Source organism: Nocardia sp. NPDC003183 (assembly GCF_053590715.1).
Genome location: NZ_JBSFTG010000024.1, coordinates 1 through 57,362, shown reverse-complemented (window position 1 = coordinate 57,362; position 57,362 = coordinate 1). Strand labels below are relative to the sequence as shown.

Here is a 57,362-nt window from a genome sequence, read left to right as displayed (position 1 = left end):
GAGAGTCGGTTTCAGCGTGGTAGCCCGCCGCCGGGCTGCCACAACACGTCACCGGAAGGATTGGTCGCGCGGCTGAGGATGAACAGCAGGTCCGAGAGTCGATTCAGATATTTCGCGGGCAGCACACTGGTGTCGGCAGGGTGCGTTTCGACAGCGGACCACGCGGATCGCTCGGCGCGCCGCACCACAGTGCGGGCTGTGTGCAACAACGCAGCCAACGGCGTGCCGCCGGGCAGAATGAACGAATTCAGCGGTGCCAGACCGTCGTTGAACTCGTCGCACCACTTCTCGAGCCGGTCGATATAGGGCTGGGTGATGCGCAGCGGCGGATACTTCGGTTCGGCGACAACCGGGGTGGACAGATCGGCGCCCGCGTCGAACAGATCGTTCTGGATCTGGCGCAGCACCGTCAGCACAGCGGGTTCGGGCGCACCGAGAGCGACGGCGACACCGAGTGCGGCATTGGCCTCGTCGCAGTCGGCGTAGGCGATCAGCCGGGGATCGTTCTTGGCGACACGGGAGAAATCGCTGAGACCGGTCGTCCCGTCATCGCCCGTGCGGGTATAGATCCGGGTCAAATGCACGCTCACGACGGGCCTCCACGAGTGCGGCGGGCGCGATCGGACGGTCGCGACTCCACCCAGGACAGAAAAGCCGCCATCGAACCGCGGTCGAGCGCGAGCTCGAATTTGCTGTGCGGATCGGTGACGGCTACCACCACGATGTCATCGCTCATGATGTCGAATTCGTCGCCCTGCGGCGCTCGGCGCTCGACGATCTCGAGGCCCTGCCGATGCACCGTGGAGTCGGGTCCGAATTTCAGGCTGGTCAATTTGAAGAAGACGAGGCGATCCTCGTCGTAGCGAATGAGCCCGTGCCGCCAGCCTTGGCCGCCGCGCGCGGGCAGTGAACGTAGGAGCGCGGCCGTACCCCCGCGGCGCAACATCACCAGGCGATAGGTCGACGCACCGGCTACGAACACGAGCGTCAGCACCAGAATGATCAGGAGAACCATCCCGGTTTGCAATGCCGTACGCCCTTTCGCTCTAGCCGGTGTCAAAGACACCCCCGCCCAGACATTCAATCACGCCCACTACGCGGTGCTCCGGCCGGATCGTCTATCCCCACGAAAAGGCGGCGCAAACAACTCTGCCGGCGAGGAACCGAAGTTCCTCGCCGGCAGAGAGTCGTACTACTGCGATCAGTCGGTCACGGTCGCTTCGACCGCACGCACCTGGCCCTGGGCCGCGCGCAGCTCCACCTCGGTGGCGCTCGCATCGGCCAGCACCTTGCGTGCCGCGTCGACGTCGACCTCGCCCGCGAGATCCGCGGACTCGGCCAGCACCCGCACGGTGTCGGCGGTGACCGAGAAGAAGCCGCCGTGCACCGCCGCGACGATCCGCTCGCCGTCGGTCGACACGATGGAAACTGTGCCGCCCTCGACGAGCTGACCGAGCAGCGGCTCGTGGCCTGCCATGATGCCGATCTGACCCTCGGTGGTCTGCGCGCTGACGAACGAAGCCTGGCCGGACCAGATCTTGCGCTCGACAGCTACGAGATCAACTGTCATCTCCGCCATAGTGGACTACTTCCCGAGGATCTTCTTCGCGGCTGCCTCGACGTCGTCGAGACCACCGCAGGAGTTGAACGCCTGCTCCGGGTAGTGGTCGAACTCGCCCTTGCAGACACGGTCGAAGTCGTCGATGGTCTGCTCCAGCGGAACGACCGAGCCGACCTGGCCGGTGAACTTCTCGGCGACGATGAAGTTCTGACCGAGGAACTTCTCCAGGCGACGGGCGCGACCGACGAGGACCTTGTCCTCTTCGGAGAGCTCGTCCATGCCGAGGATGGCGATGATGTCCTGCAGTTCCTTGTACTTCTGCAGGATCCGCTTGACCTCGTTGGCGACCCGGAAGTGGCGCTCGCCGACGATCGAAGCCTCGAGGATACGAGAGGTCGAGGTCAGCGGGTCGACGGCCGGGTAGATGCCCTTCTGCGAGATCGGGCGCGAAAGCTCGGTCGTCGCATCCAGGTGGGCGAAGGTGGTCGCCGGCGCCGGGTCGGTGTAGTCGTCGGCGGGGACGTAGATCGCCTGCAGCGAGGTGATCGAGCGACCCTTGGTCGAGGTGATGCGCTCCTGGAGCTGACCCATCTCGTCCGCCAGCGTCGGCTGGTAACCCACGGCCGAAGGCATGCGACCCAGCAGCGTCGAGACCTCGGAACCGGCCTGGGTGAAACGGAAGATGTTGTCGATGAAGAGCAGCACGTCCTGGTGCTGGACATCGCGGAAGTACTCCGCCATGGTCAGCGCCGACAGGGCGACGCGCATACGCGTGCCCGGCGGCTCGTCCATCTGGCCGAAGACGAGGGCGGTGTCCGGAAGGACGCCCATCTCTTCCATTTCCAGACGGAGGTCGGTGCCCTCACGAGTACGCTCACCGACGCCCGCGAACACCGAGGTGCCCGAGAACTCGCGAGCGATACGGGTGATCATCTCCTGGATCAGCACGGTCTTGCCGACACCGGCACCACCGAACAGACCGATCTTGCCGCCCTTGACGTACGGGGTCAGCAGGTCGATGACCTTGACGCCGGTCTCGAGGATCTCGGTCTTGCCCTCGAGCTGGTCGAAGCTCGGCGGCTGACGGTGGATGCCCCACTGCTCGCCGTCCCGGCCGAGGCCGGGGGTGTCGAGGCAGTCACCGAGGGCGTTGAACACGTGGCCCTTGACGATGTCGCCGACGGGCACCGAGATCGGCTTGCCGGTGTCGGTGACGGTCGCGCCACGGACCAGGCCGTCGGTCGGCTGCATCGAGATGGTGCGCACGATGTTGTCGCCGAGGTGCTGAGCGACCTCGAGGGTGAGGGTCTTGGCCACCGACGGGAGCTCGATGTCGGAGTTCAGAGCGTTGAACAGCTCGGGGATGGCGCCACGCGGGAACTCGACGTCCACGACGGGGCCGATGACACGGACGACGCGACCAGCGGTTTCGCCCGCCTTCTTCGCGTTGTCCTGAGTGACAGCTGCGGTCATTAGATTGGTTCTCTTCCTGCGCTTCTTAGTCGCGGTCCGAGCTCGACGCCAGCGCATTGACGCCGCCGACGATTTCGCTGATTTCCTGCGTGATCTGGGCCTGACGCACCGAGTTCGCCTCGCGCTGGAGCACATTGGCCAGCTCGTTGGCGTTATCGGTCGCCGCCTTCATTGCGGTGCGCCGAGCCGCGGACTCGGATGCCGCTGCCTCGAGCAACGATGCGTAGATACGCGTGTTGATGTACTTGGGCAGCAGAGCCCCGAGCAGCACATCGGCGTCCGGCTCGAACTCGTACTGCGCCGTGGCCACCGCGTTCGGCGAATCCGACATGATGTCGTCACCGAGCTCGTAGTTCTCGTCGACGTAGCTGACCTGGATCGGCGCCAGGCGGCGCACCTCCGGGTTCTGGGTCAGCATCGAGACGAACTTGGTGTACACGATGTGCAGCTCGTCGACACCCTCGATGGTTCCGGTGCCGTCGAGCGAGGGGACCTCGCTGTCGGAGCCGGCCATGAAGGCCTCGACCAGGTGCTGGCACGCGGCCGAGGCATCGGTGTACTTGGGCTGCTGGGAGAAGCCGAACCACGACGCCTGGAACGGACGGTTGCGGAACTTGTAGTACGTGATGCCCTTGCTGCCCATCACGTACAGAACGGGTTCCTTGCCGTCGCCACGCAGCGTGGTCATGAGCTCTTCGGCACGCTTGAGCACGTTCGAGTTGTAGCCACCGCACATACCGCTGTCACTGGTGATCACCAGGACAGCGGCCCGACGAGCGTTGGGACGCTCGGTCAGCAGCGGGTGCGACAGGTTCTTCGAAGCGCTCGCCAGTTCGCCGAGGACCTTGGTGATCTCCTCGGCGTACGGCTTGGCAGCCGCAACCCTGGCCTGGGCCTTGGAAATTCGCGAGGTCGCGATCAGTTCCTGAGCCTTGGTGATCTTCTTGATCGAATTCACACCACGAATGCGGGAGCGCAATTCGCGCAAACTTGCCACTAGCGGTTCACACTCCCTTCATTCGCCAGATCGGAAATTGCCGACATCATGACCCGGCTTACTTGTCGACGTGCTTGCGGGTGACCGACAGCGACTCGACCTCTTCGTGGTCCAGCTCGCCCGCGGCAGCCTCGTTCACGATGCGATTGCCGTTCGAATCGAGGAAGCCCTGCTTGAACTTGTCGGTCTCGGCCTTGATCGCGTCGGCGGCGTCGCCGGCGAGCGGCTTCTTGCCACCCTCGAGCGCGTCGAACGAGCTCTGGGTCGCGCCGTGCAGGTACTCGAGCAGCTCGGCGGTGAAGCGACGCACGTCTTCGACGGGCACCGACTCGTAGTAACCGGCGTCGACCAGGAAGATCGAGACGACCTGATCCTCGACCGAGACCGGGGAGTACTGGTCCTGCTTGAGCAGCTCGACCCAGCGGGCACCACGCTCGAGCTGCGCCAGCGACGCGGCGTCGAGGTCGGAGGCGAAGGCGGAGAACGCCTCCAGCTCGCGGTACTGCGCCATTTCCAGACGCAGCGAACCGGCGACCTTCTTCATGGCCTTGGTCTGGGCGGCGCCACCGACACGGGAGACCGAGGTACCGACGTTGATCGCCGGGCGGACGCCCTTGTTGAACAGGTCGGACTCGAGGAAGACCTGGCCGTCGGTGATGGAGATGACGTTGGTCGGGATGAACGCCGAGACGTCGTTGGCCTTGGTCTCGATGATCGGCAGACCGGTCATCGAGCCGGCGCCCATCTCGTCGGACAGCTTCGCGCAACGCTCCAGCAGACGGGAGTGCAGGTAGAAGACGTCACCGGGGTACGCCTCGCGGCCCGGCGGACGACGCAGCAGCAGCGAGATGGCGCGGTACGCCTCGGCCTGCTTGGTCAGGTCGTCGAACACGATGAGGACGTGCTTGCCCTGGTACATCCAGTGCTGGCCGATGGCCGAACCGGTGTACGGAGCCAGCCACTTGAAGCCGGCGGAATCGGAGGCCGGGGCCGCGACGATGGTGGTGTACTCCATCGCGCCGTGCTCCTCGAGCGCGGTCTTGACGCCCGCGATGGTGGAGCCCTTCTGGCCGATCGCGACGTAGATGCAGCGAACCTGCTTGTCGGCGTCGCCGGTCTCCCAGTTCGCCTTCTGGTTCAGGATCGCGTCGATCGCGACGGCGGTCTTGCCCGTCTTGCGGTCGCCGATGATCAGCTGACGCTGGCCGCGACCGATGGCGGTCAGCGCGTCGATCGCGGTGATGCCGGTGGCCAGCGGCTCCTCGACCGGCTGACGTTCCAGCACAGACGCGGCCTGCAGCTCCAGCACGCGGCGCTCGTCGGCCTCGATCTCGCCCAGGCCGTCGATCGGCTGGCCGAGCGGGTTGACGACGCGACCGAGGAACTTGTCACCCACGGGGACGGAGAGCACGTCGCCGGTGCGACGGACCTGCTGGCCCTCCTCGAGCGAGGCGTACTCGCCGAGGATGACGGCACCGATGTTGGTGTCCTCGAGGTTCAGCGCGACGCCGAGAACCCCGCCGGGGAACTCGAGCAGCTCGTTGGCCATCGCCGAAGGCAGGCCGCTGACGTGCGCGATACCGTCGCCGGTATCGGTCACGATGCCGACTTCTTCGATGGAGGTTTCCGGGGTGTAGCTCTGGGTGTAGCTCTCGATCGCGCTACGGATCTCGTCGGAGGAGATCGTCAGCTCCGCCATGTTGTTCCTGCTCTCGCTGTGGTCTCGAATGTCGGGGATGGGGGAAGTGGAGTCTGGGCCTTGTCGATTACGACAGAGCCCGACGCAGCTTCTCCAGTCGGCCGGTGGCGCTGCCGTCGATCACGTCGTCTCCGACGCGGACGACGACGCCGCTCAGCAGCGTCGGGTCGACCTGCACGTGCACGGTGACCGCCTTGCCGTAGATCCGCCGCAGGGAAGCCGACAGCTTCTCCTTCTGCTGATCGTTCAGCTCGACCGCCGAGTTCACGTGGGCGACGATCTGGTCACGACGGGCCGCCGCCAGATCGGACAGGGCGTCGAAGGCGACGCCGATGTTGTTGGTCCGCAGGCGGGTCACCGCCTGCTCGGCCAGCGCCAGGGTGACCGGCTCGACCTTGCCGTTGAGCAGCCGCTCGACCAGTTCGCGCCGCGCCGAGGCGGGCTTTCCCTGATCGGACAGTGCCTGCTCCAGCTTCGGGTTGTCGGCGATGATGCGTCCGAGCCGGAACAGCTCGTCCTCCACCGCGTCCTGTCGGCCACCGACGGCGGCAGACTCCAGCAGAGCCTCCTGCCCGAGCAGCACCAGGGTGTCGACCAGGTCGCGGGTGCGTGACCAGTCCTGCGCCACCGCGGTGGTCAGCACTGCCTGCGTGGCAATGCTGACCTTGCCGCCGAAGACCCGCTCACTGAGTTCAGCGCGCGCCGAACCCGGCACCGAGGCGTCCGCGAGCGCCACACGCAGCGAACGCTGGTCGTCCAGCACGGCGACAACGGCGAACAGTTCCGACCCCGTTGTGGCCGCAACAGTTTCGCTTCCGGTCAGAGCGACCCGAAGCGCCTCGCGAGACCGGGTACTGGCCTCGCGGCTCGCTGCGTACATGCTTCTCACTTTCGCGTCGCTACCTTCCGACCCCGATGGCGTCGGTGTCGTCGAGTTCACTGAGGAACTTGTCGATCGACGCCGCCTGCTTGGCTTCGTCCGAAACCGACTGACCGATGATCTTCTCGGCCAGGTCGACGGCCGTACGGCCGACCTCGGAACGCAGCTCCGTCAGGATCTGCTGGCGCTGGGCTTCCAGCTGGGAGTGACCGGCGGCGACGATACGGTCGCTTTCGGCCTGGGCATCCGTGCGCATCTGCGCGAGGATCTGCTGACCCTGGGTGCGTGCTTCCTCGCGGATGCGCGCGGCCTCGAGCCGGGCGTCGGCAAGCTGCTGCTGGTACTGCTCCAGCGTGTGCTGTGCCTCGGCCTGGGCTGCTTCGGCCCTGGCGATACCGCCTTCGATCTTGTCTGTGCGCTCTTCGAGTGTCTTGGTCACACGCGGGATCACGTATTTCCAGAAGAGCACGCCGATGATGACGACGCAGACGATCGACCAGACGATGTCGTACGTTTCGGGAACGAGAGGATTCACATCCTCTCCACCCTCAGCTGCGAGCGTGATGAGTTCGCGCATCGGAATCAGAAGATGAAGCCGGCGACGAGGCCGATCAGCGCCAGGGCCTCGGTGAACGCGATGCCGAGGAACATGGTGGTGCGGATCTGGCCGGACAGCTCGGGCTGACGAGCGATGCCCTCGATGGCCTTACCGACGACGATACCCACGCCGATGCCGGGGCCGATCGCGGCCAGACCGTAGCCGATGGCGCCGAAGCCCTTGAAGGTGCTCTCGGTGGTCGCGGCTTCCTGGGCCAGGTAAGCGAGGCTCATGAATCTTTCCCTTTCTGTTGCTCACCCGCCGGTCGGCGTGTGTAGCAGGTTTCCGGTCGTTGGTCAGTCAGGTCAGTGGTCGGCAGCGTGCTGCGACTGGCCGATGTACACGGCGGCCAGCAGCGCGAAAACGTAGGCCTGCAGGAAGATCACCAGCAGCTCGAAGAGCGTGAAGCCGATGCCGGCCAGCAGCGAGAACGGCGAGAAGACCTTCATCCACGCGGCGGCGTCGAACAGGAAGAACCAGGTCGCGCTGAAGAACAGCACCAGCATGATGTGGCCGGCCAGCATGTTGGCCATGAGACGCACGGTGAGCGTGAACGGGCGCAGGATGAAGGTCGAGATGAACTCGATCGGGATCAGCAGCACGTGCAGCGCGACCGGCACGTCGGGGACGACGATGCTGTGGCGGATGTAGGAGAAGAACCCGTACTTCCGGATACCGACGTAGTTGTACGCGATATAGACGATCGCGGCCAGCACCAGCGGCATGCCGATGCGCGCATTCGACGAGATGTTCAATCCGGGAATCACACCGGAGAAGTTCAGGAACAGAACCGTGAAGAAGATCGTCGCGATGAGCGGGAGGAACTTCTTGCCGGTTTCCTTACCGAGAACCTCGTCGGCGATCTGCTCCTTGACGAAAACCACACCGGCTTCCATCACGTTCTGCAGGCCGCGTGGCACGATCTTCGGCGAGCGGAATGCCAGCACGAAGACGGCCACCAATACGGCGGTCATCAGCAGCCGGACCAGCATCAGGCGATCGAGTTCGAACGGCGTCCCCGCGAACAGCACTGCTGGAGGGTAGAAGTCGGACAGCGATGGCGCGTGAAACTCGCCCGCCGCCAAAGTGATGACGCTCAGCGTTCTCTCCCGTGTTCGGGCCGCAGGTACGACTGTCATTCCCGCGGTTCGATCGGACATTGACGATCAATGGGGTCGACTCTGGTCGGCTCGAAATTCGACAGCGGCTCGTACGGTATAACCCGTATCGGCTTCTGTTCGGGCGTCGGCGACATCGTCGACATGCTTCAACCGGGCACATTCCACCCGGATCGGCAGTAAGCATAGCGGCACCGGGTGGGATCCCGATGATCCCCCCTGGTAACTCGAGGCATAGCCCCGAGTTTGTCGGGCCGGGCCTCTAGCTTGGGTGCTTGCTTACCAACACTTTACCAAGCTATCTACGACAGTGTGTAGCTGGGTGGGATTATTCCTGCTCGGAAGCCGTTTCGCTGTCTCCCGCGCGTGTCGTGACGTACGGAACCTTCTGGCTCACAACGCCGTACGTCTCCGCACCGAGGACGATCAGCAGGGCTCCTACCACCGTAAAGAACAGCGCGGGCCCGCTGTAGAAGTCGAACTGCTTGAGCACCACGATCACCAGCAGCGCCACCAGCAACTTGCCGACCCAGCTGACCAGCATCACCGCACCTGCCATGGTCGGCGGCAGCTTCGCGCCGAGCAGCACCGCGACGACCGTGGTGAGGATGAACCCACCACCGATCGCGGCACCGAGCAGTGCCCCCCACAGACCGGGCATCCCGGCCACCGCGGAGGCGATCGCCACCGAGACGACGACGAGCACGCCGAGGCCGATCAGGCCGTAGCGCAGCGCGGCGCGCAGAGGGGCGTCAGGGCCTGGCACGGTTTCGGGTGTAAAGCTCACGGCCCGAACTTTACCTTGCGGGCCGAACTCAGTGCTGCGTCGACTCCGACCTGCGCACGGACGGGATCGCGGTCACTACCAGCGCGAACACCAATCCGCCTGCCACCAGCAGGACAACAAGGCGTCTATCCATCAGCGAAGTTCCCACCGCGCCGAACGCGAGAACACCGACCCATAAATAGATCAGCAAGACCACGCGACGGTGCGAATGCCCGATCTGGAGCAATCGGTGGTGCAGATGCATTTTGTCCGGTGTGGAGAAACTCACGCCGGCGCGCACCCGGCGCACGATCGCCAGCAACAGGTCGAGCACCGGAATGAACATCACCGCCCCGACCAGCAAGATCGGCGACAGCAAACCGACAATGTCGCGCGGTCCGTAACCCTGGAGTGGAATTCGCCCGGAGGCGCCGGTGGATACCGCGGCCAGGATCAAACCGATCATCATCGAGCCGGTATCGCCCATGAATATTCGGGCGGGCGAGAAATTGTGCGGCAGAAATCCGAGGCAGGCACCGGCCAGCGCGGCGGCCAGCAACGCGGGCGGATAGGTGTCGACCGAACCGCCCTGGTCGTAGAGCAAACCGATGGAGAACACGAAAACCGCGCTCGCGCAGATCAAACCGAGACCGGCGGCGAGGCCGTCCAAACCGTCGACGAAGTTCATCGCGTTCACCAGGGTGACGGTGATGCCGACGGTGACCAGGCCGCCCTGCAACGCGTCGAGCACAACGGTGGTGTCGTTGAAGGGGTTGTAGATCACGTACCAGCTCAGGCCCATCACGGCCATCACGCCCGCGGCGGTGATCTGACCGACGAATTTGGTGAGCGCGTCCAATCCCCACCGGTCGTCGACGATGCCGACCAGCACGATGATCGTCGCGGCGACCAGCACCGCCGGGATATCCGGGGCGTAGTCGAAACCTCTTCGCAGCGCGGGCAATTGATGCGCGAACAACACCGCGGCGACGACGCCGACATACATGCCGACGCCACCCATCCGCGGGACCGGCTTCACGTGCACATCACGCTCACGTGGCACCGCCACGGCGCCGAACGCGATGGCGAGCACCCGCACGCCTCCGGTGGCCAGGAAAGTCACCGTGGCGGAGACGAGCAGCACGAGCAATAGCTCGCGCAGGGGAACGACTGAGCTCATCAGCGGCGTGCGATCACCGCTGCGCGGAGCTGATCAGGGCTTCCGGCACCATCCCGAGCACCTCCGCGATATCGGCCACCGACACAGCACCCTCCCGCAACACCCGCGGCTGATCCGCGGTGAGATCGACGATCGTCGAGGCCACGGCGTGTTCGGCCGGGCCGCCGTCGAGATACACGCTCGCCAGCGACCCCAACTGCTCGCGCGCCTGCGCGGCGGTGGTCGCGGGCGGCTGCCCCGACACATTGGCACTCGACACCGCCAGCGGCCCGACCTCACGCAACAATTCGAGCGCCACGGGATGCAGCGGCATCCGCAACATCACCGTGCCACGGGTATCACCGAGATCCCACGCGAGCGAAGGCGCGGCCTGCACGACAAGACTCAGCGCACCGGGCCAGAACGCGCGAATCAAGTCCCGCGCCTGCGGCCGCACCGAGAACACCAGGCCGTCGATGGTGTGCCACGACCCGACGAGCACCGGCACCGGCATATCGCGTCCACGGCGCTTGGCGGCCAGCAGATCGCTCACCGCGGCGGAATCGAACGCGTCGGCGGCGATGCCGTAGAGCGTGTCGGTGGGCATCACGACCAACCGACCGGACTTCAGAGCGCTGGTCGCGGCGGTGATGCCCGCCGCACGCGAATCAGCTTCGGCACAGTCATAGACGGTACTCACAGCGTCTGTCGCCTCTCCGCGAATTTTTTCCGGTCGTTGGTGCGCGCAAGAGTCTAACTCCCAGGCTGAGGCCGCAGTGCCGGGGGACTTTTGGGCATGACCGGGCGCCTGATGCTCAGAGTGTGCTGGTTGACCGCTCGCCGACCGAGTCGCGGCGTCAGCCCGGCAATTGGGCAATCGTCCAGAGTTTGCCGGCCGTCGGCGGGGCTACGCTGAACCGGGTCTCACGCGCGCAGATGCGAACTCGTGCCGGGCCACCGAGGCCACTCACACCATCATCGGAATCGACGGCGATCGAGGCCGACCCAGGCCACGCCGGATTCGCCTGCGCTCAGGGACGGTCAGGGCGCCGGGCGACCACGAAGCGGGGCTTGTCGGCCAGGTCGACGTGTTCGACGACGTCGGTGAAATCGGCTGCCGCCAGTAGCGCCGCCACTCCCCCGCCATTGGTGTCGTCGTGTTCGATGCCGGTGGCGCCGCCGGAGTTCAGGAGGCGGGCGATGGTGGGGATCATCGCCCGGATGACGTCGAGGCCGTCCGGGCCCCCGAAGAGGGCGCGGTGGGGGTCGTGGTCGGCGACCTCGGGGTCGAGGATCGCGGCGTCGGGGATGTAGGGCGGGTTGGCGACGACCAGGTCGACGCGGCCCGTCAACGGGGTGAGCAGGGCCGGGTCGGTGACGTCGTCGGCGTGCAGGGTGATCGGGGTGTCGCCCCCGGCGATACGGGTGTCGGCGTTGCGACGGGCCCAGGCGAGGGCGGCGGGGTCGAGTTCGACGGCGTGGACCTCGGCGTCCGGGCGGGCGTGCGCGATGGCCAGCGCCAGTGCGCCCGAGCCGGTGCACAGGTCGACGACGATCGGCGTGTGGTCGTGCGGAAGGGTCTCCAGGTAGGCCAGCGCCCACGCGAACAGCAGTTCGGTCTCCGGGCGCGGGACGAACACCCCGGGGCCCACCGCGAGGTCGATCTCACCCATCGCGGCCGTTCCGGTCAAGTGCTGCAAGGGAATTCGAGAGGCCCGCCGCTCGATCACCGCGCGGTACCGATCGGCGACCTCGGGCTCGACCAACGGGATCATCGCCAGCCGCATGCGCTCGGTACCGAGCACATGGGCCGCCAGGTTCTCCGCGTCGGGCATCGGCGAACCGACGCCGGCCTCGGCCAGCCGGGCGGCGGCTTCGACGATCAGCGGCCGCAACCGCACCCGCTCGGTCATCGATCCGTCCGGTCCATCATGGCGCGCTCGCAGGTCGGCCGCTGCTCGCGTCGATCGTTCATCCGAGCGACCTCGGCGTGGCCGTGGCGGGCGTGATGAGGCCTGCGACCGCCCCGGCCGAGCCGTCCACGTCGGTGTCCCGTGGGGCCGCCGGTGCGGGGAGTCGAATGCTCATGCCGGTTACTCGGCAGCCATTCGCGCGTCGCGGTCGGCCTTGCCGAGCGCGTCGAGCAGCGGGTCCAGATCGCCATCGAGGACGGCGTCGAGATTGTGCGATTTGAACCCGATGCGGTGATCGGCGATCCGGTTCTCCGGGAAGTTGTAGGTGCGGATCCGCTCGGAGCGGTCGACCGTGCGGATCTGGCTGGCGCGACCGGCCGCGGCTTCCTGGTCGGCCTGCTCCTCGGCCAGCGCCTGCAGCCGGGCGGCGAGCACCTGCATGGCGCGCGCCTTGTTCTGCAGCTGGGAGCGTTCGTTCTGGCAGGTCACCACGATACCCGAGGGCAGGTGGGTGATGCGCACCGCGGAGTCGGTGGTGTTGACGCCCTGGCCGCCCTTGCCGGAGGACCGGTAGACGTCGATGCGCAGGTCGGTCTCGTCGATCTGCACCTGCTCGACCTCGTCGGGCTCGGGGTAGATCAGCACGCCCGCGGCCGAGGTGTGAATGCGGCCCTGCGATTCGGTCACCGGCACGCGCTGTACCCGGTGCACCCCGCCCTCGAACTTGAATCGCGACCACACCCCGTCGCGCGCGGCGTCCTTGCTCTTGATCGACAGCGTCGCGTCCTTGTATCCGCCCAGGTCGGAATAGGTGACATCGAGCGTCTCCACCTTCCAGCCGTGCCGCTCGGCGTACCGGATGTACATGCGCGCCAGATCGGCGGCGAACAGTGCCGATTCCTCGCCGCCCTCGCCGGACTTCACCTCGAGCACCACGTCGTCCCCGTCGTGCGGGTCGCGCGGGGCGAGCAAGTCGGCGAGAGCCTGTTCCAGCTCCACCAGCTGTGTCTCCAGCCCCGGCACCTCCGCGGCGAACGAGGCGTCGTCGGAGGCCAGCTCACGGGCGGCTTCCAGATCGTCGCGCACGGTCTCGAGCTTGCGATAGGTGCTCATCACCGGTGCCAGCTCGGCGAACCGCTTACCCACCCGTCGCGCCGCACCCGCGTCGTTGTGCAACGACGGATCGGCGAGCTGCATCTCCAGGCCGGCGTACTCGGCCAGGATGTCGTCGATAGCGGACGGCTGCGTCACAGAGAGTTCCTTATGTGTGGGAAAGCGATGACCTCGGGCAGAGAAACCACCGACGCCCGGCCTGCTGATGCAGTACCGGGCGTCGGGAGAGGTAACTAGGAGGCGTCTTCGGCCTTCTTGGCACCTGCGCGCTTGCCGTAGCGAGCCTCGAAGCGAGCCACGCGGCCGCCGGTGTCGAGGATCTTCTGCTTGCCCGTGTAGAACGGGTGGCACTGCGAGCAGACCTCGACCGAGATCTGGCCGGACTCCTTGGTGGAGCGAGTCTGGAAGGTGTTGCCGCAGCCACACACAACGGTGGTCTCGACATACGTGGGGTGGATTCCTGCCTTCATGGGCGTCCTCTCGATAATGGTCGCCGGGTCGTAGCCCCATGGAGTGGAGTACGTGAACCGGAACCGACTAGGCGGGATGTCTGCGAACTCGCAGACACACAGTTGTCCAGTATGCCAGAGCAGACCGCACCCTCCCAGAACACCCCCCACCTCCGCTTTGTTCCCTGTGATATTGCGGCCGGCGCCGCGCGTTCTCGGCCGAGAACGAGCAAGGGCCCCGCCGAAGCGAGGCCCTTGCCGGTGGTTCTAGACGATCACTCGTCGAGAGCGCTCGGTGCGGTCTTGGAGACCGTCATCAAGAACTCGAGGTTGTTCTTGGACTTGCGCAGACGATCCATCAGCAGATCGATCGCCTGGTGCGAGTCCAGACCCGACAGCACGCGCCGCAGCTTGTGCACCACAGCCATCTCGTCGGGCGAGAGCAGCAGCTCGTCGTGGCGGGTGCTCGACGGGTTGATGTCCACCGCGGGGAACACGCGCCGCTCGGCGATCTTGCGGTCGAGCTTGAGCTCGGCGTTGCCGGTGCCCTTGAACTCTTCGAAGATCACCGTGTCGCCGGTGGAACCGGTCTCCACCATCGCCGTGGCGATGATGGTGAGCGAGCCACCGTTCTCGATGTTGCGGGCCGCGCCGAGAAAACGCTTCGGCGGGTACAGCGCGGTCGAGTCGACACCACCGGAGAGGATGCGGCCCGAGGCAGGCGAGGAGTTGTTGTACGCACGGCCCAATCGAGTGATCGAATCGAGCAGCACCACAACGTCTTTGCCCATTTCCACCAGACGCTTGGCACGCTCGATGGCGAGCTCGGCGACGGAGGTGTGGTCACCCGGCGGGCGGTCGAAGGTGGAGGCGATGACCTCACCCTTCACCGAACGCTGCATATCGGTGACCTCTTCGGGACGTTCGTCGACCAGGACAACCATGAGGTAGCACTCGGGGTTGTTGATCGCGATCGCGTTCGCGATGTCCTGCATGATCGTGGTCTTACCCGCCTTGGGCGGAGACACGATCAGCGCACGCTGGCCCTTACCGATCGGCATGATCAGGTCGATCACGCGCGTGGTGAGCTTGTTCTGCGCGGTTTCCAGGCGCAGCCGCTCGTTCGGGTACAGCGGGGTGAGCTTCTGGAAGTCCGGCCGACGACGCGCCGCTTCGAGCTCGCCACCGTTCACGGTGTCCAGGCGAACCAGCGGGTCGAACTTCTGCCGCTGGTTGTTCTGCTCGCCGTCGCGCGGGGCGCGCACCGCACCGGTGATCGCGTCACCGCGGCGCAGGCCGTTCTTGCGCACCAGGTTCATCGACACATACACGTCGTTGGGGCCGGCGAGGTAGCCGGAGGTCCGCACGAACGCGTAGTTGTCGAGGACATCGAGGATGCCCGCGACCGGCTGGAGCACATCGTCTTCGCGAATGTCGTAGTCGCGCGCCTCGGACTGGCCGCCACCGGCGGGACCACCATCGCGGTCACGACCACGACGACGCTCGCGGAATCGACGACCCCGGCGACCGCGGCCGCCTTCCTCGTCGTCACCACCGCGGTCGTCGCGGGGTCCGCGATTGCCGCCGCTGTTGCCGTTCTGGCTCTGGTTCTGGTTGCGCTCGTTCTGATTACGGTCGCCACCGGTGCGCTCGCCACGGTCGTTGCCGTTGCGGTCGCCACCGGTGCGCTCGCCACGCTCGGCGCCGTTGCGGTCGCCACGCTCGCGGCGACGCTCGCCCTGATCGCCACCTTCGGCCTTGTCGGCCTGCTTGGTCTCCTCGGCGCGGTTCTCGGCCGGGGCGCGGTTCTCGGCGGGAGCATTGTCGCCACCACCGGAACGGGCCTGGTCACGTCCACGACGCTGCCGACCGCGGCCACGCTGGCCGCCATCGCGACCGGAATCCTCGCCTGCGTCGGCGGGGGCGTCGGTCTTGACCTGCTCGGCCGCGGCCTGCTCGGCCGGAACCTCGACGGTCTTGGCCTCGGGGGCCTTGACCTCGACGGGAGCCTGCTTCTCGACAGGAGCCTGCTTCTCGACGGGCGCGGCCTGCTTGTCGGCCTTGGCGGACTTCTCCACCTTCGCGGGCGCTTCGTTCTTGGCAGGCGCTTCGTTCTTCGCGGGCGCGTCGTTCGCGACGGGCGCGGCGGCGGGCTTGTCCCCCTTGGCGGGCGCTCCGGATTGATTTTCCTTGATAGCGGCGATGAGATCGCCCTTACGCATTCCGGAGGTACCTCGGATACCGAGCTCCCCCGCCAGTGCGCGCAACTGCGGCAACAGCATTCCAGTCAGCCCCGATCGTGCGACGTCGGTTTGTTCGCTCATTTTCGAAATCTGTCCGGATTCACTTTCGCGGCTGCCCGAGTTCGTAGGGTTGGAATCCACCCCGGGTGTCGCGAGCAGGTCCGTTTCTGTCACGGAAGTCCTTTCCTTCCCTCGAATGCCGTGTGCTGATTCGAGGGTTCCGTTCCGTAGACCCGGCAATATATGCCGAGCTCGGATTATGCGTCCATGTTCGACGCCTGTGCCGTACTACCCGCCGCGGGAGGACCGGAGGCCTTCGCCACCAGAAGACAGTGGTGAGGGGAGCGATTGCCCTGATGAAGCACCGGCGTCTGATGCGCACGATGTACGGACTTGCTCAGAATAGCTGCCTATTGCGAACAACGGCAAGGCAGGCACGCCGTCAGTCGATCGATACCCCGTCGGCAATGCCGGGTTCGACCACGCGCAGACCGTCCGATTCGGCCTGTTTGCGCAGGTCATCGGGGAATTCTTCGGTGGTCAGGGCAAGCACGGTCGGGCCGGCGCCCGAGACGGTCGCCGCGATACCCGCGGCGCGCAACAGCTCGATCCACTTCGTGGTGAGCGGTAGCGCGGGGGCACGCTGGGTCTGGTGCAACCGGTCGGCGGTGGCCGACATCAGCAGATCGGGACGTTCGGTCAGCGCGACGACGGCCAGCGCCGCCCGGCTGACGTTGAACGCCGCGTCACCGTGGGGCACCTGCTCGGGCAGCAGCCCGCGGGTGTGCGCCGTGGACGAGCGTTCCTGCGGGATCAGCACCACCGGACGAAGGGCCGATGCCGGGGTGAGCCGCACGGCCCGGTAGGCGCGGGTCTGCGCGGCATCGGTTTCGGTCCACGACACCACGATTGCCCCGAGCACGCTGGCAGCGGCATTGTCGGGGTGGCCTTCGAACTCGGAGGCGAGCTGCACCAGCCGGTCGTCGTCCATGCGCAGCGCGGGGTCGAACTTCGCGGCCAGCCCGGCGCCCGCGGCCAGCCCGCCGACCACGGCCGACGCGCTGGAACCCAGCCCACGCGAGTGCGGAATCACGTTGCGGCACACCACGTCGAGACCGTCGGCCCACACACCCAGCGATTCCAGTCCACGCTCGATCGCGCGGACCACCAGATGTGTTGGGCCCCAAGGCACGTCGTCGGCGCCTTCACCCTCGACGCGGATGCCGAGTCCCGACTCGGTAGTGCGCACCACGATTTCGTCGTAGATGCCCAATGCCATTCCGAGACAATCGAATCCGGGACCGAGATTGGCCGTCGAGGCGGGAACACGCACGGTCACTTCGAGACCGGCGGGCAGCGTCGCTGTCATCAGCGTTGGCTCGGGTGCGGTCAACTCAGGCCAGCTCGAGTTCGCGGGCGATAGCGACCGGGTCGACCGCGATCGGCTTGACCTCGGGCATTCCGGCCAGCGCGTTGTCGGGGTCCTTGAGACCGTTGCCGGTCACGGTGCACACGACGGTCAGGCCCGAATCCAGCCAGCCTTCCTTGCGCGCGGCCAGCAGACCGGCCACGCTCGCGGCCGACGCGGGCTCCACGAAGACGCCCTCTTTCGCGGCGACGAGGCGGTAGGCGGCCAGGATCTCGTCGTCGGTGGCCGCGCGGAACGCGCCACCGGACTGCTCCTTGGCTTCCATCGCACCGTTCCACGACGCCGGGGCGCCGATCCGGATGGCGGTCGCGATGGTCTCCGGGTCCTTGACCGGCGCACCGTTGACCAGCGGCGCGGCACCGGCGGCCTGGACACCGAGCATGCGCGGCAGCACCGAGGTGATGCCGTCGGCGTAGTACTCGCGGTACCCACGCCAGTAGGCGGTGATGTTGCCCGCGTTGCCGACCGGCAGCACGTGCACATCGGGCGCCTTGCCGAGTACATCGCAGATCTCGAACGAGGCGGTCTTCTGGCCTTCGATACGCGCCGGGTTCACCGAGTTCACGAGGCCGACCTGCGGGAACTCCGCGGTCACCTTGCGCGCGAGCTCGAGGCAGTCGTCGAAGTTGCCCTCGACCTGGATGATCTTGGCGCCGAGCATCACGGCCTGGGCCAGCTTGCCCATCGCGATCTTGCCCTGCGGGATCAGCACGGCGCATTCCATGCCCGCGCGGGTAGCGTACGCCGCGGCCGAGGCCGAGGTGTTGCCGGTCGACGCGCACAGCACGGCCTTCTGGCCGCGGTACTTGGCGTCGGTCATCGCCATGGTCATGCCGCGGTCCTTGAACGAACCGGTCGGGTTGGCACCTTCGACCTTGAGATACACCTCGCACCCGGTGAGCGCGGACAGGTGCGGCGCGGGGACCAGCGGGGTACCGCCCTCGAACAGGGTCACCGGCTCCCAGTCGGCCGCGCCGGCCAAGCGGTCGCGGTAGGCAGCGATCAGACCGGGCCAGCGCGAGTGCACGCCGGTCTGGGGGGCGATGCCGTTCGTCATTCTTCGGTGCCTTCCAATCTGAGAACGCTGGTCACAGCGGTGACGGATTCCATGTCCGCCAATACGGCGACAGTATCTGCCAGCGACGACTCCACCGCATGGTGGGTGACGACCACGAGCCGGGCGCCGTCGCCGTGGCCCTGCTGACGCACGGTCGAGATGCTCACCCCGTGCTGGGCGAAGGTGTCGGCGACCGCGGCGAGCACGCCGGGACGGTCCTCCACCTGCAGGTTCACGTGGTAGCGGGTGGGGGTGTCGCCGATCGGCGCGATCGGCAGCTCAGCATAGACCGATTCGCCGGGCGCACGACCACCGTAGAACTTGTTACGCGCGGCCATCACCAGGTCACCGAGCACGGCCGACGCGGTGGGGGCGCCACCGGCGCCCTGCCCGTAGAACATCAGGCGACCGGCGTTGTCGGCTTCCACGACGACGGCGTTGAACGCGCCGTTCACCGAGGCCAGCGGGTGCTTGCGCGGGATGAGCGCCGGGTAGACGCGCACCGAGACGCGATCCTTGCCGCCCTCTTCCAGCGTCGGCTCGCCCGGACCGGCCGAGACGCGCTCGCAGATGGCGAGCAGCTTGACCGTGCAGCCGACGGCCGACGCGGTCTCGAGGTCTTCGGCGGTGATCTTGGAGATGCCCTCGCGATAGACATCGGCCGCGGTCACCCGGGTGTGGAACGCCAGCGAGGCCAGGATCGCGGCCTTGGCGGCAGCGTCGTAGCCCTCGACGTCGGCGGTGGGGTCGGCCTCGGCGTAGCCGAGCGCGGTGGCCTCGGCGAGCACGTCGTCGTAGGCGGCGCCGGTCTCGTCCATCGCGGAGAGGATGAAGTTGGTGGTGCCGTTGACGATGCCGACGACCTTGTTCACCCGGTCACCCGACAGCGACTGGATCAGCGGCCGGACCACCGGGATCGCACCGGCGACGGCGGCCTCGAAGTACAGGTCGGCGCGGCTGCCCTCGGCGGCGGCGGCGAGTTCGCCGGTGTAGTCGGCCAGCAGCGCCTTGTTGGCGGTGACGACGGACTTGCCCGCGTTGAGCGCGTCGCCGATCAGCTTGCGGGCGGGGTCGATGCCGCCCATGACCTCGACGACCAGGTCGACATCGTCGCGAGCGACGAGCGCGGAGGCGTCGGTGGTGAGCAGCTCGGCGGGCAGACCGCGGTCCTTGCTGATGTCGCGCACCGCGACACCGCGCAGCACGAGCGGTGCTCCGACGCGCGAACGCAGGTCATCGGCGTGATCGCGCAGCACGCGAACCACCTCGGTGCCGACAGTGCCCATCCCGAGCACGGCTACGCCGAGCGGACGTCCCGCGTCATTGGTGCCGTTCATTCTTCCACCTCCAGGCTGAGCAGGTCCGCCACCGTTTCCCGGCGCAGAATCAGTCGCGCCGCACCGTCACGCACCGCGACCACGGCGGGCCGGGTGAGCAGGTTGTAGCGGCTCGACATCGAGTAGCAGTACGCACCGGTCGCCGCCACGGCCACCAGGTCACCGGGGGCCGCATCAGCAGGCATCCACGTGTCACGAATGACGATATCGCCACTCTCGCAATGCTTTCCGACCACGCGCGCGACGACCGCATGGGCGTCCGAGGAGCGCGAGACCAGACGGCAATCGTAGTCGGCCTGGTACAGCGCGGGGCGGATATTGTCGCTCATCCCGCCGTCCACACTGACGTAGCGACGGCGCGCGCCACCGTCGAGTTCGACATCCTTGATGGTGCCGACCTCGTACAGGGTGACGGTGCCGGGACCCGCGATCGCGCGACCCGGTTCCACGGCGATGGTCGGCTCGGGCAACCCGGCACGGGCGGCCTCGGCCGCGACCAGAGCGCGCAGGTTGGTGGCGAATTCACCCAGCGGCGGCGGGTTGTCGCTCGGCAGGTACGAAATGCCGAGACCACCGCCGAGATCCAGGGTCGAGATCTGGGCGGTGCGGTCGATGCCGAACTTGTCGATGGCCTCGCGCAGCAGGCCGAGCATGCGGCGCGCGGCGATCTCGAAACCGTCGAGTTCGAAGATCTGCGAGCCGATGTGGCTGTGCAGACCGACCAGACGCAGGTTGTCGGCCTCGAAGACGCGCGCGAGGGCTTCCATGGCGTCGCCGCCCGCGATCGAGAAGCCGAACTTCTGGTCCTCGTGCGCGGTGGAGATGTACTCGTGGGTGTGTGCCTCGACGCCGACGGTCACGCGGACCAGCACGTCCTGCACCACGCCCGCCGCACCGGCGACCGCTTCGAGCCGCTCGATCTCATAGAGCGAGTCGACGACCACGTGCCCCACACCGGCCGTGACGGCCGCTTCGAGCTCGGGCACCGACTTGTTGTTGCCGTGCAGCGCGATGCGCTCGGCCGGGAAACCGGCGTTCAGCGCCACCGCGAGCTCGCCGCCGGAGCACACGTCGAGGGAAAGGCCCTCGTCACGGATCCAGCGCGCGATCTCGCCACACAGGAACGCCTTGGACGCGTAGTGCACGCGGGCGTTCGGCCCGAACGCGGCGACCATGTCGCGGCAGCGCGAGCGGAAGTCGTCCTCGTCGATCACGAACAGCGGCGTGCCGTACTGCTCGGCGAGCTGGGTGACGGGCACGCCCGCCAGCGCGACCACACCGTCGTCACCGCGCGAGGCATTGCGCGGCCAGACGTTGTCGGGGAGGTCGATCATCTCCCTCGGGTCGGTCGGGCGCTCGGCCAGACTCGGCGCGTGCGGGATCTCTGCGTGCCGGGGACCGGCCGGGTGTGCACTCATCGCAGTGCGTCCTTCCTGAAAAACTTGCCGGTGTTCACATGCGCTCCGGTGCGCTCACGCCGAGCAGGGCAAGGCCGTTGGCCAGCACCTGACGGGTCGCCTTGACCAGTTCGAGGCGAGCCGCGTTGAGCGGGGTGACGGCGTCGTCGCCCTTGGGCAGCACGCGCATGTCGTCGTCGGACTGGAACGGGTGGTACACACCGGCCAGTTCTTCGAGGTAGCGGGCGATGCGATGCGGTTCGCGGGTATCGGCGGCGGTCGCGACCACGCGCGGGAAGTCGCCGAGGGTGCGGATCAGATCGCCTTCGCGACCGGAGGTCATCAGCGCGAAATCCGGTTCGACAGAAGCGAATTCGGGGTACTTCGCGGCATTGCCGATGATGCTGTTGGTCCGCGAGTGCGCGTACTGGACGTAGTAGACCGGGTTCTCGCTGCTCGCCTTGGTCCACAGGTCCAGGTCGATGTCGATGCTCGAGTTCACCGAGGAACGCACCAGCGAGTAGCGCGAGGCGTCGACGCCGATCTGTTCGACCAGGTCGTTGAGAGTCACCACGGTGCCCGCACGCTTGCTCATCTTCACGGCGACGCCGTCGCGCACCAGGTTCACCATCTGCCCGATCAGCACCTCGACGGTGTCGGGGTTGTCGCCGAACGCGGCGGCGGCGGCCTTCAACCGGCCGATGTAGCCGTGGTGGTCGGCGCCGAGCATGTAGATGGCCAGGTCGAAGCCGCGGCCACGCTTGTTCTGGAAGTAGGCGATGTCACCGGCGATGTAGGCGGCGTTGCCGTCGCTCTTGAGGACCACGCGGTCCTTGTCGTCGCCGTATTCGGTGCTGGCGATCCACCAGGCGCCGTCCTTCTCGTACAGGTTGCCCGAGTTCTTCAGCTGCTCGACGGCCTGTTCGACGGCGCCGGAGGCGAACAGTTCGCTCTCGTTGAAGTACACGTCGAAATCGGTGCCGAACTCGTGCAGGTCCGCGCGGATCTGGGCGAACATCTGCTGCACGCCCTCGCTGCGGAACACCTCGTGCCGCTCGTCGGCGGGCAGGGTGAGCACATCGGGATGCGCGGCGACGATGCCCGCGCTGATCTCGGCGATGTACTCGCCCGCGTACCCGTCCTCCGGAGTCGGTTCGCCCAGTGCGGAGGCGACCAGCGACTTCGCGAAGCGGTCGATCTGCGCGCCGTGGTCGTTGAAGTAGTACTCCCGCGTCACGTCGGCGCCCTGAGCGGCCAGGATGCGACCCAGCGCGTCACCGACGGCGGCCCAGCGGGTACCGCCGAGGTGCACCGGACCGGTCGGGTTCGCGGAGACGAACTCGAGGTTGATCTTGGTGCCTGCCAGCGCGGACCCGGTGCCGTAGATCTGCCCCGCGGCCAGGATCTGGCTGACGATGACGCCCTGCGCCGAAGCGGCGAGACGGATGTTCAGGAAGCCGGGCCCGGCGATCTCGGCCACATCGATCCCCTCGGTGGCCGACAGCGCCTCGGCGAGCCAGCCTGCCAGCTCGCGGGGGTTGGTTCCGACCCGCTTGGCCACCTGCATCGCTACATTCGTGGCATAGTCGCCGTGTTCGGGGTTGCGCGGACGCTCCACTGTGACCTGCTCGGGCAGGACCGACGAGTCCAGTCCGCGTTCGACAAGCACCTTCGCCGCGGTGGTACGAAGGAGATCTGCAAGGTCAGCTGGAGTCACGAGTCTCTATCCTATTGGCTGGGCCCCTTGCAACCACGACCGCCCGCCACGAACCCACCGATCCACACGTCGAAAGAGCACAACGAGCGATGCCTAGCAGGACCAGCGCCACATCAGCCAAGGCCGTGCGGGCCGCGGGGAAGTCGTCTCCGTCCCGCAAGACCCGCAAGGGCAACCTTCCGGGCAAGAAGCGCGACACCCCATGGGTGCTGCTCGGCGCGGGCGTCGCCATCGTCGCGCTGATCGGGCTGCTGGCCTACAGCCTGGTGCCCAAGTACATGGACCAGGCCGCGATCCGCGAGGCCCAGACCGACCTCAAGGAATGGGTCCCCTCCAAGGAGAACCAGGACCCGTCGGCGAAGATCGACGGCGTCGTGAAGTCGGAGTACCCGGCCGGTCTGCACGTGACCGCCAGCCAGCGCGTGGCCTACGACAAGGCCCCCGCCTTCGGTGGCCCGCACGACGGCGCGTGGGCGAACTGCACGGGCACCGTGTACGCCAAGCCGATCCGCATGGAGAACGCGGTGCACTCGCTCGAGCACGGCGCGGTCTGGATCGCCTACAACCCCGACAAGGTCGACGCGGCCGGTGTCGAGAAGCTGTCGAACTTCGTCAAGGGCCGTCAGTACTCGCTGATGTCGCCGTACCCGGGTCTGGACTCGGCGGTCTCGCTGCAGTCGTGGGGCCACCAGCTCAAGCTGGACAACGCCGACGACGCGCGGATCAAGCAGTTCATCTCCGCCCTGCGTGAGAATCCCTACGCCTACCCCGAGGTCGGCGCGAGCTGCTCGAACCCGATCTTCGACGCGAACAACCCGCCGCCGTTCGACTCCTCGCCCTACGGTCCCGAAGCGGTCCCGATGGACGGCAAGGGCCTGACGCAGGACCAGACCGAACTCGGTGGCGGCGGCACGGGCTCGGGCATCCCCGGCCTGCCGAACATCCCGATGCCGGGCGGCCTGCCCGCGGGTCAGTAGTGAGCGCGCAGGAGAGCGCGGTCGAACCCGACGACACCGCGCCCGAGTCGAGCGCGCGTCGCCCGGCCGGGGCGGTGCTCGTTCTCGGCGCGATCGGTCTGCTGCTGCTCGGCACGGTGGCGGGTGTGTTGTTGCGGATGCCGCTGGAGAAGAACGCCGAACCGGAGCCGAGCGCGGTCGACATCGGTTTCAGTCAGGACATGTCGGCGCATCACGCGCAGGCCGTCGACATGGCCGGGGTGGCCCTGATCGCCTCCACCGACAACGATGTGCGTCGCCTCGCCTACGACATCCTGACCACTCAGCAGAACCAGATCGGCCGCATGCAGGCCTGGTTGCAGCTGTGGGGCGAGTCCAACCAGAACGTCGACGGCTACATGGGCTGGATGAGCGACGACCACGGCACCACCGGCCACCACGGTGGTTCCACCGCCGAGCCGGCGATGTCGGGCCCGATGCAGTCCATGCCCGGCATGGCGAGCCAGGAGGAGATGACCGCGCTGCGCCGGTCCACCGGCCCCGCACTGGACACGATGTTCCTGCAACTGATGCTGCGCCATCACCAGGGCGGCGTCCCGATGCTCGACTACGCCGCCGAGCACGCCGACACCACCGCGGTCCGCACCCTGGCCGCCACGATGTCGAAAACCCAAGAGGGCGAATCGCAGCTGATGACCACCATGCTCGCCGCCCGCAACGCCACCCCCCTCCCCCTCGGCTGACAACCGCGGCCGGACCGGCCCCAACCCCCGGTCCGGCACAGTTTTTGGCGCACCGCACTCGATGCGATACGCTGTCGCTGCCCGATCGCCTCACCGCGACCGGCATCTATCCCGCCCTCGTAGCTCAGGGGATAGAGCGTCTGCCTCCGGAGCAGAAGGCCGCAGGTTCGATTCCTGCCGAGGGCACCGAAGAAGGCCCCGACCACTTGGTCGGGGCCTTTCTCGTTGCCGAGCCAGGACGAAATTCTGATCGGCCACTGAGCCACCTTTCAGCACTGGCGGTCATCGTGAACGAGCGCACCGAGTTCCGCCGGGCGCGTCCATTCGTATTCGCGTTCGACGTGGCATATCCGCGCGCGGTACCCCAGGTAGAACCGTTCGCGGCCCAGGCGTTGGACTGCGACATGCTCGACGTTGTCACGCCAGGTCCGTAGCGCGTCCAGATCCCTCCAGTACGACACGGTGATGCCACAACCCGCGTCTCGAGCGAACTCCATGCCAAGGTAACCGTCGATCCGCGCTGCAAGATCGGCCATTTCCGCCGCCGCCTCCGCGTATCCAGCCAGGTCCGCAGCGTCCGTCGACAAGGCGGTGGTCAAGATCGCGGCATAGTAGGGCGGAGCAGTTCCGCGGACGAAGGGCAAGTCCCCACTCGACGCCGTCATGGCTTCATCTTGCCTTCACGAAGGCATCCAGACCCGGGTGAGGTCGAGTGGAGCGCGGAGGTTATGGTTCGCCTCGTTTGTTCGATATTCAGGTTTGATCTCGCACGGTTCCATAGGTTTTGGGGGTCGACGCCCCCGATGACATCAGGAGCGTTGCCATGACGAATCCGCCCGAGGGACAACAGCCTCCCTTCGGTCAGCAGCCGCCCGGCGATCCGGGGATGCCGTCCGGGCCGCCGGGGTATCCGCATGCGGGGTTCGGGGCCGGGGGGCCGCCGGGGCCCGAGTATCCGGGTGGGCCCGATGTGTTCGTGCCGCCGCCCGCGCCGAAGAAGAAGCGGACCGGGTTGTTCGTGGCGTTGGGGATCGTCGCGTTGGTGGTCGTCGGCGTGCTGGTGACGGGGGTCGTGCTCACGTTGCAGGGGCGTACGCCGTTGTCGTCGGACGAGAAGCAGATCGACGTCGCGGTGCGCGACTTCTACGACACGCTCGATGCCGACGGTTTCATCGCCGCCGCGCAGCTGGCCTGCCAGGCGGATCGCACGGAGATCGACAATCTCACCCCCGAGCAGCGGGCGCAGTTCGAGCGGGCGACGGTGCAGGTGACGATCGACGAGGTCAAGGACATCGTCATCACCGGCGACGACGCGAAAGCGACGGTCACCGGTCAGCTGACGCTGTCGGTGGAGGGCGAGGAGCCCGATACCGAGTCGAGTACCGAGGAGCACCTCACCAAGGAAGACGGCACCTGGAAGATCTGCTCGGCACCGGCCAACAAACACTGACCGAACACCCGGTGACGCTTCCCGGTATCGCCTGGAACCGCCGTTACGCTCGACAGTATGGGCTGCTGCGGAGCGTCGCGCCGAACCGTACTGGCCGCCGCGGCGGGCGCGGCGCTCGCCGCGGCGATACCGGGTTCCGGTGCGGCGCAATTCGATCCGCTGATCGCGCTCGATCTGGAAATCGTCACCGTGACCGATCGTGGTGCGGTGCTGACCTGGACCACGTTCGGTCTCGATCCGGCAGGCCGGCCCTTTCCGGTCCCCGCCGATACCGAAGTGCGCCTGGCCCCGGCGGATTCACCCCGCGAGCCGTTCACCGTCTACCACGACGACTCCAGAACCCCGTTCCACTATGCCGAGATCGACGACCTCGAGCCCGGCCGCCCGTACCGATTCCAGGCCCTGTCCAACGGAATTCGCGCGCTCCCCGCCCCGGCGCTCACCACGGCGGCACCCGGCGCTCCCGAAGCTCGTGGCGAATTCACCACGCTCACACCACCTCCCGGACGTCTGCTACACACCATCGCCCTGGCCAACGACGTGCACTACGGCGAGACGGTGAGCGGCATCGTGATCGCCGGTTTCCCACCCGGATACCAGAGCGACCCGCCCTATCCGCGGTTCATGCTCGACGGCCTCCTCGCTGATATCAGCGCCCGCGACGCCTCACTCCTGCTGCTGGCAGGCGACCTCACGAACGAGGCCACCGCCGACGAATCACGTTCTGTCCGAACACATCTGGACACATGGGGAATCCTCGGCACCGACTACCTGGTCGCCCGCGGCAATCACGACCGCCCGCACAACTATCCGGACTGCGCCGACTGCTGGGGCGATCAGTTCCTGCCCCGTCAGCAATTGACCGAACACCACCTCGGTGACCTGCGCATCCTCGGCCTCGACACCAGCGCCCCGGATGCCGCGGGCGGCACCATGGACCGCCCGCAACTCGACGCCCTCACCGAAACGCTGCGCGCCGACCCGGACCGGCCGACCATCGTGTTCGGCCACCACCCCGTCACCGCCGAGGCGGGCTTCACCAATATCGGCGGCCCCGGCTTCATCCTCGACCGCGCGACCGCCCTCGAACTACAGAGCCTCTACCAGCAGGCGCCGGGCGTCTTCCTGCACCACAGCGGTCACACCCACCGAACCAGACGCACCCGGCCCGACCTGCCCTGCGCGGTGGAATTCCTGGAAGTCGGTGCGGTGAAGGAGTATCCGGGCGGTTACTGCCTGCTCCACGTCTACGAGGGCGGCTACCGGGTGAACTTCCACAAGACCCGATCCGAGGACGCCCGCCGCTGGAGCAGCCTGACTCGCGGCCAGTATTTCGGCACCGCACCGGACTATCTCCTCGGCACGATCGAGGACCGCAATCACGCCGTCACCCGCGATCTGTCCGGACTCTGATTCGCCGGTCGTCCGCATCTGTGCATGTCACGCGGGGTATCTTCCTTAGGCAAGCCTCATCATAGGATGGGGACCCTTGGTGGAAGGACGCGAATGACCTCGCGCAGTTGGAAACCTCTGGCCGGACTGATGGCGGTCGCCGTGGCGACCCTCGGCCTCAGCGCCTGCTCCTCGTCCTCGGGCAGCGCCGACGAGATCACCGTCTACAACGCCCAGCACGAGTCGCTCACCAAGGAGTGGGTCGCGGCGTTCACCGAGGAGACCGGCATCAAGGTCACCCTGCGCCAGGGTGGTGACACCGCGCTGGGCAATCAGCTCGTCGCCGAGGGCGCCAACTCCCCCGCCGACGCCTTCCTCACCGAGAACTCCCCGGCCATGGCACTGGTGGAGAACGCCGGTCTGTTCGCCGATGTCGACAAGGCCACCCTCGACCAGGTGCCGGAACGGTACCGTCCGTCGACCGGTAAGTGGACCGGAGTCGCCGCTCGCGCAACGGTTTTCGTCTACAACAAGGACAAGCTCAACACCGCGGGGCTGCCCGCCTCGCTGCTGGATCTCGCGCAGCCGCAGTGGCAGGGCCGCTGGGCGGCGGGCACGTCCGGCGCCGACTTCCAGGCGATCGTGGCCGGTTTGCTCGCCTTGAAGGGCGAGGACGTCACTCGCGCCTGGCTGCGCGGCATGAAGGCCAACGCGACCAGCCTGCAGAACAATGTCGCGACCATGAAGGCGGTCAACGCGGGCAATCCCGACGGCGGCGTGATCTACCACTACTACTGGTACCGCGACCAGGCCAAGACCAAGGAGGGCAGCGCGAACACGGCGCTGCACTACTTCAAGAACCAGGACCCCGGCGCCTTCGTCAGCGTGTCGGGCGGCGGGGTGCTGAAGTCGAGCAAGAAGCAGGAGTCCGCGCAGAAGTTCCTCGCCTTCATCACCGCGAAGAAGGGCCAAGAGGTGCTGCGCGACGGCGATTCGATGGAGTACCCGGTGGCGAGCGATGTCGCCGCGAACCCCGCGCTGCCGCCGCTGGCCGACCTGCAGGCACCCGCGATCGACCCGAGCAAGCTCGATGCGAAGAAGGTCACCCAGCTGATGACCGAGGCCGGGCTGCTCTAGGTGCGCACTACCCTCGTGAGGTCGACACCCCGGGTCGGTCGGCCCGGGGTGTTCAGCACGGCCGTCGCACTGGTGCTCACAGCGGCGACGTTCGTGCCGCTGGGCTATATCGTCTCGGTGCTGTTCGACACCGGGCTGAGTGAGGCCGGCGCGCTGGTGTTCCGGCCGCGGGTGGGCGAGCTGCTGACGAACACCGCGCTGCTGGTGGTGTGCACGGTGCCGGTCTGTGTGGTGCTCGGCATCGGGTCGGCCTGGCTGGTCGAGCGCACCGATGTGCCGGGACGGGCGTGGTGGGGGCCGGTGCTGGTCGCCCCGCTCGCGGTGCCCGCGTTCGTCAACAGTTATGGGTGGGTGAGCGTTTTCCCGTCGATGCACGGGCTGTCGGCCGCGGTGATCGTGGCGACGATGTCGTATTTTCCGCTGGTGTACCTGCCGGTCGCGGCCACGCTGCGCCGACTCGACCCGGCGATCGAGGAATCGGCGCGTGCGCTGGGCTCGGGGCCGGTAGCGGTGTTCTGGCGGATCACGCTGCCGCAGTTGCGATTAGCGATTCTCGGTGGCGGCCTGCTGATCGGGCTGCATCTGCTCGCCGAATACGGCGCGTTCGTGATGTTGCGCTTCGACACGTTCACCACGGCGATCTTCGAGCAGTACCAGAGCAGTTTCGCCGGTCCGGCGGGCAGCATGCTCGCGGGGGTGCTGGTGCTGTGCTGCCTGGCGCTGCTCGGTGGCGAGTCGCTGCTGCGCGGCGACGCGCGCTACGCCCGGCTGGGTGGTGGTGCGGCGCGGGCGGCGCGGCCGATCGCGCTGGGTGGGCTGCGGGTGCCGCTGTTCGGGGTACTCGCGGCGGTGGTCGCCGGGTCGCTCGGCGTGCCGCTGTGGACGATCGGGCGCTGGCTGTGGCTGGGTGGTGCAGCGGTGTGGGACTCCGCGGAAATCGGTGCGGCACTGGGCCAGACGATCAGCCTGGCGGCCGCGGCCGCGCTGGTCACCACGCTGTGCGCGTTCCCCGTCGCCTGGATCGCGGTGCGTTCCACGAGCGCGTTCGCCCGGCTGATCGAGGGCGCCAACTACATCACCAGTTCGCTGCCCGGCATCGTGATCGCGCTCGCCCTGGTAACCGTCACCATTCGCTGGACACCGCCGCTGTACCAAACGGTGTCGCTGGTGGTGATCGCCTACGCGCTGATGTTCCTGCCCCGCGCGTTGGTGAGCGTGCGAGCCGGGCTGGCCCAGGTCCCGGTCGGCCTCGAAGAGGTGTCGCGGTCGCTGGGCGAATCGGCCTCGACCACCTTCTTCCGCGTCACCCTGCGCATGACTGCGCCCGCCGCCGCGTCGGCCGCCGCGCTCGTCTTCGTCGCGGTATCAACAGAACTCACCGCGACGCTGCTGCTGGCGCCCACCGGTACGCGCACTCTGGCCATGCAGTTCTGGGCGAAGTCGGGCGAACTCGACTACGCGGCCGCGGCACCCTACGCGTTGATCATGATCATCGCCGCCGTACCGGTGACATATCTACTGTTCACCCAGTCACGAAAGGCGGCCGGGATATGAGTCGGCTTGTTGTCGAAGGGGTTTCGAAGAGTTTCGGCGGCACCACGGTGCTCGATCACATCGACCTCGACGTACCGAACGGCACGGCCACGGCGGTGGTCGGCGCGTCGGGCTGCGGCAAGACCACCTTGTTGCGGGTGATCGCCGGATTCGAGGGCCCGGATACAGGTTCGGTGCGACTCGGCTCGGAAACTGTTGTGCACCAAGATATTTGCGTACCACCACAGCGCAGGAGAATCGGTTACGTCGCCCAGGACGGCGCCCTGTTCCCGCACCTGAGCGTCGCCGACAATATCGCCTACGGCCTGCACACCGGGCTGCGCGGCGCCGTCGACCGCCTGCGCCCACACCGCGACCGCCCCCGTGTCATCGAACTCCTGGCCATGGTCTCCCTCGACCCTGACTACGCCGACCGCAAACCCCATCAACTCTCCGGCGGCCAGCAACAGCGTGTCGCCCTGGCCCGGGCCCTGGCCCGCAAGCCGGATCTCATGCTGCTCGACGAGCCGTTCAGCGCCCTCGACACGGGCCTGCGCGCCACCACCCGTCAGGCTGTGGCCGACACGCTGCGCGCCGCGGGCATGACCAGCATCCTGGTCACCCACGATCAGGAGGAAGCGCTCAGCTTCGCCGAACAGGTCGCCGTCATGCGCGCGGGGCGGTTCACCCAGGTCGGGCCGCCGCAGCAGGTCTACCACCGGCCCGCCGACCTGTTCACCGCCCGCTTCCTCGGCGACTGTGTGCTCCTCGACGCCCTCTGCGAAGCCGACACCGCCAAGTCGGTCCTGGGGCCCGTCCCGGTGCAGCAGGGCGCCCCCACCGGCGAAGTGACCCTGATGATCCGTCCCGAACAGCTCGCCGCCCAGGTGATCGGCGATGACGAACCGCACTCCGGTCACGTCACCGCCGTCGACTTCCGCGGCCCCGATGTGATCGTCACCATCGACCTCGCCGAGGGCGCGGGCACCGTCCGTGTCCGCCGCACCGGCATCGAGGCCCCCACCACCGGCAACCGCGTCCGCCTCACCGTCCACGGCCCCGCCGTGGCCTACTGACGTTGCGATCACGCTGATCCCAACCCTCGCCGGGAGCGCCGGAGCACGGCACTATCAATGGCGAGGCGGGCGTGGCTGAGTGGTTTAGGCAACGGTCTGCAAAGCCGTTAACGCGGGTTCAATTCCCGCCGCTCGCTCTGTGGGAAAGCGGCTGGGTCGTGGAATGATCGTTTTCATGTCACGGCCCAGACCGCTTTCCGAGGACCCGATCGCCGAGGCTTACCGGCAGTGGGTCGCCCACGGCTGGGAGTCGGTCGCCGACGGGATGGCCCTGGTGACCTCGCTGGTTCGGGCGCAGCAGATTGTGATGGCGCGCGTCGACGAGGCGCTCAAACCATCCGGGCTGACGTTCTCCCGCTACGAACTCCTGCAGCTGCTCAGTTTCAGCCGCACCGGCGCGCTGCCGATGGCCAAGGCGAGTGCGCGCCTGCAGGTGCATCCGACGAGCGTGACCAATACCGTCGATCGGCTCGAAGCCGCCGGGCTGGTGGTCCGCGTCCCGCACCCCAGCGACCGACGGGCAACTCTCATCGAAATCACCAGCGCGGGAAGGAAATCCGTGGCCGAAGCCACGGCGGCACTGAACGCCGAGGTGTTCGCCGAACCCGGCCTGCCCGCCGACCAGGGCCGCGACCTGTTACGACTGCTGGCACAATTCCGTCACGACGCGGGGGATTTCGAGGTCGACGACCCGGAAAACCTCGCATTCCACGCGACCTGGCAATCGACCGGAGAATCTTCGGCCGATTCCCTTGGCAGCTAGCCCGAAAAGGTTCACGATGTAGCGCATGGTGCTGATCCTCGGGGTGTCGGCGGGCGCGGGTGGAGCCCGTGCGCTGCTGACCCATTCCGATCAGCCCCACATGCCGCCCATCGACCGGATCCAGGTACCGCGCAGGCCGGGCGGATCGGTGGAGGAATCGGTACTCACCGCGATCCATCGCATGCGCGCCGCGGCCGCCGACCGTGACGAGTACATTTCGGGCACCGCGGTCACCTGCCGCAGCGAGTTACAGGCCGATGCGATCAGAGCGGCAGCGGGCCAGGCCGACTTCGCGATCGTCGACGAGCCACTGGCCCAGTTGCGCTATCTGCGTTTCAGCGGCCTGCTGCCCGCCATCGACTCGGTGATGCTCTACGACCTGGGCAGTTCCGGTTTGACCATCACCCACGCCGACTGCCGTACCGAAACCATCCTCGCGGGCAAACGCAGCACCGTCATCAGCGGCAACGGCTACGACGCGCTGCTGCGCTGGCAACTCGCGCGCAGTGGCGTCTCGGCCGACGCGCACGCCAGCCGCGAACATCGGGAATCGTTGAGCCGCACCAGAGTTGTCACCGCCGCCGATGCCGACACCGGCGGCCGCGCCGTGCTCACCCGCAGCGATCTGGCCGCCCTCTGCGAAGCGGGACTGCATCATTCGGCGTCGTTCGTGCGCCTGCTGATCCAGGAGACAGGGGTGCAGCCGGGAGCGCTGGCACTACTGGGTGGCTGCGCGCGCAACCCGAGCCTGCGTGCGGATCTGGCCCAGCTGATCGGCCTGCCGATCGTGTACGACCCTGAGCCGGAATATGTTTCGGCGCGCGGCGCGGTGCTGCTGTGCGCCCGCCGTCCCTCGGCACGGTTACGGATGCCGCGTCGAGGTGCGGGGGTCATCGGAGTGCCGCCGCGCCAGGGTCGCCGAAAACTTCTCGCTGCGGTCGCGGTGACGGCCACCCTCGGTGGCACGGTCGCCGGCCTGCTCAGCAACGACAACCCCTCGGCGCGGTCCCCTGAACAGGGCACCGCGCCGAGCACCGCGCACTTCATCGACGGTGCGCCGCGCTGGAAACCGAACTAGCGGTTGATGAAGTTCGGCGGCCGCTTCTCGACGAAGGCGGCCATGCCTTCCTTCTGATCCTCGGTCGCGAACAGCGAATGGAACACCCGGCGTTCGAACAGCAGCCCCTCGGTGAGCGTGCTCTCGAACGAGCGGTTCACCGCCTCCTTGGCGATCATCGCGACCGGCAGCGACATCGACGCGATGGTCTGCGCGGCCTCCAGCGCGGTGTCGAGCAGTTCGTCGGCGGGCACGACCCGCGAGACGAGCCCGGAGCGCTCGGCTTCCTCGGCACCGATCATCCGGCCGGTCAGGATCAGATCCATCGCTTTGGCCTTGCCGATCGCGCGGGTGAGACGCTGCGAGCCGCCGATGCCGGGGATGACGCCGAGGGTGATCTCGGGCTGGCCGAACTTGGCGTTGTCGGCGGCGATCAGGATGTCGCACAGCATCGCCAGCTCACAGCCGCCACCGAGCGCGTACCCGGAGACGGCGGCGATGGTGGGCTTGCGGAAGTTGGCCAGGCGGTCCCAGCGGGCGAAGTAGTCGGCCAGGAACATGTCCATGTACGACTTGGGCGCCATCTCCTTGATGTCGGCGCCCGCCGCGAAGGCCTTCGCCGAGCCGGTGATCACGACGGCGCCGATGGAATCATCGCGGTCGAGCTCGTCGAGCGCGGCGATGACGTCGTCGAGGACCTGGGCATTGAGAGCATTGAGTGCCTTGGGGCGGTTCAGGGTGATCCAGCCGACCCCGCCCTTACCGTCGGTGCCGCCCTTGCGCTCCAGCAGAATCGTCTCGAATTCGGTCACAGCCACCCTCTTGTCAATCAACGGTCACGGATGGTGCAGACCATACCGAGCCGCGCCGCTCTCCGGTGACCTGGATCTGAACTGTGCCACGCCGTCTGTGACGCATTCCACCGCGCCCGATTTGCGGCACAATCGTCGCCATGGGCAGCGACCACTTCGTGCGGATCACCCGCCTGCGCGCACTGATCGACCACGAGAACACCGGCGCGGGCGAGCGCGCCACCGCCGAGCGGATGCTGGACCGATTGCTCCGAAAATCCGCGGACCACACTGCTTCGGGCGCCGCGCCGGACCGCGTCTACGGTTCGCGGCACCACCGTGCGGGCAGGCACGCGAGCACCGCCTCGATCGTGGAATCGGTCCGCGAGGACATCGCCTTCGCCCGCACTTTCGTCGCCGCGGGCGCGCCCGGCGAGGTCACCGTCCACAGCCCCCTCGCTGCGGCTCCCGCCCAGCTCACCGTGGCCGTAACGACCCCGTTCGCCGACCAGATCGTCGTCACCATCACCGACATACCCCCCGCGTGGGGGTGGGAACCCGACGAATTCGACCGCATCACCGCCACTGCGGACCTGCGCCGGCTCGCCGATGAACTCGCCGAGATCATCGACAGCTACAACCACGACGGCGCCGATGTGGGTCCCCGCTTCTTCCGGACGATCCGCGCCCAGGAAACCACCCTGATCCGCTGACCTGAACCGATCCTGCCGAGGCCCACAGCAGGTCATCCCTGCTTGCCGACCACGACCACCACCCCCGCGGTGAGTACCAGCGCGCCGATCCCCAACACCACGCTCGCGACGACCGGCCCTCCCGCGGTGTAGTCGGCCACCGCCTGCACGACCGCGACCGCGATCCCCGCCGCCCCACCGAGCACCAGCACGGCGTCGCGACGCAGCACGTACAGCACGAAGCAGAGCACCCCGATCAGCGCGGTCAGGCAGGGTCGCCACAGCGATTCGCCGAACGTCACCGATTGCGCGCCGATCACCGCGATCACCCCGCCGAGGAGATAGCCGGCCCATTCGGCCACCAGCAGGCGAGCCGACGCGAGTCCGAACCACAGCGCACCGAACGCCATCAGCGCGATCCCCTGCCACGGCGACCGGACCTCGAACAGCTCCGAGGTGACATTGAGAATGCTCGCGACACCGAAGCAGGCCACGGCGACCATTCCGAGCACGCTCGGCACCAGCAGATATCCGAGAACGGCGACGAACAGACCCGCGATCGAGGCCGCGATGGCCGTCGCGTCGCCATGATGCCCGTCGAACGCCGTCGCCACCGCACCGGTCACCGCCACCGCCGCCAGCACGAGCAGCACCGCCGCCAGCCGCACCCGCCCCGCCGACGCGATCGGCACCCGGCGGAACACGCCCACGCATCCTTCGGCCAGTACCACCGCTCCCCACATCGCGCACCCGGCCACCACCACCAGCAACACCACCCGGCCCGATTGCGCCACCTGCGCCCACGCCTTGTCGATGAACAGTCCCAAACCCGCGGCCACCAGCGCGGCTCCCAGGTACGCCACGATCTCGGCGGCCACCCGTCCCCCGCTCGCGCGCCCGGCCCGCTCCTGCTCGTCGACCGCCCGCAGCACCGCTCCCCGCTGCTCGCCACTGATCACCCCGGACGCCACCAGTCGCTCCAACGCCACATCCACCCGGTGCTCGCGAACCATCCGTCGAGTATGTCGACCTGCGGTGATGATTCCGCCGCAAGCTGGGCGGGGCGTTTCGCGGCCAAGTGACGCGGTTCACAGTAGAATTACTTTGATGTCCTAGTATCGGGCGCTCTATCAATGGCGGAGGCAGTCATGAGCCTGCATGTTCCGGTGAATCCCGTGCGATTCGTGACCTCGGCGGCACTGTTCGACGGGCACGACGCGGCGATCAACATCATGCGGCGGATTCTGCAGGCCCAGGGCGCGGAGGTGATCCATCTCGGGCACAACCGGTCGGTGCGCGAGATCGTCGACGCGGTGATCGAGGAAGACGTGCAGGGCGTCGCGGTGAGCTCGTATCAGGGTGGGCACATCGAGTTCTTCGAATACCTGGCGCGGGCACTGCGCGAGGCGGGCGCCGGTGAGGTGCGGATCTTCGGCGGTGGTGGCGGGGTGATCGTCGCCGAGGAGATCGAGCGGCTCGCGGCGAGCGGCGTGCGGATCTTCTCCCCCGAGGACGGCCAGCGCCTCGGCCTGCCCGGCATGATCAACGAACTGATCCAGCTCTGCGATGTCGACCCCGCGCGCACCGCCCCCGATCTCGACGCGCTCTATACCGGGGATCGAAACGCCTTGGCGCGCACCATTACCTGCCTGCAGCAGGGCTCGCTGCCCGAATCCGATCGAGCGGCGATCCTCGCGGCCGCGACCACACGGCGTGTTCCCGTTCTCGGCATCACCGGCACCGGCGGGTCCGGAAAGTCCTCCCTCACCGATGAATTGGTGCGCAGGCTCCGCACCGACCAGCAGGACAAGCTGCGCATCGCCGTGCTCGCGGTGGACCCGACCCGCAGGCGAGCCGGTGGCGCCCTGCTCGGTGACCGGATCCGGATGAACGCCCTCGACGGTGATCACGTGTATTTCCGGTCACTGGCCACCCGCGGCAATCACGAACTGCCCGACGACATCGACGCCATGATCGCCGCCTGCCGGGCCGCCGGTCACGACCTGGTCATCCTCGAGACCCCCGGCATCGGCCAGGGCGACGCGGGCATCGTCGACCACGTGGATGTGGCGCTGTATGTGATGACGCCGGAGTTCGGCGCCGCGTCCCAGCTCGAGAAGATCGACATGCTCGACTACGCCGATGTCGTCGCGATCAACAAGTACGAGCGCCGTGGCGCGGCCGACGCGGTGCGTGATGTGGCGCGCCAATTGATCCGCAACCGTGCGGAATTCGGCGCGAGCCCCGCTGACATGCCGGTCTTCGGCACCAGTGCGGCGACGTTCGACGACGACGGCGTCACCGCCCTGTACCAGCACCTCACCGGCCTGCTCACCGAACACGGCCTGACGCTCGAGCCCGGCGCCCTGCCCCGCGTCGACACCTCGGTCTCCACCCGCTTCGCCCAGCTCGTGCCCCCGTCACGGGTCCGGTATCTGGCCGACATCGCCGACACGGTCCGCGGCTACCACGCCGACACCCAGCGCGAAGCCACTGCCGCCCAACGGATTCAACGGCTGGCACTGGTACACGCGGAGCTCCCCGACGACGCGGCGGTCGCCGACCTGCTCACGCAGGCCCGTCCCGCCCTCTCCGCGGCCTCGACCGCGGCACTGGCCGACTGGCCGACGGTCGCCGAGAGCTATCGCGGCGACGAACAGGTGGTGCGCATCCGCGACCGCGAACTGCGCACGCCGCTGCGCCGCGAATCCCTGTCCGGGACCAGCATTCCCCGGGTGGCCCTGCCCCGCTGCACCGACGACGGCGACCTCCTGCGTTTTCTGCGCGCCGAGAACCTGCCCGGCCGATTTCCGTTCACCGCAGGCGTTTTCCCGTTCAAACGCGAGAACGAGGACCCCGCCAGGATGTTCGCGGGCGAGGGTGATCCGGCCCGCACCAACCGCCGCTTCAAGGTCCTCAGCGCCCACGCCGAAGCCACCCGCCTGTCCACCGCGTTCGACTCCGTCACCCTCTACGGCCACGACCCGGCCGAACGCCCCGACATCTACGGCAAGGTCGGCACCTCAGGTGTCTCGGTGGCCACCGTCGAGGACATGCGCACCCTGTTCGACGGTTTCGACCTCGGCGCCCCGACCACCTCGGTCTCGATGACCATCAACGGCCCCGCCCCGACCATCCTCGCCTTCTTCCTCAACACCGCGATCGATCAAGCGCTGCAGCGCTTCTCCGATGCCGAAGGGCGCGAGCCGACATCGGCGGAAGCCACCGATATCCGGGCACGCACGCTGTCGACCGTGCGCGGCACGGTGCAGGCCGACATCCTCAAGGAGGACCAGGGCCAGAACACCTGCCTGTTCTCCACCGAATTCAGCCTGCGCATGATGGCCGACGTCCAGGAATGGTTCGTGCGCAACAACGTCCGGAACTTCTATTCGGTCTCGATTTCGGGATATCACATCGCCGAGGCAGGCGCGAATCCCATCAGCCAGCTCGCTTTCACCCTCGCCAACGGATTCACCTATGTGGAGACCTACCTGGCGCGCGGGTTGGCGATCGACGACTTCGCCCCGAATCTGTCGTTCTTCTTCTCCAATGGCATGGACCCCGAATACACGGTGATCGGCCGGGTGGCCCGCCGGATCTGGGCGATCGCGATGCGCGACCGGTACGGTGCGGGCGAACGCGCCCAGAAACTCAAGTACCACGTGCAGACCTCCGGGCGTTCGCTACACGCCCAGGAAATGCAGTTCAACGACATTCGCACCACTTTGCAGGCGCTGATCGCCGTCTACGACAATTGCAACAGCCTGCACACCAATGCCTTCGACGAGGCGGTGACCACCCCGACCGAGGATTCGGTGCGCCGCGCGCTGGCGATTCAGCTCATCATCGCCAAAGAATGGGGGCTGGCCGTCAACGAGAATCCGCTCCAGGGCAGTTTCGTCGTCGACGAACTCACCGATCTCGTCGAAGAGGCCGTGCTGGTCGAATTCGAGCGGATCAGCGAACGCGGCGGAGTGCTCGGCGCGATGGAGACCGGCTATCAGCGCGGCCGCATCCAGGACGAGTCCATGCGTTACGAGCAGCGCAAACACGACGGATCGCTGCCGATCGTGGGGGTGAACACCTTCCGCGGCCGCGACGATGACACCGACCACGCCCCGCTGGAACTGGCTCGCGGCACCGAAACCGAACGCCGTTCCCAACTGGACCGGCTGCACGGTTTCCAGGCTGATCACGCCGAAGAATCCCATCGCGCGCTGGCCCGGCTGACCGAGGTGGCGCACACCGACGGAAATATTTTCGATGTGCTCATGGACGCGGCGCGGGTGTGCACATTGCAGCAGGTCACCGATGCCTTCTTCGCGGTGGGCGGACAGTATCGGCGCACTGTGTGAGCCGCGTAATCCGTCGCGACACGCCGTTGGCGTGTGACAATCGCCGTGAGCTCTGCCAGCGGCGGCGATGGGACGCACAGCATGGATCTGACCGACTTCGACATCATCGATGCCCATATTCACCAGTGGGATCCGCATGCCACCCCACGCGAGTTCAGCAAGCTCGCGAAATTGATGCGATATCTGCCTCTGCCGGTCGGTACCGCGGCGAAGCTGGCCCCGCTGCGAGACCGCCAATTCGTCGGCGAGCCCAGCGCCTACCTCCAGCCTTATCTGCCCGCCGACTACCGCGCGGACCGGGGAAATACGCCGGTCGAATCCGTGGTGGAAATCGAGGTGCAGTGGACGGGCTGGAAGCCCGACGAGACGCGCTGGGTGGCGAGCCTGCCGTTCGGTGTCGACACGCCCGCCTTGGCCACGATCATCGGCTCGGCCGACCCCGCCGGCGCGGACTTCGGCGCAGTGCTCGATGCGCATCAGTCCGCGTCGCCGCTGTTCCGTGGCATCCGGTCGATGGTCGCCTACCACCCCGACCCCGGCGTGAAGTCCTTCGCCGCCCACGACGGCGCACTCACCGCCCCGGCGTTCCTGAACGGCTTCGGGCAGCTCGCCGAGCGGGGGCTCTCGTTCGACGCGTGGGTGTATTCGGGGCAGCTACCCGAGGTGACGGCGCTGGCCGAACGGTTCCCCGAGGTACCGATCGTGCTCGATCACCTGGCGACGCCCGCGGGCATCTTCGGGCCGGTCGGCAAGGACACCGGGCACACCGGCGGACAGCGGGAGCTCCTGTTCGATCGGTGGCGCGAGGACCTCACCGATCTGGCCGCGCAGCCCAACGTGGTGGCCAAGGTGAGCGGCCTGATGATGCCGGTGCTCGGGCACCCGGTGCCACGACGCGGTACTGCGACACCTGTCCCCACTCTGCTGAGACGAGTGGGGCCGCTGCTGGCGCACGCGCTGGCGGTGTTCGGCGCCGACCGGCTGATCTGGGGGTCGAACTTTCCGGTCGACAAGCCGATCACCAGCCTCGGCGGCGCGGCCGAGACCGTGGCCACCGCGCTGAGCGACGCGGGCGCGAGCACCGACGACCTGCGGAAGGTGTTCGGCGCCAATGCCGTCCGGTTCTACCGGATCGAGCCGACCGCGTGAATCGCCGCGTCCGCGAGCCGGTTTCTGTCGGTGGACGGGTTTAGCATCGGCGCATGAAAGCCATCGGCACCTTCGAGGTCACCGCGTTCGATCCCACCGAACTGACGCCGCAGCCCCCCATCGTCACCGGGATGCCGGTCGGCATCTCGACCATGACGAAGGCCTACGCGGGCGAGATCGAAGGGCTCTCGGCCACGCTGTTCACCGCCGCCTTCGACATGAGCACCGGCGCGGGCACCTATCTCGCGATGGAGTCCTTCGAGGGTGCGCTGCACGGCAAAGCCGGTGCCTTCAACTTCGTCCACTCCGCCACCACCGGCGGTACCGACCGCACCGACGAGTTCTTCCACATCGTCCCCCGCAGCGGCACCGGGGAATTGACCGGCATCACCGGTACCGGCGCGCTGTACGTGGATGCCGAAGGCGGGCACCACATCTGGTTCGAGTACGAGCTGGGCTGATTCCAGGTCGAACAGCAGACCGAGCCGAACCGTCGACTCAGTCGTCGAATTCGGTATAGAGCGAGCGCAGTTCGCGTAAGCCGGTTGCCGCGGTCGGTTCGTCCTCGGCCGACATCCGCAGCGCGCGACGCAGCGGCATCGCGTCGAGGTCGTCGATGACGGCGTGGAATTCGACGCGGGGCAGCTCGGGTAGGACCAGCTCGTCGCCGTAGGGGTCGTCGGAATCGGCGGTGCGCGCGGACTTCTCGACACCGCCGATGAGGGTGTCGAGGTCGAGGCCGCGCAGGGTGAGGATCTCGCTGGGCTGCTCGTCGAGGCGTTCGGCGAGCAGATAGCAGACCGCCGCCACGTGCTTGCACGGCCAGCCCATGTCCGGGCAGCTGCAGGTGAAGTCCAGTTCGGAGGCCGTGGTCGGCAGCAGGTGCGGGCCGAGCGCGGGTGGGGGCGCGCCCGAGGCGATCTCGGCGAGCATGCCGGGCGCCTCCCTGATCTCGGCCAGCAGCAGGTCCACCTCGTCCTCGCGCAGCGGCCGGATCGACAGCACCGAGGTGAACGGGCTCGGTTGGCTGCCCTGCACCTCCGCGGTCACCGCACCCCGTTCGATCCGGTAGTTCACCACCTGCCCGACCCTGGCGTAGGTGCGTCCGCGCGAGAGCCTGCCCGCATCGGCGACCTTCTCCACCGAGTCGAGCAGCGACTTGCCCCACCAGGTCCGGCCGAAACCGCCGCGAGCCTGGGCGCCGCCGCGCACCGGTTTGCGCGGACCGAACTGGCTGAAGTCGGCCATCTACTCACCCACCGCCTCGGCGCCGAGGGTGAACAGCTCGCGCAGTTCGTCGGTGCTCATCTCGGTGATCCAGTTCTCGCCCGCGCCGACCGCCAGATCGGCCAATTGCTTCTTCCCGTTGATCATTTCGTCGATCCGCTCTTCGATGGTGTCGACGCACACCAGCTTGCGGACCTGCACCGCGCGCTGCTGGCCGATCCGGAACGCGCGATCGGTGGCCTGGTTCTCGACGGCCGGATTCCACCAGCGGTCCAGGTGGATCACGTGATTGGCGGCGGTGAGGTTCAGCCCGGTGCCGCCCGCTTTGAGCGAGAGCAACATCAGCGGCGGGCCGTTCGCACCCTGGAAGCCGGTCACCATATCGTCGCGGCGCTGCTTGGCCACGCCACCGTGCAGGAACGGGATCGGGGTGCCGAACCGTTCGGTGAGGTAGGGCAGGATCAGGTCGCCGAACTCACGGAACTGGGTGAAGAGCAGTGCCTTCTCGCCGTCGGCGAGCACCGCGTCGAGCACGTCCTCGACCAGCGCCAGCTTGCCGGAGCGGTGGCCGCCGCGTCGCAGGATCGGCGAACCGTCACCCAGATAGTGCGCGGGGTGGTTGCAGACCTGTTTGAGCCGGGTCAGCGCGCCGAGCACAGCGCCCTTGCGCGCCATGCCTTTCGCGTCTTTGAGCTTCTCCAGCATGTCGTCGACGACGGCCTGGTAGAGGGCGGCCTGTTCGACGGTGAGGTTGGCCCGCACCGTCATCTCCAGCTTCTCCGGCAGGTCGCTGATCACCGCCGGATCGGTTTTGAGCCTGCGCAGCACGAACGGATCGGTGATCAGCCGCAGCCGGTCGATGGCCTGCTGGTCGCGCTCGCGCTCGATCGGCACCGCGAACTTGGCGCGGAACGACTGCGGGCTGCCGAGCAGTTTCGGCATGGCGAAGTCGAACAGCGCGCGCAGTTCTTCCAGCCGGTTCTCCACCGGAGTTCCGGTGAGCGCCAGCCGATGTCGCGCGGTGAGCGCCCTGGCCGCGCGCGCCTGCCTGGTCACCGCGTTCTTGATGTGCTGTGCTTCGTCGAGCACGATCCGCTCCCACTGCTGTGCGTTCAGCAGCGTTATATCGCGGGCGAGCAGTGCGTAGGTGGTGATCACCAGATCCGAATCAGCCACCGCCGCAGCGAATTCCGTGCCCTGGAGGCGACCGGGGCCGTGATGCACGAGCACCCGGAGGTCAGGTGCGAACCGTTGGGTCTCCCGCTGCCAGTTACCGACCACCGACATCGGACACACCAGCAGCGTCGGTCCGACCTGCGCCCCAGCGTCGAAGCTCGCGAGGGCGACCACCGCGGGCTGCGTCTTCTCACCCGCCGCGGCAGCCGTGCCGACCTCGCGCTCGTGCACGAGCAGCGCCAGCACCTGCACGGTCTTGCCCAGCCCCATGTCGTCGGCCAGGATCGCGCCGCAGTTCAGCCGGCTCATCGTGGCCAGCCAGCTCAGGCCACGTTCCTGGTAGGGCCGTAGCTGGGCTTTCAGGCCGACCGGAACCGGAACCGGCTCGGGTTCGCTTTCCCTGGCGAACAATTCGGCCGCCCAGCCGTCGGCGGTGACCTCGGTGACCGGGACATTGTCGACCCGCTCGGCGGCGAGTTCACCGATCATGTCGGCGAGGGTGATCGGACTGTCGTCGACATGCTGCGCGACGTAGCGGGCAGCGGCGGCCAGTGCTCGATGGTCGGCCTGCACCCACTCGCCGCGCAACTGGACCAGGTCGGATTTGCTGCTGATCAGCCGTTCCATCTCGGCCTGGGTGAGCACCAGATCGCCGAGCGCCAACTCCCACCGGTAGGAGAGCAGGCCACTGAGGCCGACCGTGGATTCGGCGGCGGCGGGGCTGCTCACGCGCAATCGCATGCTCGGTTCGGCGATGTTCCAGGCCCGTGGCAGGAGCAGCCGAATACCGGCTTCCTGCAGGGCATGTGCGCCGTGGGCCACCAGGTCGGCTACCACCTCGGTGGGGAGCAGCAGGTCGAGGCCGCGCGGATCGGTGGGGAGGTCGCGCAGGCGCGGGTAGGCCTTGCGCGCCTGGCCGAGTTTCTCCGCCGCCGTCCGTACGAGCACCGGATCATCTTCGAAGACAACGGGTTTGGGTGCGTCGTCGACCGGGCGCAGGCACACCTGTAGTCGCCACAGCGCCACCGATTCGTCGGCCGTGCCGAATTCGCCGTCGGGTTCGCACAGGCGCAACACCAGTTCCGGCTCATCGGCGGCATAGCCTTCCCGCCACTGCGTCAGCGTTTCCGACAGGCGGTAGGAGCCGGCGTCCAACGGGGTGTCGGCGACCAGCGCGGCCAGCAGCGGGTGCGTCATCGTGCGGTGCGCGAGATATTCGCGGGCGATCGGGTCGGTGAGGTGTGTGCACAGGTCGTCGAGCACGGCGGCGGGCGGGCCCGCCACCCGCAGCGCCGGCGGCATCGCGGCGGCCAGCTCGGCCAGCCATGCCCGTTGACGTTGTCCGCCGACGAGCCGCCAGTGCACCCACCACTGACCGTCTGCCCGCTCGATCTGGGGCACCACCCGACCGGCTCGCACCCACCGTTCGATGCCGCGCGCGACGTGCGCGAGGAACCGCAGGTCGCCGGAGATGTGCTCGCGCGGCAGTCGGCTGCGCAGCACAACGGCCGCCGTCGGTGGGGCGAGCGCGTGTGCGCGAACCTCGGCGGTCCCGGACTGTCCCCCGGCATCGACGACGAGCACCTGGGCCCGGTGCCGGAACCTCGCACGATCCAGGATGTCGCCGAGCACCGACCCCACGGCGACCGGCTCCGCGTCGTGCCACAGCAGTAGGCCCGATTCGGGGGACCACAGACCGTGCAGCATGGACTCCATCCAAGCAGGCGGCACCGACACCGATCACGGCCGCCATACCCCCTGGATTTCTCGCCGCAACGAGAACATACTGAAATAACCCCAGGTCACGGGCCGGAACACCCACCGGCGACAACTCCATATGGACCCAGGCGGACCGGACCGATCCGGTTCGACCGATGACCCCTTGTAATTCGTGCGGAGGGCAGCGATGACGATTCTGCTCCAGGTTCTCGAGCAGAGCTACACACCCAACACCCCTTGGGAACGGCGCAAATTCACCTTCATCGACACCACGAAGATCCTCGGCATGCGGCTGGACGGTCAGGCAGGCGTCTGGCTCGATCTGTCGCGGCCAGGCGAATCCCAGCGCCTGGCGCACACCATCGACCCCAGTGAATCCATCACCTTCCTGCTCACCGTCTTCGCCAAGATCGCCGAATGCGAAGACCGTGGCGGTTCGTGGCTGGTCGGCCATGACGGCGCCCACGTCTCCTCGATAGCAGCCACCCGATTCCCGCCCAACCCGGCCGCGCAGGCCGCGGACGACCTGCTGGCCCGAGCCTGGTTGTAGGCCGCATCGTCGACTGACGCGGCCTTCCCCTCGCCCAGCGCCGCTCGAAGCGCGGTTGTTGTCGGTACCACCGGCTACAACATGCGGGTATGGGGAAGCCGGCGTGGTTGCTCGTCACAGTGTTCGCGGTTGCCGGGTGCGCGGTGATCGGACCGGATGGGCCGGTCACACCCGCACCCGGCAGTCCGACGCGCGCCGGGCAGTCACGACGGCTGCGACACCCGCATTATCTGGACTGTTGAGGGCGATGTTGCGTGATTTCCCTGGTAGTGCGGCAGCGCTCAGTTCGGCATGGCCTGAGGGACGTGAGTCACGGCGTCGCAGCTGTCGGCGCCGTGGTGATGGTTCCATTGGCTGTGGCATGTGGTCAGGTGCCTGGAGTCGAGTCGGCGTCACCGCCCAGTGAGGTGCCGAGTCCAATTCCGGTTCCGGCTGATGCAGCGGGGCCGTTTCCGGTGTTGCAGGTGATCGACGGTGACACGGTGTCGATCCTGAAGGACAGCAAACAGGTGAAGGTCCGGATGTTGGGTCTGGACACACCTGAGACCCAGGATCCGCGCAAGTCGGTGCAGTGTTTCGGTACCGAGGCGGCTGACCGTGCCAAGCGGGTGCTGGTCGGCAAACAAGTAGTCGTGAGGCCCGATCCGTCGCAGGACAGCACCGACAAATACGGTCGGCTCCTGGCGTATGTCTGGGTGGATGGGGCGCTGTTCAACCTCAACCAGATCGCGCAGGGGTTCGGACACGAATACACATATTCACACTCACACCCCTACCAGTATCAGCGCGAGTTCCGCGCCGCAGCGCGGTATGCGCAGGTCCACCACCTGGGGCTGTGGAACCCGGCGACATGCAACGGCGTCACGAACTAGTACTGCAACGGCATCCGTGTGATTCGGGCGTCTGCTTGTCGCGCTCGTGTTGACCCGGCTCGATACCGCCGACCACGGCTGGTACCGGTCGCACCGGCGACGACGCCGCCAGATCACGCCCGGCTATCGCACGACCGGCGGCAGGGCACCCGCTCGACTGACCACCGAGTGCAGTCGCAGTACTGGCTCGCCCCGCGCGGATTGCGATGGGGCTGACCGCCGATAACCCGGACGCATTGCACCGCAACAGATTCGGTGCCACCGAAATTGACCATCGAACCCGCGGCGAAGTAGAGTCCGAGTGGCCCGACCAGCATCGGACCGCGCAGGAATATCGTAGACCTGCGAGTTGGAGAATGTGATGTACGAGGAAGTTCAAGGTGGCGAGAATGGACAGGCTCCGCCGATCAAGAGCTACGACACTTCTATCCATCCAAATTTTCCGGTAGTGGACACGAGTAAATTCAAGACGCTTCGCGATTACACCGGTGAGCTGATTCAAGCCAATGCTACCCAAGCGGCGGCCGTGGGGATCTACTTCAGCTCGAGAGATCGCCCCGTCGCCAAAAAATTGTTCGACCACTATTATCGCGTGACCGGTGATGATTACGTGCTGGATGAATCGACGATCGAAAATTGGATCAGCGAAGACCGCCACGCGTACAACGATTCCGCGATTTCAACCTGCCCCGTGGCGATCTCCGACAACAAGGAGGCCGCGATAAACCGGGCGATCACCGAAGTGGACAAGACTCAGAATCCCGCCAAGGTCATCCTGTCCACCGACTGGGTCATCGTCGCCGGAATCTCGAACGATCATGTCCAATCGCTCGGCCGGTACAGCCTTGCCTCGACCACGGTGGTGGTCGCCCATCCAGGTGCGGCCGGATCACATCAGATTGAACTGAGGCAGCAGTCCCACATCTGTGATGTCTACAATTTCCATACCGACGACGACTACGGCAACATGGCTCAGTCCGCTGTGAACACCATGGCGCAGAGCGAGGAACTCGGCCTCGCCAAGTCGTTCCTGGTATACGGTTCCGGTGCGGTGCACTCCTGGTCGGGTTCGAAATAGGTGGGGATATGACTGATAGGAACAGCAGGACCGATGATGTACTGGTCCCCGCGATCTTCGGAGTCATCATCGGCGGCTTACTGGCGGTGATCGCCTATTTCCCCTTGGTCGTGCTACTGCAGAACGTCTTCGACGTGCCCGAGCCCACTGCGACTCCCAAGAAATACCGAGGCGACACGGAACCAATCTCGCCGTGGTATTGGATAACGTGGATGATTCCGGCGCTCGTCGCGATTCCCGCCGGATTGGGATTGTCCTGGTGGCGGCGCATCCGGGTTTTCGCGCTGGCGTCTACGGTGACGTTCGTCCTCGGCGCTGCCGTGGTCGCCGCTGTCGTGATTTCCTTCGAGATCAACGGATTCGCACCCGACTGACCTGACCGGAGTAGCCGGGTCAGACGGAGACAGCGTGTTCGAACCACACGTTGTCTCCGTATCCGTACCGAATGGCACCCAGGTCGACGATCACCTTCTCCGGGAGTTCGAATTCGCTCGCGTTGTAGACCGGGGTGGCCCGGCCGGACTCGTAGCCCAAAGCGCCGGAGATCCGCTGGATCGTGGTCGTTATCGCGTCCTGGCGAGTCGCGGCCGACTTCTTCAGCGCGTCGACGGCGGAGGTGATCTGAGATTTGGTCGGCTCGTCCATCGGCTGGTCGATCAGCTGCGCCCAACTGGCCAGGGGGAGAGTGAAATTGGCGAAGGTCATGCGCTTCGTGAGAGCGCTCGTCAGGTCCGCGGCCTGGTTGTAGACGAGCCGTTCGAGCAGTAACGCGCCGTTCTCGACGATCTTGGAGACTGCGTCGAGATCGATGCTGCGGGTGTCGAACGACTGTCCGAGGGTGGTCGCGGTAGCTCCGAACGCGGTCGCGGCTGCACCGGTCCAGTCGGCCTGTATCCACCCGGTGCCCGCGGACAGGTTCTGCGAGTGGGCGAAGTCGTTGATGCCGAGCAGGCCGATCCGCTTACCCACTCCCTGCAGCGCCTCCCAGTCCGCTTCCACCGGCGCCAGGTAATCGGCGACGGGCTTGATGCCGATGGTCCGGCCGAGCGGCTCGTCGTAGGAGGTGAGCAGCCTGACGCAGCCGGTGACGACCTGGCGGACCGTGTACTGGGCTTCCTCCACGTTCTGCAGGCTGGGCTGCTGCAGGCCGGTGAATCGGCGGACGTCCCCGGCCTGGCTTGTCGCCGCGACACCCTGCCCGTCGGTCAAGCTCGCCGCGGCCTGGTTGATCGAGACAGCGTGCTGCTCATCGGAATTCTTGTACGCGGTGGCCGCGGTCCCCAGTCCGGAACCCAGTGTGCCGAGGGCGCTCGTGTCCTTCTGATGGTCGCCGGACAGTGTGGTTTGCAGCTTCTGGATCGACACCGACAGCTGTGCCAGCTGTCCGGCTGTTCCGGCTGGTAGCGCTAAACCCGGTAGTAAACGGCCCGCGTTCTCGGTGAAATTGGCGCCGATGTCCTGGAGATCCAGTGTGAAGCCGGACAGCTTCGACACATCAACAGTAAAGTCGACCATTCGATCCCTCCGAGACAAACGCTGCGCACATGGTGACCCGGGACAACCGCAGCCGGGTCACCGAGGCTCGGGCCGGGCGAACCGGCAACCAATCCTGGCAACCAGCGAATCAAACTCGGCCACATCATGATCCAACACCACACACTACGACACCCCGGCCGGATGGCTGCCGCCCGCGCGCCCCAACCACTGCTTCTACGCCGCCGAGTACCTCACCGTGGCGGTCGACTACGACCTACCCGTCACCGCCGCGGACAACGCCACCCTCCACGACATCGCCCGCGGCTGCCCGTGAGCTCGGGTGGGTCCGCAGCCGGTCCGAGCCAGTGCTGTCACACCGCCGTACCCCGCGGTCGCCAGGCGCTCCCAGCAGCGCCTACTCTCCGGTCGCCACCGCCCGTTTCGGATCGTTCGACCACTGCGAGTACGAGCCCGGGTAGAGGGCGGCGTCGATGCCCGCGATCGCCAGCGCCGCGATCTGATGGGCAGCGGTGACGCCGGAGCCGCAGTACACCGCGACCGGGCCGTCGCCGAATCCCGCGAACCGTGCGCGCAGTTCTTCCGCATTCCGGAAATGCCCTGTGCCATCCAGGTTTTCAGCGGTCGGCGCGCTCACCGCGCCGGGGATGTGTCCGGGACGCGGATCGACCGGTTCGACCTCGCCGCGATACCGCTCGCCCGCGCGCGCGTCGAGCAGCACACCCGGCCATTTCGCGACGGCGTCGGCATCGACCATCGGCAAACCGCCGGGGCGCACCACCAGGTCACCACCCACCGGATCCGGTTCGGCGCCGGTCGCGACTTCCCCACCGGCCGCGATCCACGCGGGCAGCCCGCCGTCGAGGATGCGCACGTTGTCCACACCGGCCCAGCGCAGCAGCCACCACGCCCTCGCGGCCGCCATGCCGCCGGTCGCGTCGTAGACCACCACCGGGTCGCCCGAGCTCAATCCCCAACTGCGCGCGCATTTCTCGAAGGTGCCGGGATCGGGCAGCGGATGCCTGCCGCGCGGGGGCGCCGGCGCGGCGGCCAATTCGGTCTCCAGATCGACGAACACCGCGCCCGGAACATGCCCGTCGAGATAGTGCTGCGGGCCATCGGGATCGCCCAGCGCCCACCGCACATCGAGCAGGTGAATCGGCTTGTCCGCCAGCTCTTCCCGAAGCTCAGCCGAGGAAATCAATACCGCGCCCACTCCCACTCCTCCTCCAAGCCCCCGCCTGCGAAACCGTCCCCGACACCCTACGCATCGAACCGGCTCCGCGGCACCTATCGACGCACGACTTCACCCGGCAACGCAGGCCGAGCCGGTGACTCCGGCGCGGCAACGCACGCCGCCGGGCCCGCGAACCCGGTCGCATCGTTCACAGGCCGGTCGCGAAACTGGACCCACCATCGGCACGCACGAATCAGGCCACTTTCGCGAGACTGGCAGGCGACGACCCCCACTGCGTCGGGCAGTATCGGCACAATGTCGCAGGTCTCCACCACTTCGCCCGATATCGCCGACAAACCGGCGGGCATCGCACAGCCGCTCGGTGCGGGCGCCATCACGGCACTGGTCGGCTTCACGAGTTCGTTCGCGGTAGTGCTGAGTGGTTTGCGCGCGGTGGGGGCGAGTCCGGCGCAGGCCGCGTCGGGCCTGCTGATCCTGTGCTTCACCCAGGGCATCGGCATTCTGCTGCTGAGTGTGCGGTACCGGATCCCGATCACGCTGGCTTGGTCCACGCCGGGTGCCGCCCTGCTCGCGAGCACCGGACTGGTCGCGGGCGGCTGGCCGGGCGCGGTCGCGGCCTTCGCGGTGACCGGCGTACTGATCGTGATCACCGGGTTGTGGCAGCGGCTCGGCTCGCTGGTGGCCGCGATCCCCGTGCCGATCGCACAGGCGATGCTGGCCGGTGTCCTCGTTCCGCTGTGCCTGGCCCCGGTGCAGGCGCTGCGCACCTCGCCCGCCGTGGTGGTCCCGGTCATCGTGGTATGGCTGGTCCTGCAGCGGTTCGTACCCAAGTGGGCGGTGCTCGTCGCCTTCGCCACGGCGGCCGTCGGTACGGGCATCGACATCGTGGTGAACAACCGGCACCTGGAATTGTCCGCCATGGTCCCGACTGTGGAATGGACCGTCCCCCAATGGCATTGGCAGGCTGTTGTCGGCATCGCCATCCCGCTCTACATCGTCACCATGGCCTCGCAGAACATTCCGGGCGTCGCGGTGATGCGCTCGTTCGACTTCCAGGTCCCGTGGCGTCCGGCCATGCTCGTCACCGGTATCGGCACCATCCTCGGTGCGGCAGCGGGCGGCCACGCGATCAACCTCGCCGCGATCAGCGCCGCCCTCGCCGCCGCACCGTCGGCGAGCCCCGACCCCAAACGCCGGTGGATCGCCGCGGCGACAGCGGGCGCCGGCTACCTCGTCCTCGGCCTCGCCTCCGCCGCCCTGGTCACTCTCATCGCCGCCGCGCCGGTGGGCACCATCGAAACCGTCGCGGGCCTTGCCCTCCTCGCCACCCTCGCCGCCGCCCTGACCGGCGCGCTCAGCGACCCCGCCCATCGCATGGCAGCCCTGGTCACCTTCCTCGTCGCCGCCTCCGGCACCACCCTCTTCGGCATCGGCGGCGCCTTCTGGGCGCTGGTAGCCGGACTCGTCGTGCGCCGCTTCCTGCCCACCGGCACCTGAGGGTCCGGCGGCGGGGCCGAGTTCAGTTCGGTCCGGCCAGCCGGTCGAGCAACGGGCCGGTCCGCGGTCCCACCAGCTCACGCATGACCAGGGCCATATTGGTGCGCTCCACGCCGGGGATCTTCAGGATTCGGCCCGCGATGCGGTAGAGGTCGTCGGCGTCGCGGGCGACGATGCGGACGGTGAGATCGGTGGCGCCGGTCATCCCGCAGACCTCGGTGACCTCGGGGACATCGGCCAGCTCGTCCACCACGCTGTCGAGTCGGTGCTGGTCGACCACGACCGCGACGAACGCTGCCAGTGGGTAGCCGAGGGCGCGCGGTTCCACCCGGCGTTCGAAGCTGCCGAGCACCCCACCGCTGTCCCAGCGCGCCAGACGCGCCTGCACCGTGTTGCGCGACAGGCCGAGGCGCGCCGCGAGCTCCACCCCGGTGGCACGGGGATTGGCGTTCAGCTCGCGCAGCAAACGCGCGTCGGTGGCGTCGAGTGTCACGTCCGGTTCGCGACTGGTCATACAACGCAGTATGACAGCGCACCACCCCTGTAGACCATGCATTCTGCTCATGTGCGCGTGTACCGCTTGCGCACACCGCGTTATGGTGGATGCTGAGTGATACACATCGCACTCAGCGGAGTGGCGTACCTGCATCGGCCCACAAGGCGCGGTGGCGAGGAGGCGATCACGATGTCGCAGAAGCAGACCTACCCGGTCCAGCTGGTTCAGCCCGACGGCCGCCGGGTGTTCGACAGGGAGCACGGCGCGCTCGTCGCCGACATCGATGCCGAGCGGTTGCGGCAGCTGTATCGGGACATGGTGATCACCCGCCGGATCGACATCGAGGCGACCGCGTTGCAACGCCAGGGCCAGCTCGGATTGTGGCCGCCGCTGCTCGGCCAGGAAGCCGCGCAGGTCGGCTCGGCGCACGCGCTGCACCCCGACGACTACGTGTTCTGCTCCTACCGCGAAACCGCCGTCGCCTACTGCCGTGGCGTCGCGCCCGAGCAGCTCACCGCCCTCTGGCGCGGCGTCTCGCACCACTGCTGGGACCCCGGCGAGGTCAAGATGACCAATGCCAATATCGTGGTCGGATCCCAGGGGCTGCACGCGACCGGTTACGCCTTCGCCGCCCATCTCGACGGCGCCGATATCGCCACCATCGCCTACTTCGGCGACGGTGCGACGAGCCAGGGCGACCTCGCCGAGGCACTCGGATTCGCCGCGGCGTGGAGCGCGCCGGTCGTGTTCTTCTGCCAGAACAACCAGTGGGCGATCAGCGAACCGGTGGCCGTGCAGAGCCATACCCCGCTGGTACGCCGAGCCGATGGCTACGGGATTCCGGGCGTGCAGGTCGACGGCAACGATGTGCTCGCCGTCCTCGCGGTCACCCGCCAGGCCGTCGAACGCGCGCGCACCGGCGGCGGCCCCACCTTCATCGAGGCGATGACCTACCGGATGGGCCCGCACACCACCGCCGACGACCCGACCCGCTACCGCACCGCCGCCGACACCGAGTACTGGGCCCAGCGCGACCCCATCGAGCGCGTGCGTCTACTCCTCGACCGCGATGGCGACCTCTCCCCCGAATTCGCCCAGCAGGTCACCGACGAGGCCGACGAGGTCGCCCGCCGGCTGCGCACCGCGACAATCGAGATGCCCGACCCCGATCCCGTGCGGATGTTCGACAACGTCTACGCGACCGAGCATCCACTGATGACCGAAGAGCGCCAACAGCTCTCGGCCTACCTCGCCGAAGGAGCGCAGTCATGATCACCACCTTCGCCGGCGCCCTCAACGTCGGCCTGCGCAGCGCGATGGAAGACGACGCCAAAGTCGTCCTGCTCGGCGAGGACATCGGCCGGCTCGGTGGTGTGTTCCGCGTAACCGACACCTTGCAGAAGGATTTCGGCGACAATCGCGTCATCGACACACCACTGGCCGAATCCGGCATCGTCGGAACGGCTTTCGGGATGGCGTTGCGCGGATACCGCCCCGTGGTGGAGATCCAGTTCGACGGTTTCGTCTATCCGGCCTTCGACCAGATCGTGTCGCAGGTGGCCAAGATCCACAACCGTACCAGCGGAAAAGTGAAGGCACCGTTGACGATCCGCATTCCGTTCGGCGGTGGCATCGGCGCGGTCGAGCACCATTCGGAATCACCCGAGGTGTATTTCGCGCATACCGCGGGCCTTCGCGTTGTATCACCGAGTACGCCCGCCGACGCGTATTCGATGATTCGCCAGGCGATCTCACTGGACGACCCGGTGATCTTCTTCGAACCGAAACGTCGCTATTGGGACAAGGCCGACGTAGATTTCGAAGGCGAACCGGATCTGCCCCTGCACAGGGCCAGGGTCTGCACCCGCGGTGCCGACGCCACCGTCGTCGCCTACGGCGGTACCGTCGCCACCGCGCTCACCGCGGCGAAGATCGCCGCCGAGGAAGGACATTCGCTCGAAGTGATCGACCTGCGCAGTCTCTCGCCGATCGACGTCGACACGATCGCGGAATCGGTGGACAAGACCGGCAGGCTGGTCATCGTGCACGAGGCGCCCGTGTTCGCCGGGCTCGGCGCCGAGATCGCGGCCCGCGTCACCGAACGCTGCTTCTATCACCTCGAGGCGCCGGTGCTGCGCGTCGGTGGCTACGACATCCCCTACCCCCCGGCTAAGCTCGAAAAGCACCACCTGCCCGACCCCGACCGCATTCTGGCGGCGGTCGACCGCTGTCTAGCCGCGTGATGAAAGGTGCCCTCGTGCCGGAACCAGCCGCCGATGACGACGGTCATGTTCTCGAGTTCCGCCTTCCCGACCTGGGTGAAGGCCTGGCCGACGGCGACCTGGTGTCCTGGGCCGTCGCGGTCGGCGACACGGTGGAACTGAACCAGACCATCGCCGAGGTGGAGACCGCGAAGGCGGTGGTGGCGCTGCCGTCGCCGTTCTCCGGGGTCGTGGTCGAACTGCTCGCTCAGCCCGGTGACACCGTCCCGGTCGGCGCGCCGCTGATCCGGGTGCGCAACGATCTCGAGGTGTCGGCCCCACCGACCGCGGAGCCCCGCACGAACGTGCTGGTGGGTTATGGGCCCGAGGCCGAATCGACCTCGCGGAGAAGGAAAGCCACGCCGTCCATGGCCTCTAGCACGCCGAGCACCCATCGCGCCGCCGCGACTCCCGCAGCCCGCAAACTGGCCAAGGAACTCGGCATCGACCTGTGGTTCGTCGCGGGGTCGGGGCCGGAGGGCGCGGTCACCGTCGACGATGTGCGCTCGGCCGTGCCGGTGACCCAGCCGCGCACCCCCGCCCGCCTCGGCGATGTCGTGCGCGCTCCGTCCAACGGCCACATCACCGACGGGGACGGCCTGATCGAGCCGACCGCCCGGGAAGAACGCACTCCCGTCACGGGCATCCGGAAGCGCACCGCCGCCGCGATGCAGGCCAGTTCGCGCACGATTCCCCAGGCCAGCACCTTCGTCACCGTCGACTGCACCGCCTCGATGGAACTGCTCGATCACCTGCGCACCACCAAGTCCTTCGAAGGTCTCACGCTCACGCCACTGGCGCTGGTCGCCAAGGCCACGCTGGCGGCGATCGCGGAGTATCCGGGGATCAATACCGCGTGGGACGAGCAGAATCAGGAGATCGTCACCAAGCACTATGTGAATCTCGGGATCGCGGTCGCCTCGGATCGCGGCCTGATAGTGCCCAATCTCAAAGAGGCTCAGTCGCTGAGCTTGCGCGAGCTGTGCCGCGAGATCAGCTGGGCGGCCGACACCGCCCGCTCCGGCAACGCCACCCCGAACGACCTGCGCGGCGGCACCTTCACCCTCACCAACGTGGGCGTCTTCGGTGTCGACAGCGGCGTCGCGCTGGTGAATCCGGGCGAGGCCGCGATCCTGTGCCTCGGCTCGATCCGCAAGCGCCCCTGGGTTTTCCGTGACGAACTGGCCGTGCGCTGGGTCACCACCCTCGGCCTCAGCTTCGACCACCGCATGGTCGACGGCGAGCTCGGCGCCCGCTTCCTCGCCACCACAGCGGGTTTCCTGGAGGACCCGTTGACGCTGCTCAGCCGCATCTGAGCACGCGTCGGGACCCGGCCGTATAGTTCGGGCCGGTGCGCGTCCGACCGGACCGCGCACCGTGCAAACGAATTTCGGCAGGTGTATCCGAGGAAAAAGGGGGCGTCATGGGGTATCCGTACGAGCAGCAGCAAGGTCAGGGCTATCCGCCGGTCGGGCAGCAGGGCTACAACCCGTATAGTCAAGCCCTTCCCGGGTACGGCGCACCGGGCCCCGGCGCTCCCGGATACGGCGTTCCCGGGCCCGGGTACGGCGCTCCCGGATACGGAACGCCCGGCCCTGGCGCACCCGGATACGGCTATCCCCAACCACCCGCTACCGGGGGCACGGCGATCACCGCAGCTGTGCTCGCCCTGCTGCTTTCCTTGGTAGGCGCGGCAGGGTTGGCGATCGGCTACGCGATGGTGGGGGACAACAGCGCCGGCCCGCTGGTCCAGTTGCCGGACGGCAGCTTCGGGTACAAGTCCGTGCCCGTCTCGTCCATGGTGATGACCTACTTCGTGGTCGGAGCCGTCGTCGCCGGGCTGTGGTTCATCGGCGCGACGCTGCTGTTCCTCCGCAAATCGGCCGGCCGAGTGATCATCATCATCCTGGCGTCGCTCACCGCGCTCGGCGGCCTCGTCTCCCTCGTGTTCACTCTCGGATCCGGGGTGAGCTCGGTCGCGGGTGTGGCCATCGGCCTGATCCAAGCCGGGTTCGCGACGCTGATCCTGTGCCTGGCCGCGGCCGGGTCGACCGGGCGCTGGATCCGGGCAGCACAGCAGCAACCGAACTACCCACAGGGCGGCTACCAGCAGTATTGAACCCACCGGGTGATTTATCCGACCCGCAACGCCGACGAAACACGGCGCTCACTCACGGTAAAAAATGGGGACTACAACCTGTTACATGAGTGAGGCGCATCCCGTCGACACCCGGTTGCCGTTCGCTCGGCAACTGGCGTTCGGCATCCAGCACGTCCTGATCATGTACACCGGCTGTATCACCGTGCCGCTGGTCTTCGGCGCGGCCGCGGGGCTGGACCGGGCGACGATCGCGCTGTTGATCAGTGCGGACCTGCTGGTCGCGGGCATCATCACGCTGGTGCAGAGCCTCGGTGTCGGCAAGCTGGCCGGTGCGCGGTTGCCGATCGTCTGCGGCGCAACGTTCGTCGGGCTCAACCCGATGATCCTGATCGCCAAGGAGTACGGCCTCGACGCCGTGTACGGGTCGATGCTGGTCGGCGGTGTGGTCGGGGTGGCGCTGGCGTGGCCGTTCGCGCGGGTGGTGCGGTTCTTCCCGCCACTGGTCACCGGAACCGTCCTGACCGTGGTCGGGGTATCGCTGATCGGGGTCGCCGGGGGCCTGATCATCGGGACCGACCCGAAGTCGGCCGGCTTCGCCTCGCCCTCCAATATCGGGCTGGCGGCGGTGGTGGTGCTGATCGCGGTGGGCTTCGTCTGCCTCGGACGCGGCGTGTGGTCGCAACTCGGTGTGCTGATCGCGCTGGTCGCGGGCATCGTGATCGCGCTGCCGATGGGACTGATCACCACCGCCGGGATCGGTACCGCCGACTGGATAGGGATCCCGCAGCCGTTCCACTTCGGGTCGCCACAGTTCCCGGTGACCGCCGTGGTGGCGATGAGCATCGTGATGGCCGTGGTGTTCGCCGAGTCGACCGCGAGCATGCTGGCGATCAGCGAGATCACCGGAAAACCACTGAGCAGGGGCGATCTCGCGCGCGGCCTGGTGGGCGACGGCCTGTCGGGTGTGCTCGGCGGCATCTTCACCGCGTTCGTCGACACGATCTTCAATCAGAACGTCGGCGCGGTCGCCACGACCAGGGTCTTCAGCCGGTATGTCACCGCGGTGAGCGGCGCGATACTGGTGGTGCTCGGGCTGGTGCCCCGAATCGGCGAGGTGGTCGCGGTGATTCCGAAGCCGGTGGTCGGCGGCGTCGGGCTGGTGCTGTTCGCGACGGTCGCCATCGTCGGCGTCACCACACTGCTCGAAGCCGATCTGACGGACCGGGTCAACGCGACCGTCGCGGCCACCGCCATCGGCATCGGCCTGCTGCCGGTGTTCACCAAGGACATGTTCGACAAGTTCCCCACCTCGGCGCAGATCCTTCTCGACAGCGGCGTCACCCTCGGCGCGGCCACCGCGTTCTTGCTGAACCTGGTCTTCAACCACACCCCGCTCGGCGCGATGGCCCGCGCCGCGATCGTCACACCGGCCGATACGGAAGAACCCGCCACCGAAGACGAACCAACGACCACGAGCGCCGCCGTCGCCACCTGATCGAGCCATAAACCACACCGCAGCACCGCCATGACCGCACTCCCAGCCCCGCACATCCCGACCTCGAGGAGGGATCGCCGACGAAGTCGGCGGTTCGCGCCCGTCCCGTCGATCAGGTGCCGTTGCGTAGGCGACGAAGGAGCAAGCAACGGCACCGAATCGGCACTTTCGGTCACGCCGACTGGCCAGAGCAGC

Annotated in this window: 53 protein-coding genes and 2 tRNA genes; 25 read left to right on the top strand and 30 right to left on the bottom strand. The window is 67.4% G+C overall.

Annotated elements, in window-relative coordinates; all coding sequences use genetic code 11:
- Positions 1-11 precede the first annotated feature (11 nt).
- The 22 genes from ACWDXS_RS34425 to argS all read right to left on the bottom strand — a co-directional run bounded on the left by ACWDXS_RS34425 (position 12) and on the right by argS (position 22,906).
- Positions 12-590: a cob(I)yrinic acid a,c-diamide adenosyltransferase gene (locus tag ACWDXS_RS34425; RefSeq protein WP_378996158.1), complete on the bottom strand. Its 579-nt coding sequence runs from the start codon at positions 588-590 to the stop codon at positions 12-14.
- Complete coding sequence (locus ACWDXS_RS34420) at positions 587-1,015, bottom strand: DUF2550 domain-containing protein (protein WP_378639396.1); 429 nt, start codon at positions 1,013-1,015, stop codon at positions 587-589. The genes ACWDXS_RS34425 and ACWDXS_RS34420 overlap by 4 nt, the downstream gene beginning before the upstream one ends.
- Positions 1,016-1,201: 186 nt before the next feature.
- On the bottom strand, positions 1,202-1,579 hold the full coding sequence (locus tag ACWDXS_RS34415; RefSeq protein ID WP_378963587.1) for a F0F1 ATP synthase subunit epsilon: 378 nt from the start codon (positions 1,577-1,579) through the stop codon (positions 1,202-1,204).
- 6 nt (positions 1,580-1,585) lie between these two features.
- Positions 1,586-3,034, bottom strand: coding sequence for a F0F1 ATP synthase subunit beta (gene atpD, locus ACWDXS_RS34410; protein ID WP_056817894.1), 1,449 nt, complete (start codon positions 3,032-3,034; stop codon positions 1,586-1,588).
- 25 nt (positions 3,035-3,059) lie between these two features.
- The gene (locus ACWDXS_RS34405) at positions 3,060-4,031 is read right to left on the bottom strand and encodes a F0F1 ATP synthase subunit gamma (protein WP_379314655.1); all 972 of its coding nucleotides are present in this window, start codon (positions 4,029-4,031) and stop codon (positions 3,060-3,062) included.
- Between the two features lie 58 nt (positions 4,032-4,089).
- Entirely contained in the window at positions 4,090-5,730 is a 1,641-nt protein-coding gene (gene atpA / locus ACWDXS_RS34400) for a F0F1 ATP synthase subunit alpha (protein ID WP_449972296.1), read from the bottom strand.
- Positions 5,731-5,797: 67 nt separating this feature from the next.
- Positions 5,798-6,610 (bottom strand): F0F1 ATP synthase subunit delta, encoded by an 813-nt coding sequence (locus ACWDXS_RS34395; RefSeq protein ID WP_378996164.1) that lies wholly within the window; start codon positions 6,608-6,610, stop codon positions 5,798-5,800.
- A 19-nt stretch (positions 6,611-6,629) separates the two neighbouring features.
- Positions 6,630-7,187 carry a F0F1 ATP synthase subunit B gene (locus ACWDXS_RS34390; protein ID WP_378996166.1) on the bottom strand — a complete coding sequence of 186 codons (558 nt, stop codon included), beginning with the start codon at positions 7,185-7,187 and terminating at the stop codon, positions 6,630-6,632.
- A 5-nt stretch (positions 7,188-7,192) separates the two neighbouring features.
- A complete protein-coding gene (locus ACWDXS_RS34385) occupies positions 7,193-7,441 on the bottom strand; it encodes an ATP synthase F0 subunit C (RefSeq protein WP_056817903.1) in 249 nt (82 codons plus the stop codon).
- Between the two features lie 72 nt (positions 7,442-7,513).
- Complete coding sequence (gene atpB, locus ACWDXS_RS34380; protein WP_378996168.1) at positions 7,514-8,368, bottom strand: F0F1 ATP synthase subunit A; 855 nt, start codon at positions 8,366-8,368, stop codon at positions 7,514-7,516.
- Between the two features lie 286 nt (positions 8,369-8,654).
- On the bottom strand, positions 8,655-9,113 hold the full coding sequence (locus ACWDXS_RS34375; protein ID WP_378996170.1) for a hypothetical protein: 459 nt from the start codon (positions 9,111-9,113) through the stop codon (positions 8,655-8,657).
- A 28-nt stretch (positions 9,114-9,141) separates the two neighbouring features.
- The gene (locus ACWDXS_RS34370; protein WP_378996172.1) at positions 9,142-10,272 is read right to left on the bottom strand and encodes an MraY family glycosyltransferase; all 1,131 of its coding nucleotides are present in this window, start codon (positions 10,270-10,272) and stop codon (positions 9,142-9,144) included.
- Positions 10,273-10,285: 13 nt separating this feature from the next.
- A complete protein-coding gene (locus ACWDXS_RS34365; protein ID WP_378996174.1) occupies positions 10,286-10,951 on the bottom strand; it encodes an L-threonylcarbamoyladenylate synthase in 666 nt (221 codons plus the stop codon).
- A 331-nt stretch (positions 10,952-11,282) separates the two neighbouring features.
- Positions 11,283-12,164, bottom strand: coding sequence for a peptide chain release factor N(5)-glutamine methyltransferase (prmC, locus tag ACWDXS_RS34360; RefSeq protein WP_387447949.1), 882 nt, complete (start codon positions 12,162-12,164; stop codon positions 11,283-11,285).
- Between the two features lie 180 nt (positions 12,165-12,344).
- Positions 12,345-13,415: a peptide chain release factor 1 gene (prfA, locus tag ACWDXS_RS34355; protein ID WP_062984459.1), complete on the bottom strand. Its 1,071-nt coding sequence runs from the start codon at positions 13,413-13,415 to the stop codon at positions 12,345-12,347.
- Positions 13,416-13,510: 95 nt separating this feature from the next.
- Positions 13,511-13,747, bottom strand: coding sequence for a 50S ribosomal protein L31 (gene rpmE, locus ACWDXS_RS34350; protein ID WP_067447685.1), 237 nt, complete (start codon positions 13,745-13,747; stop codon positions 13,511-13,513).
- A 254-nt stretch (positions 13,748-14,001) separates the two neighbouring features.
- A complete protein-coding gene (gene rho, locus ACWDXS_RS34345) occupies positions 14,002-16,143 on the bottom strand; it encodes a transcription termination factor Rho (RefSeq protein ID WP_449972286.1) in 2,142 nt (713 codons plus the stop codon).
- A 268-nt stretch (positions 16,144-16,411) separates the two neighbouring features.
- Positions 16,412-17,338 (bottom strand): homoserine kinase, encoded by a 927-nt coding sequence (gene thrB / locus ACWDXS_RS34340; RefSeq protein ID WP_378996181.1) that lies wholly within the window; start codon positions 17,336-17,338, stop codon positions 16,412-16,414.
- 25 nt (positions 17,339-17,363) lie between these two features.
- Positions 17,364-18,455 (bottom strand): threonine synthase, encoded by a 1,092-nt coding sequence (gene thrC / locus ACWDXS_RS34335; protein WP_378635756.1) that lies wholly within the window; start codon positions 18,453-18,455, stop codon positions 17,364-17,366.
- Positions 18,452-19,792, bottom strand: a complete 1,341-nt coding sequence (locus tag ACWDXS_RS34330) for a homoserine dehydrogenase (RefSeq protein ID WP_387447956.1) — start codon at positions 19,790-19,792, stop codon at positions 18,452-18,454. Before ACWDXS_RS34330 ends, thrC begins: the two co-directional genes overlap by 4 nt.
- The gene (gene lysA / locus ACWDXS_RS34325) at positions 19,789-21,210 is read right to left on the bottom strand and encodes a diaminopimelate decarboxylase (RefSeq protein WP_378996185.1); all 1,422 of its coding nucleotides are present in this window, start codon (positions 21,208-21,210) and stop codon (positions 19,789-19,791) included. The genes ACWDXS_RS34330 and lysA overlap by 4 nt, the downstream gene beginning before the upstream one ends.
- 34 nt (positions 21,211-21,244) lie before the next feature.
- Positions 21,245-22,906 (bottom strand): arginine--tRNA ligase, encoded by a 1,662-nt coding sequence (gene argS / locus ACWDXS_RS34320; protein WP_378996187.1) that lies wholly within the window; start codon positions 22,904-22,906, stop codon positions 21,245-21,247.
- An 89-nt stretch (positions 22,907-22,995) separates the two neighbouring features.
- On the opposite strand from argS, the gene ACWDXS_RS34315 reads away from it, so the two are divergent.
- The 3 genes from ACWDXS_RS34315 to ACWDXS_RS34305 all read left to right on the top strand — a co-directional run bounded on the left by ACWDXS_RS34315 (position 22,996) and on the right by ACWDXS_RS34305 (position 24,791).
- Positions 22,996-23,883, top strand: coding sequence for a DUF3105 domain-containing protein (locus tag ACWDXS_RS34315; RefSeq protein ID WP_378996189.1), 888 nt, complete (start codon positions 22,996-22,998; stop codon positions 23,881-23,883).
- Complete coding sequence (locus tag ACWDXS_RS34310) at positions 23,883-24,605, top strand: DUF305 domain-containing protein (RefSeq protein WP_449972280.1); 723 nt, start codon at positions 23,883-23,885, stop codon at positions 24,603-24,605. Before ACWDXS_RS34315 ends, ACWDXS_RS34310 begins: the two co-directional genes overlap by 1 nt.
- A gap of 113 nt (positions 24,606-24,718) precedes the next feature.
- A tRNA-Arg gene (locus ACWDXS_RS34305) sits at positions 24,719-24,791 on the top strand.
- An 83-nt stretch (positions 24,792-24,874) separates the two neighbouring features.
- Here the strand turns inward: ACWDXS_RS34305 and ACWDXS_RS34300 are convergent.
- Positions 24,875-25,204 (bottom strand): antibiotic biosynthesis monooxygenase family protein, encoded by a 330-nt coding sequence (locus ACWDXS_RS34300; RefSeq protein WP_449972277.1) that lies wholly within the window; start codon positions 25,202-25,204, stop codon positions 24,875-24,877.
- A 224-nt stretch (positions 25,205-25,428) separates the two neighbouring features.
- Between ACWDXS_RS34300 and ACWDXS_RS34295 the strand changes: the two genes are divergently transcribed.
- From ACWDXS_RS34295 to ACWDXS_RS34260, 8 genes are all read left to right on the top strand, one after another.
- Positions 25,429-26,055: an Rv0361 family membrane protein gene (locus tag ACWDXS_RS34295; protein ID WP_378996193.1), complete on the top strand. Its 627-nt coding sequence runs from the start codon at positions 25,429-25,431 to the stop codon at positions 26,053-26,055.
- Between the two features lie 57 nt (positions 26,056-26,112).
- Positions 26,113-27,468: a metallophosphoesterase gene (locus ACWDXS_RS34290; protein WP_449972274.1), complete on the top strand. Its 1,356-nt coding sequence runs from the start codon at positions 26,113-26,115 to the stop codon at positions 27,466-27,468.
- Between the two features lie 93 nt (positions 27,469-27,561).
- On the top strand, positions 27,562-28,584 hold the full coding sequence (locus ACWDXS_RS34285; RefSeq protein ID WP_378663182.1) for an iron ABC transporter substrate-binding protein: 1,023 nt from the start codon (positions 27,562-27,564) through the stop codon (positions 28,582-28,584).
- A 15-nt stretch (positions 28,585-28,599) separates the two neighbouring features.
- A complete protein-coding gene (locus tag ACWDXS_RS34280) occupies positions 28,600-30,138 on the top strand; it encodes an ABC transporter permease (RefSeq protein WP_449972270.1) in 1,539 nt (512 codons plus the stop codon).
- A complete protein-coding gene (locus ACWDXS_RS34275; RefSeq protein ID WP_449972268.1) occupies positions 30,135-31,193 on the top strand; it encodes an ABC transporter ATP-binding protein in 1,059 nt (352 codons plus the stop codon). The genes ACWDXS_RS34280 and ACWDXS_RS34275 overlap by 4 nt, the downstream gene beginning before the upstream one ends.
- Before the next feature lie 65 nt (positions 31,194-31,258).
- Positions 31,259-31,330, top strand: a tRNA-Cys gene (locus ACWDXS_RS34270).
- Positions 31,331-31,368: 38 nt separating this feature from the next.
- Positions 31,369-31,956 carry a MarR family winged helix-turn-helix transcriptional regulator gene (locus tag ACWDXS_RS34265; RefSeq protein ID WP_379316391.1) on the top strand — a complete coding sequence of 196 codons (588 nt, stop codon included), beginning with the start codon at positions 31,369-31,371 and terminating at the stop codon, positions 31,954-31,956.
- A 25-nt stretch (positions 31,957-31,981) separates the two neighbouring features.
- A complete protein-coding gene (locus ACWDXS_RS34260; RefSeq protein WP_449972264.1) occupies positions 31,982-33,034 on the top strand; it encodes a hypothetical protein in 1,053 nt (350 codons plus the stop codon).
- On the opposite strand, the gene ACWDXS_RS34255 is transcribed toward ACWDXS_RS34260, so the two are convergent.
- Positions 33,031-33,825, bottom strand: a complete 795-nt coding sequence (locus ACWDXS_RS34255; protein WP_449972261.1) for an enoyl-CoA hydratase — start codon at positions 33,823-33,825, stop codon at positions 33,031-33,033. The genes ACWDXS_RS34260 and ACWDXS_RS34255 overlap by 4 nt on opposite strands.
- A gap of 140 nt (positions 33,826-33,965) precedes the next feature.
- Between ACWDXS_RS34255 and ACWDXS_RS34250 the strand changes: the two genes are divergently transcribed.
- A complete protein-coding gene (locus ACWDXS_RS34250; RefSeq protein ID WP_378996206.1) occupies positions 33,966-34,517 on the top strand; it encodes a hypothetical protein in 552 nt (183 codons plus the stop codon).
- A gap of 32 nt (positions 34,518-34,549) precedes the next feature.
- Here the strand turns inward: ACWDXS_RS34250 and ACWDXS_RS34245 are convergent, their stop codons facing one another.
- Entirely contained in the window at positions 34,550-35,509 is a 960-nt protein-coding gene (locus tag ACWDXS_RS34245) for a DUF2157 domain-containing protein (RefSeq protein ID WP_449972258.1), read from the bottom strand.
- A 135-nt stretch (positions 35,510-35,644) separates the two neighbouring features.
- Here ACWDXS_RS34245 and icmF point away from each other — a divergent pair, with 135 nt between their 5' ends.
- The 3 genes from icmF to ACWDXS_RS34230 all read left to right on the top strand — a co-directional run bounded on the left by icmF (position 35,645) and on the right by ACWDXS_RS34230 (position 40,464).
- On the top strand, positions 35,645-38,854 hold the full coding sequence (gene icmF / locus ACWDXS_RS34240) for a fused isobutyryl-CoA mutase/GTPase IcmF (RefSeq protein ID WP_387447977.1): 3,210 nt from the start codon (positions 35,645-35,647) through the stop codon (positions 38,852-38,854).
- Between the two features lie 81 nt (positions 38,855-38,935).
- On the top strand, positions 38,936-40,003 hold the full coding sequence (locus ACWDXS_RS34235; RefSeq protein ID WP_449972255.1) for an amidohydrolase family protein: 1,068 nt from the start codon (positions 38,936-38,938) through the stop codon (positions 40,001-40,003).
- Between the two features lie 53 nt (positions 40,004-40,056).
- Positions 40,057-40,464 carry a DUF3224 domain-containing protein gene (locus ACWDXS_RS34230; RefSeq protein WP_378996216.1) on the top strand — a complete coding sequence of 136 codons (408 nt, stop codon included), beginning with the start codon at positions 40,057-40,059 and terminating at the stop codon, positions 40,462-40,464.
- Between the two features lie 37 nt (positions 40,465-40,501).
- Here ACWDXS_RS34230 and ACWDXS_RS34225 read toward each other — a convergent pair whose 3' ends face one another.
- Both ACWDXS_RS34225 and ACWDXS_RS34220 read right to left on the bottom strand, forming a co-directional pair.
- Positions 40,502-41,251, bottom strand: a complete 750-nt coding sequence (locus ACWDXS_RS34225; RefSeq protein ID WP_449972252.1) for an SWIM zinc finger family protein — start codon at positions 41,249-41,251, stop codon at positions 40,502-40,504.
- Complete coding sequence (locus ACWDXS_RS34220; RefSeq protein ID WP_449972249.1) at positions 41,252-44,113, bottom strand: SNF2-related protein; 2,862 nt, start codon at positions 44,111-44,113, stop codon at positions 41,252-41,254.
- 199 nt (positions 44,114-44,312) lie between these two features.
- Between ACWDXS_RS34220 and ACWDXS_RS34215 the strand changes: the two genes are divergently transcribed.
- The 4 genes from ACWDXS_RS34215 to ACWDXS_RS34200 all read left to right on the top strand — a co-directional run bounded on the left by ACWDXS_RS34215 (position 44,313) and on the right by ACWDXS_RS34200 (position 46,999).
- Positions 44,313-44,675, top strand: a complete 363-nt coding sequence (locus ACWDXS_RS34215; RefSeq protein ID WP_378996222.1) for a hypothetical protein — start codon at positions 44,313-44,315, stop codon at positions 44,673-44,675.
- Between the two features lie 305 nt (positions 44,676-44,980).
- Entirely contained in the window at positions 44,981-45,547 is a 567-nt protein-coding gene (locus ACWDXS_RS34210) for a thermonuclease family protein (protein ID WP_449972246.1), read from the top strand.
- Positions 45,548-45,908: 361 nt separating this feature from the next.
- Positions 45,909-46,625 carry a hypothetical protein gene (locus ACWDXS_RS34205; RefSeq protein WP_449972243.1) on the top strand — a complete coding sequence of 239 codons (717 nt, stop codon included), beginning with the start codon at positions 45,909-45,911 and terminating at the stop codon, positions 46,623-46,625.
- An 8-nt stretch (positions 46,626-46,633) separates the two neighbouring features.
- Positions 46,634-46,999: a hypothetical protein gene (locus tag ACWDXS_RS34200; protein ID WP_379312073.1), complete on the top strand. Its 366-nt coding sequence runs from the start codon at positions 46,634-46,636 to the stop codon at positions 46,997-46,999.
- 19 nt (positions 47,000-47,018) lie between these two features.
- Here ACWDXS_RS34200 and ACWDXS_RS34195 read toward each other — a convergent pair whose 3' ends face one another.
- Both ACWDXS_RS34195 and ACWDXS_RS34190 read right to left on the bottom strand, forming a co-directional pair.
- Positions 47,019-48,119, bottom strand: coding sequence for a hypothetical protein (locus ACWDXS_RS34195; RefSeq protein WP_449972240.1), 1,101 nt, complete (start codon positions 48,117-48,119; stop codon positions 47,019-47,021).
- A 397-nt stretch (positions 48,120-48,516) separates the two neighbouring features.
- Positions 48,517-49,335 (bottom strand): sulfurtransferase, encoded by an 819-nt coding sequence (locus tag ACWDXS_RS34190; protein ID WP_378996234.1) that lies wholly within the window; start codon positions 49,333-49,335, stop codon positions 48,517-48,519.
- 276 nt (positions 49,336-49,611) lie between these two features.
- Between ACWDXS_RS34190 and ACWDXS_RS34185 the strand changes: the two genes are divergently transcribed.
- Complete coding sequence (locus ACWDXS_RS34185) at positions 49,612-50,814, top strand: benzoate/H(+) symporter BenE family transporter (protein ID WP_449972236.1); 1,203 nt, start codon at positions 49,612-49,614, stop codon at positions 50,812-50,814.
- Positions 50,815-50,836: 22 nt separating this feature from the next.
- On the opposite strand, the gene ACWDXS_RS34180 is transcribed toward ACWDXS_RS34185, so the two are convergent.
- Positions 50,837-51,328, bottom strand: a complete 492-nt coding sequence (locus ACWDXS_RS34180) for an Lrp/AsnC family transcriptional regulator (protein ID WP_379312069.1) — start codon at positions 51,326-51,328, stop codon at positions 50,837-50,839.
- 171 nt (positions 51,329-51,499) lie between these two features.
- On the opposite strand from ACWDXS_RS34180, the gene pdhA reads away from it, so the two are divergent.
- The 5 genes from pdhA (at position 51,500) to ACWDXS_RS34155 (ending at position 57,167) form a co-directional block, all read left to right on the top strand.
- Positions 51,500-52,582, top strand: a complete 1,083-nt coding sequence (gene pdhA / locus ACWDXS_RS34175; protein ID WP_449972233.1) for a pyruvate dehydrogenase (acetyl-transferring) E1 component subunit alpha — start codon at positions 51,500-51,502, stop codon at positions 52,580-52,582.
- Positions 52,579-53,553 carry an alpha-ketoacid dehydrogenase subunit beta gene (locus tag ACWDXS_RS34170; RefSeq protein ID WP_449972230.1) on the top strand — a complete coding sequence of 325 codons (975 nt, stop codon included), beginning with the start codon at positions 52,579-52,581 and terminating at the stop codon, positions 53,551-53,553. Before pdhA ends, ACWDXS_RS34170 begins: the two co-directional genes overlap by 4 nt.
- On the top strand, positions 53,553-54,887 hold the full coding sequence (locus ACWDXS_RS34165; protein ID WP_449972303.1) for a dihydrolipoamide acetyltransferase family protein: 1,335 nt from the start codon (positions 53,553-53,555) through the stop codon (positions 54,885-54,887). The genes ACWDXS_RS34170 and ACWDXS_RS34165 overlap by 1 nt, the downstream gene beginning before the upstream one ends.
- Positions 54,888-54,994: 107 nt before the next feature.
- Positions 54,995-55,690: a hypothetical protein gene (locus ACWDXS_RS34160; RefSeq protein WP_449972227.1), complete on the top strand. Its 696-nt coding sequence runs from the start codon at positions 54,995-54,997 to the stop codon at positions 55,688-55,690.
- Between the two features lie 85 nt (positions 55,691-55,775).
- Complete coding sequence (locus tag ACWDXS_RS34155) at positions 55,776-57,167, top strand: nucleobase:cation symporter-2 family protein (RefSeq protein WP_449972224.1); 1,392 nt, start codon at positions 55,776-55,778, stop codon at positions 57,165-57,167.
- Positions 57,168-57,362: the final 195 nt, after the last annotated feature.

Coding starts and splice junctions, on each gene's coding strand:
- ACWDXS_RS34265 (WP_379316391.1), top strand. CDS start 31,369: ATGTCACGGCCCAGACCGCTTTCCGAGGACCCGATCGCCGAGGCTTAC.
- ACWDXS_RS34275 (WP_449972268.1), top strand. CDS start 30,135: ATGAGTCGGCTTGTTGTCGAAGGGGTTTCGAAGAGTTTCGGCGGCACC.
- ACWDXS_RS34200 (WP_379312073.1), top strand. CDS start 46,634: ATGACTGATAGGAACAGCAGGACCGATGATGTACTGGTCCCCGCGATC.
- ACWDXS_RS34395 (WP_378996164.1), bottom strand. CDS start 6,610: ATGTACGCAGCGAGCCGCGAGGCCAGTACCCGGTCTCGCGAGGCGCTT.
- ACWDXS_RS34215 (WP_378996222.1), top strand. CDS start 44,313: ATGACGATTCTGCTCCAGGTTCTCGAGCAGAGCTACACACCCAACACC.
- ACWDXS_RS34235 (WP_449972255.1), top strand. CDS start 38,936: ATGGATCTGACCGACTTCGACATCATCGATGCCCATATTCACCAGTGG.
- ACWDXS_RS34415 (WP_378963587.1), bottom strand. CDS start 1,579: ATGGCGGAGATGACAGTTGATCTCGTAGCTGTCGAGCGCAAGATCTGG.
- ACWDXS_RS34330 (WP_387447956.1), bottom strand. CDS start 19,792: ATGAACGGCACCAATGACGCGGGACGTCCGCTCGGCGTAGCCGTGCTC.
- atpB (WP_378996168.1), bottom strand. CDS start 8,368: ATGTCCGATCGAACCGCGGGAATGACAGTCGTACCTGCGGCCCGAACA.
- ACWDXS_RS34250 (WP_378996206.1), top strand. CDS start 33,966: ATGGGCAGCGACCACTTCGTGCGGATCACCCGCCTGCGCGCACTGATC.
- ACWDXS_RS34390 (WP_378996166.1), bottom strand. CDS start 7,187: ATGCGCGAACTCATCACGCTCGCAGCTGAGGGTGGAGAGGATGTGAAT.
- ACWDXS_RS34385 (WP_056817903.1), bottom strand. CDS start 7,441: ATGAGCCTCGCTTACCTGGCCCAGGAAGCCGCGACCACCGAGAGCACC.
- lysA (WP_378996185.1), bottom strand. CDS start 21,210: ATGAGTGCACACCCGGCCGGTCCCCGGCACGCAGAGATCCCGCACGCG.
- ACWDXS_RS34180 (WP_379312069.1), bottom strand. CDS start 51,328: ATGACCAGTCGCGAACCGGACGTGACACTCGACGCCACCGACGCGCGT.
- rpmE (WP_067447685.1), bottom strand. CDS start 13,747: ATGAAGGCAGGAATCCACCCCACGTATGTCGAGACCACCGTTGTGTGT.
- ACWDXS_RS34420 (WP_378639396.1), bottom strand. CDS start 1,015: ATGGTTCTCCTGATCATTCTGGTGCTGACGCTCGTGTTCGTAGCCGGT.
- atpD (WP_056817894.1), bottom strand. CDS start 3,034: ATGACCGCAGCTGTCACTCAGGACAACGCGAAGAAGGCGGGCGAAACC.
- prmC (WP_387447949.1), bottom strand. CDS start 12,164: ATGACCGAGCGGGTGCGGTTGCGGCCGCTGATCGTCGAAGCCGCCGCC.
- ACWDXS_RS34260 (WP_449972264.1), top strand. CDS start 31,982: ATGGTGCTGATCCTCGGGGTGTCGGCGGGCGCGGGTGGAGCCCGTGCG.
- ACWDXS_RS34165 (WP_449972303.1), top strand. CDS start 53,553: ATGAAAGGTGCCCTCGTGCCGGAACCAGCCGCCGATGACGACGGTCAT.
- ACWDXS_RS34285 (WP_378663182.1), top strand. CDS start 27,562: ATGACCTCGCGCAGTTGGAAACCTCTGGCCGGACTGATGGCGGTCGCC.
- ACWDXS_RS34230 (WP_378996216.1), top strand. CDS start 40,057: ATGAAAGCCATCGGCACCTTCGAGGTCACCGCGTTCGATCCCACCGAA.
- icmF (WP_387447977.1), top strand. CDS start 35,645: ATGAGCCTGCATGTTCCGGTGAATCCCGTGCGATTCGTGACCTCGGCG.
- ACWDXS_RS34315 (WP_378996189.1), top strand. CDS start 22,996: ATGCCTAGCAGGACCAGCGCCACATCAGCCAAGGCCGTGCGGGCCGCG.
- thrC (WP_378635756.1), bottom strand. CDS start 18,455: ATGACGAACGGCATCGCCCCCCAGACCGGCGTGCACTCGCGCTGGCCC.
- ACWDXS_RS34295 (WP_378996193.1), top strand. CDS start 25,429: ATGACGAATCCGCCCGAGGGACAACAGCCTCCCTTCGGTCAGCAGCCG.
- ACWDXS_RS34290 (WP_449972274.1), top strand. CDS start 26,113: ATGGGCTGCTGCGGAGCGTCGCGCCGAACCGTACTGGCCGCCGCGGCG.
- atpA (WP_449972296.1), bottom strand. CDS start 5,730: ATGGCGGAGCTGACGATCTCCTCCGACGAGATCCGTAGCGCGATCGAG.
- thrB (WP_378996181.1), bottom strand. CDS start 17,338: ATGACAGCGACGCTGCCCGCCGGTCTCGAAGTGACCGTGCGTGTTCCC.
- ACWDXS_RS34155 (WP_449972224.1), top strand. CDS start 55,776: ATGAGTGAGGCGCATCCCGTCGACACCCGGTTGCCGTTCGCTCGGCAA.
- pdhA (WP_449972233.1), top strand. CDS start 51,500: ATGTCGCAGAAGCAGACCTACCCGGTCCAGCTGGTTCAGCCCGACGGC.
- ACWDXS_RS34370 (WP_378996172.1), bottom strand. CDS start 10,272: ATGAGCTCAGTCGTTCCCCTGCGCGAGCTATTGCTCGTGCTGCTCGTC.
- ACWDXS_RS34220 (WP_449972249.1), bottom strand. CDS start 44,113: ATGCTGCACGGTCTGTGGTCCCCCGAATCGGGCCTACTGCTGTGGCAC.
- ACWDXS_RS34225 (WP_449972252.1), bottom strand. CDS start 41,251: ATGGCCGACTTCAGCCAGTTCGGTCCGCGCAAACCGGTGCGCGGCGGC.
- ACWDXS_RS34245 (WP_449972258.1), bottom strand. CDS start 35,509: ATGGTTCGCGAGCACCGGGTGGATGTGGCGTTGGAGCGACTGGTGGCG.
- ACWDXS_RS34160 (WP_449972227.1), top strand. CDS start 54,995: ATGGGGTATCCGTACGAGCAGCAGCAAGGTCAGGGCTATCCGCCGGTC.
- ACWDXS_RS34185 (WP_449972236.1), top strand. CDS start 49,612: ATGTCGCAGGTCTCCACCACTTCGCCCGATATCGCCGACAAACCGGCG.
- ACWDXS_RS34170 (WP_449972230.1), top strand. CDS start 52,579: ATGATCACCACCTTCGCCGGCGCCCTCAACGTCGGCCTGCGCAGCGCG.
- ACWDXS_RS34205 (WP_449972243.1), top strand. CDS start 45,909: ATGTACGAGGAAGTTCAAGGTGGCGAGAATGGACAGGCTCCGCCGATC.